Source organism: Candidatus Nitrosocosmicus sp. FF01, assembly GCF_047711275.1.
GTDB lineage: Archaea > Thermoproteota > Nitrososphaeria > Nitrososphaerales > Nitrososphaeraceae > Nitrosocosmicus.
On record NZ_JBLNIG010000002.1, the window covers coordinates 288,358 to 346,028 of the forward strand.

Below are 57,671 nucleotides of genomic sequence, written 5' to 3' on the forward strand. Positions count from 1 at the left end.
TACATTGGCGGAGGTGGTATTAATTTGAGTTGCATTCATAGGTGATGGAGGGGGAGGGGGAGGTGCGGTATTATTGCCTTGGGCCTGTACAGTACTATATTGCCCTATTGAAAATGCGATAGTATAAATTCCCATGAATAAAACCATTGCCAGGGTAAAAGACATTATCTTATTTCTTTGTGATGTAAGATACCATAATCTTGTGTGATTCATGTATAAACTTCTTGGCAAAATAGATTAAATACTACTCAATATATTATGGCAGAATAAAAGATATTCAATGTCTATCTCCTTGTTGAGGAGAATGAAATTCTTTCTCAAAAAGTAAATTCATAGTTGGGCATATGATGTAATCAATCTTGTTCACTTTCGATAATTTCTTCCATAGTCTTTAGAATGTCTAAATGACTTTGTATAATTCAAAGCATTCGGTTCAATCGTTTCTAAAAGATTGGGAAAATAATTATTTAAAATATGAATTGCTAAACCAGTGATGTGTAAATTCTTGATACATATCCTTTTGCGGAATTGGAAAATTTGTGTCCGACACTATTGTAATCAAGTCCTTATTCTTCATTAAAATATTAAATAAATCATGTTCAGTGACAATACCGACAAACTTATTTTCTTCAAGGACAATGATTCTCCTTATCTTTCTTTCATACATCAGTTTCATTGCATCCAAAATGGATGACTTTGATGATAATGTAATTATGGGATGACTCATAAGCTCACTAACAGGCATCTGAAAATTCCCTAACTGTGTTGTACTTAAAATTCTGATTATATCTCTTTCAGTTATCACTCCAACTGGATTATTGCTTTCATAATTATCAACAATGACGACAGACCCTATATTATTATCAAACATAATCTTGGATATTTCGAGGATATTTTGATTTTGTTCCGCAGTTTTGACATTTTTATTTAATATGTCCATAATGCTGATAGATTCTAGACTCATTTGCTTATGATCGCCCTTTGATCTATTTAGATATTAGCATGACTTTATAAAATCCGTAAAACACATCATCTATAGAGATACTGATCTATGCCCCATAGAGCGGTACGATTTTTCTTTAATATTTTGACAAATATAGAGTCTTGCTAATGTATCATGGCTAAATCACCCTACATCTAAAGATGATGAATACACTAGATGGTCAGATGATTTTTTTAGTTAACTATCAGTTATTAGATAAAATATCGTTTGTTTTTATATCCTAATCTAATCTCGTAATAGTTTGAAGATTTATAAATTATTAGGTTTAATTTATCTTGTTAAGAGCTACTACTGCTTCGGATTATCTGATGTTAAAATTTTGATTGTTGAAGAGTTCACCAGATTTCATTTTTATGTTTAAAAACATATTCTATTAACTTTTTTGCAACCTTATCATCGATAGCAACAATATTATCCTTTAGGGATAGTAGACTGTTTGAATTTAACCAGTCTATATCGCTTTTAAAATTATTAAAATCTAATCGGCCATCATTACCATATATTTCGTGATATAGTTCACCTACCGATAATTCGGTCTCATTAATTCTTCTATCTTGATAAGAATATAGTTGAATACAAACTCGCAAAATTTCACTTCTATTTGGTGATGGTTTCTCTTGATTACTATTATTATTCATATTTTTATTTAATGTAGTATTTCTATCCTTTATCTATTGTTGTGATTTTCGTTAATCGGCCAGTTATTGTTTGCATATCGAGTTTTAGTTTAGATCCATAGGAATTCATAAATAAGTATTTGACCCTCTAGGAGCAATATTCAAACATTATGGCTTTATTAGCATATTCACAGTTATGCTAAAGCGATTAAATTTCAATACAAATAATTTCAAATCAAATAGAAACCTAAATATCGTTATTGTAATATTATCGTTATGACTTTAGTGTTTTCCAATATTTTAGTACCTCATGACGGAACCGAGATATCCGATGCGGCGCTTACTAAAGCGTATCAAATTGCCAAAGTATTTGGCTCTAACCTTACACTTTTGTTTGTCATAGAAGATAGGTCTGTTTTACTGGATCAACTGAATCCTTTTGTAAAGGAAGAAACACAAATAGAACGAACAGAAAATCAGATTGTAAATATTTTGAGAAAAGGGGCTGAAGCCATGTTAAAAGATAAGATTGTCAAGGCAAAAATCACAGATATCAAAGTAATTACTGAGGTAGCCGTTGACTCTTCTGTTTCTAGAAGAATTTTAGAGTTCGCCAAAGAGAAAAAGGTGGATATAATCATCATGGGAGCTAGAAAACTTGAAGGCTTTGAAAGACTTAAAGCCCTAGGAAGTGTTGCAAGAAAGGTTTCTGAGAGGGCAAAATGCCCAGTAATGTTGATCCATTAGTAAATAATATCATACAACAGTAATTAGTAATGCTAGCTAAATACATACCATAAAATTTGATCTTCTGTATCAAATACTAGGAAGAGAAATAGTGTTGTAATGTTTTTTGATCAAAATCATATTCTTTTATTTTCTATGAGCCAAGAGATGAAGAAGAGAGTGTTATCATAATAATAATAATATACACAATCATTATATATGATAGAGCGTTATGACGCATTTCAGACAAGTTTACCATGTTCTGATTATTCGATCAGATCCACAAAAAAACTACTCTTAAATATATTTATAATACAATGAGAAACAATATCAGAATACAATTGGCTAATAAACCCATTTTCCTGATAATCGTGTTATTTGCATTATTAAATTCCATGGTCGCTGTCATGCTATTATCCTCCTATTCCGATGGATATAGGAAATATTGTTTATAGTTCAGAGATTCCTCACCAAGATGAAAATATCACAGGTGGAGAACAAGAAAATTCTAATATCTCAGACAATTCTCTTGTAGAAAATGAGTCCTCTAAAGTCAGCAGCAATTCAACATTAATAACGTCAGGCTGTACACCTGGTTATGGATACGACAAAAATAGCCCTAACCCGGTTTGTATACCACTTGATGGAAGCGAAAAACCTGAAGGGCTTGTCACTTGCATGGCTTTAGGCTGTCCTTATAATCCTCCTAACTTAAATGCTGGACCACCTGCAGAAAGTAATAATAATAGTCTAATCAAACAGTAGCATTCAAACTACTATTTACCAATTCCACTTATCTTTCTATTGAATTAATAGAGCCTGTCCAAAGTAAACTCGCGATTTGTCGTATTAACTTCGTTTATTTAAAAAAGTTACAATATATGCACTTTGTATGATATTTCACCCAAATACAAAAGATTTAAAGAATTCTTTTGTATAATGACTGACCCTAAATAACTGATGTGAATGTTATAATGAATTGGACTGAACCTTTTTTGCGTGGAACATAGCGAAAGACTTAATATATAATTATAGTCATAGATAATTCTGTCTAATACTATATCTATTATTAAATAGGAGATCACGATGTTCTATACAAACACATAATTTCACATCTTATTACTAATGTACATACAGTTTACTTTTTTGACTGAAGGTTCTTAAAAGTCAAAATCATTGAATGATCCTTTAGCATCGATTTTTCAGGCTTCATGTTTAAATCAGCAAAAAGCTTTGTTAGTAAAGCGCCCATATATAGAGAACATTTTTGACCTAGATTGTGCTGTATCCTTATCTCGACACTATTTTCAGAATTGATTATCGTGTTTGTAAATTTAGAGGCAGAAAGCCATAGTTTTATTACATCTATGATAGCATCGACATCATTCCTACCATGAATAAATGAAATAGCATCTCTCATACCAGTATAACAAGAGGTTTTGGCAGCTCTGATTATATCTTCATCAGAAACCTGTTCGAAGATACTTCGTACAAAAGGTTTCTGCAAAAAAACAAAGCCTATATCACTTACAAACTGATCCCACGTAACGTATTTTCTTAGGACTTCATTTATTATGCTTGAAACAGTCTTATTTTCTTGATCCGCCTGAGTAGAGATTTTTTTATATGTATCAGATGGAATGCGAATAGCTGTATTAGTTGTACTGGTGCTTTGTATTTTCGGGTTTGTAGTACTTTTTGGCATTACTTTAGTCATAGTACGACGTTATTATTCATTGTTATGCATCTGAATATAAAATGACTAGATGTATATATAGAAAATGGCCGATTCCAAAAGAAAGAATTGAAGCTTTCATTATTACGTCACAGTTTTAAATGAAAACTCATCTTTTATGATTGATTCAGGAACTTTAGAATTTATAGACACCAATTCTGCGGTTATAGTATATTCGGAATCGCCGGAAAGAATTGGGGCTTCTACATGGTATGCTCCAGTACTACTAAAGTCCGGGCCATAGACGAGAGTTTCATTTGCATTGCTTTTTATCAATTCTAAAGGTAGAGATTCACCATTTGTCACAAATGTATCCGAGAATAATGTGGTATTTGCATTTTTTGCAATAGTGATGTTGTAGGCTAATGAAGTAGTTTTATCCAATAGTATCGTTAATGGTTGAAAATCAAACAATGTTCTAAAATCCGTTGTAAGGTTGAGAACTTGGCCTACACCTGAAGACATTTCAAAATAATGACCTCTTTCATATGAATCGGCTACTGACACAATTGCTTGTCTCCATGGATGGATAATGCAGTGATAAATATAATTTCCCGGCTTATCAAATGTATACTGAAAGAATGAATTGGAAGTAGATGATAACACTCCAGAGTTAAAAATAGCACCTGCATCCGAAGCATCAGGTGCACCGCTTGTTACTGTATGAGGCTGACCAAGGTCGTTGTTAAACCAGCCTACCGTTGTACCGATTGGAACATTAATGGCTGGAGGATAATAGTGATATGGACTGTCTCTTTGAGCGGCACCAGGAATTATACTAACTGCATATATAGCAGGGGTATTTTGAAGAGTGGACATACTTCCGATTTGAGCTTCTGATTCAATTACCGTCAGGTTTGTACCCGTACCTATATTCGGTACAGTCAAAGCTAAGAGCACCATAAAGAAAAATAGTCTTCGCGTTGAGAGAATATTTTGAATTAATCGTATTATCTATCAATCCAAGTAGGTAGTATATATTTTTGTTGTTCATCGTATACCATATAACTACATTGTATAACATTGTAACAATAACATGAACCGAAAATCTTGGCGGGGGAGGGAGGGAGGGAGGGACGGAGAACGCCAAATAATATCGACATTTCTTATAATGTTAAAATACCTAGATAGTATAATCTATCTTCAACTTTGAAATAGAATTGGATCTTTGTGTTTCATTACGTAGTCATAATTCTTTGGCTATTTGACCCGGATTAAACGGATTCGATAGAATTTATGAAAGTGAATTTTCATACCTATTTTTATAAATTTAGGCAACCATTTTGTTAAAACTTGTTTGATTATCATCAAAAATAAAAGTGTGCGGTGCTCCTCTCATATCGTCCACCACTTTGTTACCAATCATCTTTCCAACCTTTAAGCCCTCTTCGCAATCCTGCATTAGATGAATCCCACCGCTAAATCTTGATAGATTAGCATCATCTGCGCAGGATTTATAAAACTCTTTTTCTTGAGGAAATATCTCACTTAATATTATCGATGCCGCACCAGAAAACGTAGAATGACCTGAAGTGTATCCGGGAAAGTTTGGTGTTGGAATTTCAGTGACCAGTTCTTGTACAGCTTGAAACGGTCTTTCTGTCCAGTATTTAAATTTGGTATACCATGTGCTTACACCAGCATCATACATACCTATATTTAGATAAGCAAATGCGCGTGCACTTTCTGTAATGTTGAGTCCCTGGGAAGTAATATTAGCACTTAATATGCTATTCCAGATAGCTGGAGGTGGAATGTCTCCCCAAAAATGTATGTCTTGTAACTGTTTTGCCGTTCTATTTTTTGATGCCTCGACTATATCCAGAACTTGTTTTTTGTATTCATCTGATTTGCAGTCAAGTGGTGGTGGAGGTTGAATTTCAGCACCAGAGTTCAGTATGATTGTTTTCCATTGACCTGCCATAGGTTCTAGAGGATCAGTTCCTGTCCATTTGCATTCACCAACAGGTATAGTTCCGTTAAAAATAGAATCAGACTCATCAGTTTCAGCATATGATATAACTTGTTTTCCTACCGATTGTCCAAACTGAAAGGCTTCGGAAGCTTTGATGGTATCGGATAAATTATAATCACTACCTGTATTGTTTTGATTTTGTAGAGTTGGTGTCAAAAAAAAGCTACCGATTCTTTCTTTCATATCTGGATAAAGATATGATAACACTTCGGATGCAGCGCCACCTACAATCTCTCTTTCCTTACCTGTGAAATTCTCTAAATCCACATTTTTTGAAGAAAGCAAAGCATCATAGATCGAGATATGAACCAGGGCATATGCACGTGCCAAAGCAGGAGGAGATAATTTGTGTTCTAAAGAAGCATTGGTGGTAAAGGCATTCCATTTTGAAACAGGATTATTCTGATCTGTAGATGCATAAATAGTGTTAACATCATAGTCAACTGTAAATAAAATAGCAATGATAGACAATAAAGATATTATTACTAGCAGTGGTAAATAGCCATAATAAGAATAACTATGTTTGAAACTATTCATCGGAAAGTGATATTTGTCAAACTGAGTATTAATCTTTTTTGGTTACCATTCTGTAAACCATTTTAGGCAAAAATAGAAATAGTTGAGCTCAATTTTATGATACCTTTTTATAAATTAAATAAATTTCAAACTAAATTGAACTTCGAGGGTGGTACAAATAGCCTTAAACACTCCAGCAGGTTCGGTCTTTGCACAGGCTGACAATAATATTGTTGTTCACATAAGCAGTGGAGATCCTCAGAGTACATATGAAGTACATGTTGCCAACATGGGTTAACACTGGCTAATCACTTTCAAGATGCAGGAAGAAATTTAACTGTATTTCTTGATGTAAATGGTGTTCATCTGGCGGTCAACAGCCCGCCTGCAGGGTTGGAAAATGCATCTGCTTCACTCAATGAATTCATTACAAACGCGGGTTCAGTGATTGTGTGTCCAATGTGTCTAGAGGCTGCAGCCTATGCATCTGAGGATGTCAAAACAGGGGCCGTAGTAGCAAATCCTGAAGAAGGCACAATGTTGCCAGTACTAAATGGAAACGCAATAGTAATAGTAATAGACTATTAGAATCCATTTTATTTTTTATTAAAATAATAAATGTGAGTATGATTTACGCATGATAATGAAAAAGGACATTATAAAAATACAGTCTTTTAGAATAAATTTTGCCAATACCTATTGTTACAGTTTACCGGTGGTACTACTAATATCATGTACGCTATTATTTAGTAATGCTTATGGGTTTATTCTAGCAGGTGCAAATTCAAACCTAATCTTGCAAATTCCAACTTCCTCATCTAACTTTACCAGCGGTCAAATGGTTATGGATCATTCTCAAATGGATCATATGAATATGAATATGAATATGAATATGAATCAAACAGAGATGTTAAAACGTGGAGATATAGCAATGAAATTTAATCAAAGTAAAATTTCTCATCAATTTGTAATTACTCCTAATGGAGGCCAAATCAAAATCTCTGCTTTGGACAACAACGATAATCAAACAGTCTCTCAAATTAAAGACCACATAAGGAATATTCAAAAAGAATTCTCTGAAGGTAATTTCAATAGATCATCATTTATCCATGCTACAACTGTGCCTGGAACAGAGGTTATGACCGATAAAAGGAACTTGATTGATTATAGTATTATTGAAATGAATAATGGGTCCAGTTTAATTTTAGAGTCAAACGATACTGAGGTAATTGATGCAATAAGCCAATTCATGGAGTTTCAAGCAATAGAACATAGAGGCCACTAGTTTACGTGGCAGAAGTCAGGACTAGATAAAATTATTTTATCTAATTAAATATCCGCTCGATCTAGTTATTTTTTTATTAGTTTCGAGTTTATGTGGTGGAGCTTGACAGGTCGACGGTAAAGTATAGAAAAGATAAACCGCAGTAATTTCATATATTTTTGAATCTAATGCTTTTCTTTTGATTATGGATGAAATACAAATTTTTAGGATACTATTTTTAATATTCTATAAAGTTTTTGGTTACTAATATATATTACATAATTTATGGTAAATAATTACATCTAATGACTAGGTTAAAAATGCTTTCCTTGTATATACATGGACATTAAGAACAATACTTAAATCAGGTATGACATGAGATTTTTTCTAGTTTATTACAAAGAACACCATAGCAAAAAAATTATTAGTTAAAGCTTAAGAAACAAATCTTATCTTAAACTCATCGGCAATGTTGTCCTCAATAACATCCGTTCCAATCGAGACCAGTTTTGCGGTCATTGTATATTCGCCATCCTCAAAATTTCCTTCAACATGATAGGCTCCGGTGTTAGGGTCTGACATGTCAGGACCGTAAACATTTGTATTGTTCATGTTACTATTTGAGATGAATTCAACCTGAAGATTGGTTCCGCCTATGACCTGAAAAGTGTCGGTGAATACAGTTTGATTACTAGCGTTATCAGAAAGCTCAATGTTATAGACTAAAGGTGTAGTAGGATCGACTGCAATGTTAATGGGTTGAAAGTCAAACAACGTTCGGTCATATTGAGTCTTGTTTATTGTCCAAGAAGGGCTGTTATTATTATCAGATTCAAGATTTGCACCAGATTTCATTGTAAAGTAATGACCCGTTTCTGAACCATCTCCAACATGCACTATTCCGTACATATATGGATGAAGTGTACAATAGTATGCATAATCTCCCGGATTAGCAAAGGTTGCCTGATAGAATCCTCCATACGGTAGAAATCCCGAATTAAATAATTGTCCAGAGTCTTGTGAGCCAGGCATGCCACTGGTCACAGTATGAACTTGACCCGGGTCATCGTTAAACCATACTATAGTTATACCTGTAGGTATAGATACCAGTGGTGGAACATAGTGAATCGATGCGTTTGTCGATACGGCACCGGCAGGAATATCTATAACATATGTTGGCAATACCTGTTGGGGAGTTGGTATGGGTGCCAATCCTATCTGGGCAAAGGAACTATTCATTGGTAAACTACTAACTGCCAGGGAAGTGATTGTAAACAATAGCAAGCATATGGTAAATTTCTTATAGAATATAGTTTTCGCAAACATTTCTATAAAATATGCTAACACTTTGGATAATTATAAGGATTTTGATTGCATTTAGTAATACTTGGTAATTAGATATCGATGTTTGCAAGATAATGTATATGAATATTCAAATATATGATACTACTACCACTGCCTCTACTAGGGGTCATAAATTAATAACAAGTATATCCAGAAAGTTTTCTAAACTACTACCTAGGTGTAAACATCAAGTCTAAATGATGTAATAAAATTATCATGAAATGAATATTAAGCATATTGAATTGATGGCAATGCCGGAATTTTGGATCGCGTAAAGATCTAATCAACTCAATACCCCAAATACTACAAGAGATGATACTGATGAATTGAAAGTCTACAAGGGTTACATCATCAAGTTCCGCATCATTGTCACAAGACTAGGGTGACTCCTCCGGATATGATCTAATCTATTGAGCAAAAAGTTATGGGAAATCCTTTTGAGAGTTAGATATAATCTAAACTCAACGAGACCTAGTTGATAATCTCCATTCATTTAGGCATGTCTAATTTTTTTCTATTGTATTTATGTAAATCGTAACTTTTTGAGGGCCCTGTTAACTTAAGCGTTTGAATTAGGGTAAATTTGAATTGTCATTGAGCCAAACTACTCACTTTCGACAAGTTTGTTTGGAGTTTATGCACGATTTGAGACATAATGTTCTGATATTATTCATCCTAATCCATATGAAATATTGGAAAACATTTGAAAAATCACGTTAAGTTAACAGGGCCTTTTTGAGTCCAATGAACAGTCTTATATTATTGCATTGATTTCATCAATACGACAAATTCAGGTTATGTGAGAGAATATGTGATCAGAGATGATGTTCATCATGTGGTAACAACTTTTTATATGTGTTACCATTAAAAGGAACTTTAAAGGTGATAATACAGATATAGGAGATTTATGAAAGTGCTAAATCCAGTACCATCATTATCGAAAACCCTATTATAAAACAAAACGCAGAAAGGGTCTTGTTTACCTCTTTTTGCGACTCTGGCATTACTTTTGCTATGACAACAAGTATCATGGCACCTGCAGCGAAACTCAGTGCATAAGGAAGTAGCGGCTGTGCTAAAACAACGAACATTGCTCCAATCACACCTGCCACAGGTTCAACTGTCGACGATAGCTGTCCATACCAAAAGCTCTTAATTTTGGACATTCCATGAGCCCTCAATGGCATAGAAACTGCCAATCCTTCTGGAAAATTTTGAAGGGAAATTCCTATCGTAAGCGATATTGCCGCGGCTAGATCAGCTCCAATGACACCAAGCGATGCTGCACCGAAAGCGACTCCTATGGCCAACCCTTCCGGTATATTATGTATGGTTATGGCCAGCACCAAAACAGTTTTGCTCTCAAAGTCAAAATCTGGTGATCCCACAGAAGTGGAATTTCGGTGTTGATTTTTTTGGTGAAGTTGTCTAATTATAATGTCTGCAATACAGATTACCATAGCACCTAAGATAAATCCAATGGCCACAGGAACCCAATAATAGGGGTCGCCATCAGACTGAAATGATGGAGTAATTGAGGGCAGAAGAAGAGAAAAGAAACTCGCTGCCAACATAATGCCGGCGGCAAATCCCAAAAGTGCATCAAAGAACTTTCTATTAATACTACGAGTAAAAAATACAGCGGAAGCGCCAATGGCAGTAATTGACCATGCAAAAAAAGTTCCTATAATAGTTTGATCCAATGGATTCAATCCGCTAAAGAAAGAAACATCCATGATGGTCTAGTATGAAAATTATATTAAACTTTGATTAAAGTTTTGATGAATAAATCTATTAAAAATAAATCGAAAAACCTTGGTAATCTATGATGCGATCTAATTCTAGTTATCAAATAAGATATTTAGAATTTAAATCCTAAATCGACATTTATTACAATATGAAGATCGAGTATTTTTCGGTATTTGAAGATTACAAAGCTCACCGGTTACTCGAGGAGCTAGACGGCAAACCTAGAATTAGAGACCATGTCTATGGGAGATTGCAATTCAATATTACCAGAGATGAACACGATTACTTGAAGCTACATGGTGTTGGCTTTATGATTTTAGAACCCTAAGAAAGAAAGAAACTCTACAGGTAATTGGATTCATTCAAGGAAAAACACTTGCCCAAAGGATGATGAAATACAAATCAGATATCTTGAACTTTGGTAAGGCCTAATACTAGAAAATCAAAAACCATTAGACTATACCAAATGAAGGATTTTCGCAGTCTTAGTTGAGGAGGTGACAGTAACAGGTTTGTTCCAGGTGATCTTAACTCCTTTAGAATGGATTGTAGTTCCATATAAGCGAATATTTGCTTCTCTTATGACTGTAATTTCAATAGTACTGCTACTACTAGCAGGTACAGTATAACGGATAGGAACTATTTCTTTATAATTCGCTCCATCGCCTATGCGTCGTACGGCAAACGTCGGTAGGATATGACATATTCCCAATTTGTTATCATCAAACAATTCACTTGAATTTTGTTTAGGGTTTTTTATTCGATCTAAATATGAATAATACCCACTAGACCCAAATGAGGTACTGATGATAACCCCATTACCAATAACATAATCAGTAAATGTAGATTTGTTCTTTTTATAAGTATTCTTGTCACTGGAAATAGAAATTGAATATCTAATACAACCAGCAAACAGCCCACGCTCCAAATAAACATCGGTCAATATACTAATTACGGGCAAAGTCCCATATCGTTACATCCAACATTCTTTTTTCAACAACTAGCATAATTACCTTTTGCAATTCTTCTCAAAGCCTTTGGAAGATCTTGCAGATGGATTTCAGCCAATCTGCTCTTACTTCCTAAAATTTCATTATTAGGAACACCGATAAACAGCATCGGAATGGTTAATTTTCTCCCATAGTAAGAAAAAGTTCCATCCCCTCCAATAATTAATGCGATGTCTGGGTCTGACTCCGAAATTTTAAAGTCAAGAGACCGTAATATTTCTTGAATTTTTTCTTTTTGAACTTTCGGTCGAAAGGGATGTACAAAGATCTTAAATTTCAAATGTTTTATACTGCAAGAAGTATTATTTTATACCTTCTACAATAATATCTGATTTTAGGATTCATCGGCTATACTATACTTTAGACTGTTTGATTCTTACATGGTAATCTTGTGTATAGTGAATTTGATTGATTTAACGCTGTAAAGAACTCATCATGTATATATTCTGTCAATTTTTATGATCTTAAGTAGAAAGAGAAAATGAATCATAAATTACAATAAGCATGGAAAAGTAAAAAATGATAAAAGGATAATAGAAGGTATCGGACGTATTGCGAGTCCACCCATAATTCTTACTCTTTTGGTAAATCTCGGAACTTATGATTTAGACAGAAATGTTTTGTTTTGGGTTGGAACGTGTTTGCTTATTTTATACAAAACGAGTCCTGACAGCCCAATTATCAGAACCTGAACAATTTTTGAGATCCAATCTAGTCTTCCAATGTAAAATTCAGTTCCTACTATTGGCACACCTACCGTTCTTGATGCGATATATATGAAGATCAGTACTGCTGAAATAGAAATACAGATAACATAAGGGATTTTTTGACTTGTCCTCACTTTGAGAATCCATATTATTAGACCGATATATATGATACCTGAAATTAGGAATAGCATAATTTCAACTATTTTCTCTGTAGTTTCACTGGTAATACCGAATTCAAGTAATTCCATCCAGTCGGTATATTCTCCGTATGCAACTACAAAATAAAGGATACTAATTAACCCTAATAATCCAAATAAAACAAATATAATTAAATTTGTAACATTCATTGAGCTCACTCATTATTGATATTAATTTACAAAAAATAAAATTATATTAAACTCTTCTTTGCTTCTTCAGCATGAGTTATTGCTGCATTTGTGTCACCATCCTTTAGAGCTTTTAAAGAGGCTTCGATTTGCTTTTCAACACTACTTAGATCAGGCTTGTCTTCTAATGCTAATTCTGCTTGGTAGAATGATTTCTTTGCGCCATCATTATCGCCATTATTAATAGAAGCAATGCCTGAGTCAATCGATTGTATGATGTCATTATTTGAGTCACTTGAAGCTCCCGTTTGATTTGAAGTCTGCGTGGTATTGGAGATGTTGGTTTGTCCAAAGGCAACAACACTACCCGAAATCAATAGTAACGGCAGGATAGCTAGTGAAAACAGATTTATTGTTTTCTTATGTTTTTGAGACATGTATTTCATTGGTAGTCAATATTTATTTCTTGGAATAATAAACTACTTATCATTCCCATAAAATGAGAATAATAGACAAATAATAACAATTTAAGTTTAATAAGTTTAATGCTTGAAACTTTGCCACAATCGAATAATTTTATCTTGCTGAGGTCTATTTTTAATGTTGCAAGTAATTCTGTTATTTTTAAAACTTACTTGAATTTCGTCAATCCAAGAGGTATAAAATGATTCACTAGTTCCGTCAATCTTTCGTACAATCTTTGTTTTTTTTAAAACCTTTGTTTGCTCCAATCTATTGACTTTTCTATACGTTGAAGATATGGGTAGCCCTAAAAGAGATGCTATTTGTTGAATGCTATATTCCTTTCCATCAAGCAATTTCAATATGTTTAGGCTAGTTTCATCAGTGAAAACGGATAAGATGTCTTTCGGAGATGGACTATTCAACTCTTTAACACGGCAATTATTACTAGGTACAAAACCAGATATTTCTACAATTTCTTCAATGAATTCTTTACTTTCTTCATTTATAAAACTCAGAGTATCGCCAATAATGGTGTCTCCGATAGTTATCAGTAAGAAGCCAGCTGCAAGATAAATCATAGGAAAATATTTGCTTCTCTTGTATGCTCGAATTGCAAAATAAACCAGAATAAAACCAAGCACTATGTGTATTATTATGACTAGATCCATTACTTCCAATTCGTACTTGATAGGTGAAAATGGATTATGATTTAAAGGTTTATCAAATTAATAGAGAGGTATGAAAATCGAACTTTTGATTGAGTAAAGCAAGTGATTCGGTTTTGTAATCCTGAAATAAATAGATAGATGGAAATATTTTATGATGAATTGTGGATCAGTACTTGAATTTTTTTTTGTCTATCGGATCCAGATAAATAGTCTAGTTTTCCTGGTCAAATCCGTATTGTAAAATATATGTATACGAATAGTGAGATGAATCGGACATAAGAATCTGAAGGTAGGATAAGGTTAGCAACAAGAAAAAAATATTATATATCCAGAACAGCCAATTCCAGCTCTTCTGGATATAACATCATAGCCTAAATGATGTACTTGACATATCGATTTAATAGTATTAAAATTATGCAGCTTAGTTAATATACGAGTGAAATTGAAGTCGCTTAGTTAAACTCTTAGATTATTAGTACTATAACTTCTATTACTATCATAAATGTCAATAAACTGTGAAAGACCTACCGTATCAGAAAAATACTATATATCCTTATCCATGGTTACTAGATATTGAAAATCATCAAAAAGTTTTATTTATTATGGATTATACTGGCTTTTATGCGGTTCGGATATAGAAAACTTGTCCTTTGTTTATCAATATTTGCGATTGGGATTTTGGTAATGCAACCAACATCGTTATCGTCAATTTATACCGTTTTAGCTCAACAGAATTCGACTAGTGGAAGTAATGAGATTGATTTGCAACCAAACATAAACTCTGAGAGTATTTTTAACACAAAAACAATGACATTGGGAAATAACATAAAAAATCTTGTTATCCTTATTCCAAATGAGGGACACCATAGCGAGGGCGAAGATGATGAAGCCAGATTTTTGGATCAACATTTTGTACCAGAAAATGCTGTAGTTAATACAGGTACAACCGTGCAGTGGTTTAATGGTGATGTAGGTCACGAACGCATCATTGATGTAAAAGATACTAGTGGGAACACTGTATTTAATACTGGAGAAATCGTAGATAGCCAAGCATCCCAGGCATTCACATTCAACAAAACAGGAGTGTATAATTATGAGGCAGAGGGTGATCCAGGTGTAACAATGACAGGTTCTATAACTGTAGATAATATTCAATCACCAGCAACCCTCTCTTCTAGTTCAGGGAGTACAACAACAAATTCAAACTCCAGTAACAATATAGACACTGTTGGTATCTTGATGGTCCCTACACAAGATATTGATGAATATCTTTCCCAGCTTACTAGTGCAGGAATTACTGTGGACAATACTTTTGACTTTAAAGACTTGAGAGGCGGACAAAAGGGAACTGGTGATACACAAACGTTGATTGTGTGGACCACAAGTGGAAAAGATTTAGGCGAATCGCTTTCATCACTAAGTGAACTTTCTGCTGACCTACCCTATAGCTAATTTCAATTTTTATTTTATTAATCAATAATTTCACGATATCATGTCCATAATTTAATGGATGATAGAAACAAAACATAAACAAATTTCGCGGTACCTTTTGATTGTTATTATATATTTTTATATGAGTATAAAGCAGTTTTTTCAATGCAAGCCAATCTAAGACAAATAATTTTGTCATTACTTTTATTCTCAACTATTATGGCAGTAACATCTGTTGCAGCAACTCAGGTTTATGCTCAAAGTATACACTCAGAAGTTGACTCAACACCCATTGCTGCTGTTATAATAATGACTATTGATGACCAAGGTAATCCTGTATTCGATCCTGCTACAACTACGATTAAACAAGGCGAAGAACTGTTGGTTTTGAATAATTTAACAGAAACGCATACATTTACAAATGGAAATGGGACAGGAAGTGAGACTGAAGGTAAAATATTTTCAGTACAGATAGCACCGGGAAGTTTTGCAGAATACTTGGCTACAAATATATCTCCAGGTAACTATTCGTTCTATTCAGAAAATAACCCTAATATGAAGGGTGATTTGGTAATAATGCCATAAATTATTTCACCTTTTTGATTCTCATTAAGAAGCATTAAAGTCGATATTTCTTGAATCATTTTTCGAATTTCTAATTGAAATATTTTTTTATTACCAGATTAATAATGGATTCCGTACTCTATATACTCACAGCATCTGAACCCGTCTACCATACGAAACTTAGTCCCCAAATGCCCAAACTAAATGATAAATTATATGGTAACGATATTGTGATTGATCAAAATTAGTCCCATCAAACGATGGTGTCATATTGATTCTAGTTAATATTTCACATTGAATCATATCAAGGCGTCCAAACTATTGTTGAAAATCTTATAATGCAGACACAGAATAATAAAAACAACATAAATGGATGCAATCCATCAATAGAAATATACCTCCAAGTCCAACTTTTGAGTAAAGTCTGGAATGTGAACTTATGAAACGCCTAATGTGATAATATTCTGGCATTAAGTATTTTTTGATTACTAGGAATTATTGTCTTTTGTTGAATAGATTGCAAAATACTTTTGTAATTGCTCCTTCTTTGAATATCATGTTGTTATCGACAAAAAAAGAAAAAATAGATCATAAAGGTTTTGAACCGTGGAAGGTGTCTGAAACTTTGTTTTCTAGTTATGATAAACCATTTGACAAACTAAAATTTTTTATCAATTATGCTATTTTAGCTCCATCGGGTCACAATACTCAACCATGGGCGTTTAGAATATCAAGGGATAATAACACAATCCATCTCTACGCTGATAGAACAAGGGCGTTGGCAGTTGTAGATCCGGACGATAGGGAATTAACAATTAGTTGTGGATCTGCCTTGTTTAATTTGCAGTTAACAATATCGTACTTTGGTTATAGATTCGAAACATCATTGTTATATCAGGAACAATTACGAGAGAAGGGAGCAGAAGAGAAGAACCATGATGATTTATTGGCTACCGTTAGGGTGATAGACATCAATGAAAAACCCGAGAAAACCAAAGATGAGCAACTAAAGAGATTGTTTAATTCAATTACTATCAGAAGAACAAACAGATTCAGATTTGATGATAATAAGGACGTATCACAAGAGGTTCTCTCTAACCTTCAATCCATCGTTCAAAAATATGAAAGTGTCTGGCTTCATATTGAGAAAAACAGTGAGAAAAAAGAGCAATTTGCTAAACTCGTTACGGAAGGAGATATCATCCAAATGTCAGACAAAAAGCTTAGAAGAGAACTAGCTTCATGGCTCCATGCAAATAGAAGTCATCTTAGGGATGGAATTCCTGGCTATGCGTTTGGATTTGGCGATATCATGTCTTTAGCAGGTCCGTTTGTAATACGAACATTTGATTTTGGTAAAGGACAAGCAGCCAAAGACAAGGAACTTGCTATAGGTTCTCCAGTCCTGTTAGTGATAGGTACAAATTCTGATGACACTCTCTCATGGCTAAATGCAGGCCTAGCATTATCAAACATACTTTTGTATCTTAGGTCAGAAAATATATGGTGTTCTTACCTAAATCAGCCTATTGAAGTTCCAGAACTAAGAGAAAGCCTTGGTAGTTTAATTCCTAGACGCAGTGGCACAAATCCACAATTACTATTACGAATAGGGTATTCCAATAGAGAGGTCCTTCCAACTCCAAGAAGGTCAATTGAACAAGTCTTGATTGGTGAAGAAGAAGAAGAAGAAGAAGAAAGGACAAATACTTGGTAGCTAGTAGAGAAAAGTCGATGTTGACTCGTGAGATTCTACAACAAGAAGAAAGTCTTGTTACTAGCAATAACAATAGCTTCTGTTGCAATTGTTGCATACCTTATTATGATTGGTTTAAGTGAAATGATTTTAAGCCAACAAATAGAAAGACTTTATTCTACATCAAGAAATATTTCAGTCAACACTTTTTCATCTGAACAGATAAAGGATCTTCCAGAGCCAGTTCAGAAGTACTTTACATATTCCTTAGAAGAGGGCCAACACTATGTCAGTTACGTTAAACTAAAACACGCCGGAGAATTTCGTCAGAACGAAAACCAAAAATGGATGCCAATAGAAGGAGAAGAGTACTTTACCACCGAGACGCCGGGATTTATTTGGATTGGAAAAATATCTTTGTTACCTTTATTATGGATTACAGGTATTGACATGTATTCAGAAGGGAAGGGAGTATTTCAAATAAAGCTACTGTCTATCATTACAATAGCAGATACTCCAAAAGGTAAGGAGTTGGATGAGAGTGAACTGATGAGATGGCTTGCAGAAGCACCTTTGTTTCCAACTGCATTATTGCCCAGTAATTTTTTACGATGGGAGCCAGTAGATTCTGATTCTGCAAAGGCCATAATTGATTACGCTGGCACTAGAGCTGAGGTATTATTTCATTTTGACAGAGAAGGTAAAATCGTGCAGATGACTGCTGACAGATATCGTGCAGTTGATAATTCTTTTGTAAAAGAAAAATGGCTCGGTCATTATTCTAGTTATGCCATTGCTGAAAATATGATGATTCCCTGGAACATCGAGGTATCGTGGAATAGTGAAATAGGTAACTTTACCTATGCAAAATTCAATATAAAGGACATTCAATATGACAAACCTGTCAAATATTGACGATATTACAAATGATAATGAGAAAATTGTAGAGCTTTCGCAAGATGTAAAGCTGATTCACACGTGTAACTGATCAAATAATATATTACATCCGACTTTATTTGTCATTAAATCTTGTTTTCTCAACTCATCAGTTACTAACATAATCAATAGTATCATAAAAAATGTAAGAAATGCAAAAGAAAGAAAGAGATGACAGGATCGGAAATATCAGACTTTCAGTATTGTTTTAAATGCTACGTATTATTTATTTATGAGGAACTTTAACGCATCTCCTGCTCTAAGGAAATTTTGTTGATGATTAACATCGATATCTATAAAATAGTTCTATCATTGGTCCAGCATGATCAAATCGCATTAATAACCTGAGATAAGGCTCTCTTCACAAAAAGAAGTAATGTCTTTTGTTATCAGGTATAAAATCTTTCATGGATAATCATTAAACTAGTGAATGAGATATTGAAAGAGATGAAAAGAAATGGATAGAGAGGAAGTAATTAGGTATATAGAATATATTGTAAAGAAAAGAACTGAGGATTTAGAAAAAGAAAAAGATGCAAATCCCGATAATGACTCTCTTTTGTATATGAATAACACCGCCATAAGGAATTATATAGAAGTTTTAAAATATGTAAAGGAAAATTTGAAATGAGTGAGGTTTGCCTGATATCTACTACTACTATTATTGCTGATACTCCAACTGGTACAATACAAAACATCCTTCTAATCCACAAGAAACCACAGAATTATTCTACTAGTAATCCTGAATTAGAAAAATACTAAGGTATCAGACCTGACCTTCTCAAGCTAGAAAAAAATCTGCCACGAATCTTTTAAATATGGTCAAGTATATTGTTACCAATAACAAGATTCTTAAACTAAGATTAACTAAAAAAAATAGAAATTATCTTGCTTACAGATTCTAGGAACGGTCCACCCCGAAGGCGATCTTTACAGTAGAATGATATTCAGTTATTTTTCCAGTATTTGGGTCCACTTTAGCAGTCGTGTCAGTTAATTCGATTCCAGTTATACCGTGAATTGTTTTTGTCGCTTCAGTTAATGCAATCTGAGCAGCGTCCTCCCAACTCTTGTCCGATGAGCCCACTAGTTCTATGACATTTGCTATATTTGTCATACATCAGATGAAAGAATATAGGTTAAATAGATACTCTATCAACATAATTTTTCCATACCTGCATTAACTTTTGTTATTAAAATAGGTTAATATTCTAAAATTGAATAACTGAGATCTAAATCATAGGTTATTATTACATTCTTTGAGAATTCTAGATTTTTAGCAATTTCAAGGGTCAAGGGTTTGTTATCTATTAGGACAAATAATAGTCGATAATGATTTTATTACATTTCATAAGATGCATGTCTTCAGGTTGGCAGAAATCGAATTCCTATAACATGGCGTTTTCTTTTATATTTGAATTTTATTTTAATTCATAAAAGTTCTTTGATCAGATTGCCCCATTTGTTTGTCATCTGCGGTAACGAGTGTGTGAAAGGTTCAACCTCGATAATTTGGTACAATCGTGGAATTTTCTTTATCTATCGAGTTGGAAAGTAATATCAAAATTTTGTCTCTCCAGAACTCCTTGTCTAACACAATAATGGATTTCATGTTAACTAGGCAAATCATTGGGTTTGTACAAAAGTACCAGTAGCATACTTTATTTTGATTATTATTGCTATTCCAAGCATAATATACCCTATGTTATAAAAAATATCTAGATACCAGTTGGTATCGATAATTTTTAAAAGATCATTAAACCCGAACCCAACATCAGCGATGAAAAATAACAGTCCAAAAAAGGCAAAGAAAATCCAAAAATTATATTCTTTTTTTAATGATATTTCTTTTCCCCTAAGAAAATAAGCGATAGATGCTAGTGCAATAAAGGCGTCGAAAACAGGATAGCTAAAAAGGAGTATTAAAGTGCTCGCATCTTTACTTAGTGTATATATTTCAAACACAAATAATCCTAGATATAAGAAATAAACAATAAGAAGTGAAAATGTAATTAAACCACTTATAATTATTCTGAGTTCTATTTTATATGATTTATTTGAAAAGTAGAAAAATAAAACAAAGGAAATGCTTCCTAACATATAAAAGAAATCTGCAAGAGATGGATATGCATCGATCTGCAGAATTCCATCGTAGTATCCATATAGTAATTCTGCGATAAACCAGCAAATTAATGAAGAAAAAAGAAAAAAATTAATTTTGCCAATATTGTGTTTTGAGCTTTGTGACTTTAGCAAATAGATGAAGATTAACATGGTAACTGTAGCGGATGACAAAATAGTTGGAATGTTATAGTGAAGATAAGAAGTGGCAAGAAAAAATAAAAGTGAAATCGATTCTATTAATATGAAAATAGATATCAGATTTCTCATCGTTAATATATAAAAGTTAGAGTGCAGAAACCGTTTTATCATTCCTAATCTATTGCCTTAAAATGATTTATCTGTGTCAATGATGTATGAATATGTTTGCTTATTTTGACAAGGTATATAACAGTTGATCTAATGCTCTTACTCATCTATTAAATGTAAGCTCTACTTTGATCCACAATAGTCTAATCACAACCAATCCCATACTATATAACAAAGTTCCTGAATGAAGAAGCGAATTCAAAGCTTTCCATCCTAACGAATGAAAATCCTAAATTCCCTGCTTTTTTGTGATAAGGCTCCGAATCCCACTGCGGACATTTAGGTCTACTTTCTATCTATCGAAGTCTAAACCCATGATCAGCTGACAATGTAAGCAAATCCCATTCCTCAATCCCATTCCGAGGTTTATAGATAATGTTCCTATCCAAAAAAATTCATATATATTAGCATTTTAAGAGAACTACAAATTATCGTTGATACTCTTATAAATTTGACAAAACCCTAAAAATTTTTGTGCTTAATCTTAGAATATTTTCTGCATGTATCGATATTAAAAATAAAAATTTTGACTCAAAAACGGATTATTTTGAAGATACTTCTCATTTCTTCTTAGAAGTAGCATAATTTGCGTTAGAAGAGAAAAATTTAGAAACTAGATTTAATTATTATTTACCTCGATCGAAGAATCCTGAAAGACTATGGACCATGATGCAATAATTAAGAAAAAGAATGTGAAAAAAATGGATAGTTATTAAAGACATATCGAAAGGGTGTATTATCGTTATTAAATAGTAAGACGAGGGGATAAATGTCTCTTTTAACTTCTAAATCAAAATCAGCTGTAATTATCACATTTTGTTGTGTTTGTTTGTCCTTCCTATGATGAAGTTAGTTGCAAAAAGTGTTTCAGATTCAAGTATCATCATAATGATAAACAATGATGGAATTGCCAAACGCTTAATCATTAAAATTTATAAAAAATAAAGTATATAACCATCGCACAATTTTAAGCTATGAATTGAAAATTTCTTTTGAATAAATTGTGTTGTCAAAACGAAATAGATTTATTCATAAAAGTGATAAAATAGGACACGTTGAATAATTTACATTACTCAGTAGTGTTAATATCATTTTTGTTATTGATGTTTGGTAGTATATCATATTTAGAACCAAATGTAGATAATAAATCCGAGCTTATATCCTCATTTTCTTCATGGCCATATTGGGCAGAGGCACAGGAAGATCCGGATATTTCTAATTTTGATAGCATATTAAACGGCGAGAATTCGATAATACAACAAAATAATTCAAGCATAGTAAAAGCATCTGGTCATTTTGCGAATAACCAAATTCAAGATAACATTGTAACTTGGATTCAAGGGGGTATGTGGAGCCTTGACATTAAAGGTAGTGAAAATAAAACTCATGACTCGTCAAAAAATATGACAGCAGTTTTCAATGCAAACTTTACAATGATAAAGCCAGATGGAAGTCTTAGTCATAATCACCTGATAGATAATTTCAAGTCAGAAAATGTAATCTTTGCTGGTAATGATATTGTAATTACAGGAATTTCAAATATTCATTCAGATAAGGGTATCGAATTTAGCCAAGTGCCAATTACTGTTCATCTAATGGGTAAAAAGGTATTGGGTCTTATGATTGACGTTAATAAAACAAGTGGTCATTTTGCCGGTGCTAACGAAATGTTTGGCACTCTGATTAGCGGATTGGGCCTAGAGAGTGATGAAACAAATGCAGACGAAAACTTTAACGTCAACAATTTAACAAGCAGCGAAATTCCGCTTGATACGAATGTCACTTTGCAAACAGGTTTATCAAACCATACTTTGCATTAGATATCTTGTCTTTTCTTTCTTTCTTAAACAATAAAAGAATATCAAAAATGTGATTAAAACATTATTCAAGATATGTGTATGCCAAACTATCTATATCATTATATCAATTCGATAATAATTTGCTTTCTTTATGAGTTGTGTTTGAGTCAGGACATTTACTAAAGAAAACTTAAATTAAATAGAGAATTCGTATTTACATTGAAACTAATTCAGTCCATTCCTGATACGCCAAATAAGGTCACAGAAGATGAGGTTAATAGATTTCTTCATAGTAAACTTAATTTGCAGTTAGCTACCATTGACTAAGACGGATATCCCAGTATCCAACCACTATGGTTTCTACATGACAAAGAATCGGGCAAAATTTATGTAGCAACTCCTAAGATGACAAGGAAGGCTCGTAATCTATACAAAAATCCCAAGGTCTATTTCTCAATTGATGATGAGACTTTTCCGTATAAGGGAGTAAAAGGAAGAGGGATGGTAAGAATATCTGAAGATATAGATTGGAACATACCTATCGTAGAGAAGTTGGGTATGAAATATTTGGGTACAATAGACAACCCCCTTGCGCAAATAATTATGGACAATACTAGAAAAGGCATACAGATTGTAATTGAAATTACACCAAAGTTTTTCTCTGCATGGGATTTTGGAAAGGCGATGTAGTAAATAGTTCTATAATTCCTTTCGTTTGTAGACCAGAATATCTCCTAAAAACGGTGTATTGGTCTTGCTTGCAGTAAATAGGAAATTGACCTATGATTTATTATCTTATCTATTCTCCCTTAGAATCAAGAAAATTTGAATTTACGTTACAATTTATACCTATATCTCATGTACCTAATTGTAATGTTTTGTAGTACTGAAGTTACAATCACAAACATCGTAAACATCCTATACATAAGTACTATTACCTATACGTAGGCAATGTCTAATATTGTAATAGTTAATCCTGTAGAGTTCCAAGATCCACAAAGCCTATCACATCATCATTCTATTATTTATGACTATGAGAGAGGTGAAAAGATTTGTAAAGAATGTGGTATAGTCACCCAGGATAATCTGTATGATGCAGAATTAGATATCAATTATTACAAATATAAAAGCGATACCAACACTGTACTACCGCACTCCATTATTTTGAATGACAAGGGAATGTCTACATCTATTGCAGATTACGATGCAACCAGTTCAAAAAGATTTTCTAACAGAAAAGAACATAATAAAATTGAATTTCTCAACAAAATTGTAAGTTGTTCAAATAAGAAGAGAAATCTAAAGATAGTTATTGATTTACTCAACAGAATCAAGGACAAGTTGTCATTGACTTCTGTGTGTATTGAAGATGCACTTTTGTATTACAAGAAGGCGCTTGAAAAGGGCCTAATAAAGGGGAGGTCTATCAGAGAAGTAATAGTTGCATGTGTTTATATAGTATGCAAAAATTTCAGCATTCCAAGAACCCTAGCAGAAATTTCGCAAATAGTAGAAGCAGATGAGACATTTGCTGCCAGATGTTATAGGCTACTTATGAGAGAGTTAAAAATTGGCCATGTACAGTTCAAACCTACTATATTCATTAGAAAGATTGCAGATGAAGCCGATATCAATGAAAGAGCTATAAGAGAATCCATTGATATGCTTTTGGCTATACAAAATGAAAATGCATTCACAGGTAAGAATACACTTTCCGTTGCTGCAGCTATACTATATCTCACGTGTAAAAAAAATGGACAAAAGATATCTCAAGCCAGAATTGCTTCAGCAGCAAATATTAATATAATGACTTTACGAAAGAGGCTATCAGAGGTTAGGACCGTTATTATGAACACGCCTTTCTTAAACTAGATAAATCGCTATAGTAGTAAAGTGGTGAAAACTAACAGTCTATGAATGTCTACATTGTTAACTATATAGACAAAATAAAGGTTGGTTAAAAACTATCAGGCATATACTTTGATAGTCATTTGGACACCATATTAAAATCAACTTTGAAGCGCCAAATTCCTTTTCTTATTGGAGGCACTATAACAGGTATCATAATGGCGTATTATTATGGTTTTTTGTTTACCATGGTGGTAAATAGCATAATTTGGTTTGTCATCTCGATGGTTGTTAACAAGTATTATTGGCATTATACTGGCTTTAGAGATGAAATGTTTCTTTTCAGAAAATATGTGCTTGATAGAAACAAAATCAGAACCAAGTAATACATGTATCTGGGTGTATCAAAACCGGTATAAAGTTAGAAGATTATCCAATGATAATATTCTATTAAAGAAGAATAGGATTATCTCTCATCGAGATATTTAACCTATTTTATACATGCTTTAAGGTGCCAAGTAAAAAAGAAAATATCGAAAACCTGCAAAAGAAACTAGGTGAAGTTCTAGGCTTAGAACGTGCAGCTCAAAAAGCAGTTGATGAGTTAATAGCAATGAAATTATTAAAATCTGATTCTAAAAATGAAGCCAAGGAAATACAAGATGAAGCTAGTACTCATGAAGAGAAAATTCAAGAGGTTGTGAACGCATTTTCTGAAGATAAGAATATCAAGCTAGATACTGCTAAGGTGGAAGAATCAGCAAAGGAAACAGAGGAAAAAGCTAACAAGATTATGAAAACGTATCTTGGTGAAAACCCTGACGCATCAGAAGCACTAGAGTTTCTCTGTTTAGCCGAAGGAGGCGAAGTGTCTCATTACGAAGTGCTGCAGGCTATCTGTGAGAACTTTGATAACAAGAAGGCCCTAACAACAGTAAAATCTATCCTAAAAGAAGAACAAAAGCATCTTACTCAATGTATTGAGATGGCAAAATCAGTGGTTTCATCATAGAATAAAATAGAGGATAAGTGCAATCATGAAATTTCTATCAACCGTATGTTATCATAACACACTATAGAATTTTATCTCTTTCTTTCTATCTTGCAATCAAGGAATCAGAATTTTTACCATTACATATATTCTATACATCATAAATGAAATATACAGTTTGTTCACAAAATTCATGAATTAGAAATATGGTGCAGAAAGGTAGCAACATAATAGTAGTCTTGTTCTCTTCTTATGAAATGATTCCAATAATATTTTATATCATCCGATGAAATTGCTAGACGATTCCTTAATTGTAGATCTGTATATTTCCAAGGTCACTAATTCTTTGCTTTCCAAATCCCCTTGTATGTTGCTAAGTGAGTCTAAAAGTGACTCGAATGGATGAAACCGTCTTTCTGTTAGCATATCTTGATAGAGTGTAGATCTTTTTGTCGATGTTAAGTCTAACAACATATACAAATTTAGGTTATCGAAGAGGTTATCAAATACCTTCTTTTCATTCGAATTTCTTAATTCCTTTTCAACTTCCGATATAACAAGGCTTTCTATTTCAATTATTTTTCCCTTCGATTGACCGGAATGCATATGCACTATGATACCAACTGGATTGATTTAACCTTTACGCATATATACGCAGCGTATAGTTTAAAATGGAAATTACTCTTTATTGTGTCCATTTGGTAATTTCATAACATACAAAAACAAGATAGAGTCTGTTAAATGTCAGAATTAGGCTTATCTAGCGTAGTTTAAAGCCAGCATTTCCTCCTGGATTCATTCAGTAATCCCATCAGCGTCAAGGAATATTTAAAGTTCATCGAGTTTGGTTTAAAGTAATTAATTTTTGTGTATTTATGATAATTTAAGATATATTCTATTTATCAACAATGTCTAAACAGTATTGTGACAAATTCTTTATCTATCTACATATTCATCTATTGCCTTTTGTGTTAAAAAAACAGAATCCACATCCTCGGGGTCAACAAAGATGAAACCATTTTTAAGTAGGTTATCTCGAACGTGATGTCTTATCTCTGTGTTTGTCTCATATTTGTTGTTACTTCCGCCTTGTTTAGTACAAGCATCGTTATACACATCAATAAATCTTAATGGTACATTAATTTCACTGCCTGTTCTTTCAACCAAGACTTTGATAAATGTATGAGCTAGACGATTTATGTCGTCTGAAGTATATTGTGGCTTCATCGCATATACTAATGTAGATATTTCCTTATAAAATGCTAAAGTAGAATCTCAGTCTATCTTATTGTAGTTAGTATGCATTATTGTCATTTAGTTTGGTCTTTCATCTATATAATAGACCATCGGAGAACATTATGCATACTAAGAGTTGTATGGACTAGTAATTTGGGAAGAAATAAGTCATCAAAAACCATAGTTGAAAACTAACTAACTTGAGATGTAATAACAAAAGCTCCCCTCTGCAAAGGAAAATAAAAAAACTTAATCAGAAATAATTTAGAAAATCAATATAATGATGCTAATGCAATGTCATTACGAGGAATTTTTGGCAACAGAACATACAACTTGGTTTAAAAGAAGAACTATCAACAAACTATTAGTTTGATTTACTTTGATATCTTAAATAATAACAAAAACAAATTTGAATACAATCCAAATATTAATTTTATGTTACCATTTTTCATCTAATTAAAATCAAAAATTGTAAATACTTCTTTTGTGTATTATTATGACAGGTGATGATGTGCAATGGATAAATCCAACACACAAAGTCATGTGTAAACCATTCTTTTAGAGACATGTTTCGTAGGACCTTACTGCAGGACTCACTGTATCTCCACAGGGATTCTATTGAGAGCAAGAAGGTCATTTAATTGTCATGGCTACGCAACCAACACATCAATATGACTTTCTTGTATCTCGCCCCTGAATTCATTATCAGGGGTAGTAAGAGTCTGCAATAGTTGATTTTTATGGACAGAATCGGTAAATAGCAGATTGAATTGATGCAGTGAGTTGTTACTCTTGATTGATTAATATCTTTTTATTGTTTTTTCACGGTATTTTTTGCGCATTCCCCAACCTCGAAAAGATCTTGTCCTTAGTTTATAACTACAACATGGACAATATGGATTCTCGTCCCATTTTATGAATATTTCACAAACACTGCATCTTTTTTGTCCTTGAGCATATCTGGAAGAAACGGCCGGATTCTTTTTTGCTTTGAATCTTTCACATATCCCATTGCAACTCATTATAACATAATCACCAAATTACGTTTGCCAGAAAACTAACTTTTACCCTTTCAGTCGACCAATAGTAGTAGATAATAACCCTCTCAAAGGATAATAAAAAAAGTCTCGAAATAAATTCTCTGTATCCACAAGATTTCTGAATTTGCGAAACTTTACATCTTTCCAAGCCTCTATTTATCATAATAACTCGTGCTTTGCTTTGGGGAAACAAAACAAGGAAAAAAATGGTATCCTGATGAGTGATCACGTTTATACCACGGTGTGATGAATTTTTGTATGAGCTACTTTCATTTTACTGAAGTAGGGAAGTAATATATTGATTGATATGAAGGTCGCAATTGAACCGATTGCGGTAATTGTGAAAGCAAGCATAAGATCTGAGACAGATATGTTATACAATTCTGGAACACCATTTCCAAATGCTCCAGCAGCTGTAGCAGTCTCAACTTTTGTCTTGGCTACATTTAGTGATTCAGCAAATGGATCTGTTAACTGTACTGGTTGTTGTTGCAGTTGCTGTTGCCCTTCTTCAAGTATTTGTGCATATGCAATAGAGTTTCCGCTCACCAGAGATAATAAGGCCATTATACCTGGTAACAATAGTTTTTTTCTTATTGAGAGGCCTCGCATCTTTCTTTGTTTTGATCTAATTGGCCTAATGATGATTTTTGTTACAAATTCTCTTGTATCCATAACTTGATCACCGAGTAAATATCTTCAAATTCTGTAATTTATTTTTTTCTTTGTTTTATATTTAACCGTTTATCCAAAAAAAATATATAATGTAATAGGTTTAACATTGTGTAAGGTGATTTGAATGTTTGAAGATTGGGATATAATTCCAAGAAGAAATACATTCAGAAATTTTTTTGGAGATTTGGAAAAAGAGTTTTCACAGGCAGAAGAGATGATGAATAGGGTCTTTAATACTGCGAGGGGTATAAGTCCATTGACTGCAGATGGATTCAGGCAGGCGTCTACATTCCCATATTACTACGGGTACCAGATAACAGTAGGTCCAGATGGAAAACCTCATGTAAGAGAATTTGGAAATGTTAAACCCGGTGCAAGGGGACTTGTAGAACAGTCGGGTGTTAGAGAACCATTAGTAGATTCAGTGATTGATGAAAAGAATAGTACAATAACTATTACAGCAGAAATGCCTGGGCTTTCTAAGGAAAACATCAAAGTAAATTCATCAGACAATGTCATAATAGTGCATGGTGAAAGGGGCGACAAAAAATATCATACCGAAATCCCCTTAGATGTAGAAATAGAAGATAATTCCACCAAGGCTAGCTATTCCAATGGCATACTGGAGTTGAAGTTCAAATTAAAGGCACCTCTTAAACCCAAAGGAAAGGAGATTAAAATAGAGTAGGGTAAAGAAAAAAATCTCTATTCCATTTTTTTGATAATTATGGTAGATTAGGAGTGTGATGATATTCGATGAATGATTTTGGCAATAACAGTAATAGTAACGAAACAACAAGATCGTTAAAAATTGCTGAAACCGATTCAAAATTTGTAGGAAAGGGAATGGCCCTTTTGGATCCCAAAGTAATGGAAGAGATGAATCTAACTCCGGGAGATGTCATTGAAATTACAAGCAAAAGAAATAAGAGCACTTTTGTCTTGCTCTGGTCCAGTTCACCTGTTGACTATGGTAAGGGACTAATAAGGATAGATGGGTATACGCGAAATAACCTTAGTGAAGGAATAGATGATCGCGTAACCATAAAGAGGACTACCGATATAAGAAAAGCAGAACAGATAATACTTTCTCCTACTGAAGAACTAAACATTATAGATTTAGAAGAGCATCTTCCAGAATTATTGGATGGTAGGGTGGTAACAAGAGGTGATATAATTCCGTTAAACATAGTGGGGAGAAAGATTGGATTTGTAGTTAATAGTATTAGTCCTGTTAATAAAGTGACTATCATAGACTCGCATTTAACTGAGTTTATTATCAGTTCCATTCCAAAAGGAACAAGCAAAGGAGTAATGCCACGCATAACATATGAAGATATTGGAGGCTTGAAAAACGAAGTACAGAAAGTTCGAGAAATGATAGAACTTCCTCTTAGACATCCTGAAATATTTGAAAGAATAGGCATAGAAGCGCCAAAAGGTGTACTTTTGTACGGACCTCCGGGAACGGGTAAAACATTACTAGCAAAAGCAGTGGCCAATGAGACAAATGCCAACTTTTATTCTATCGGAGGTCCAGAAATTATGAGCAAATTTTATGGAGAGTCTGAAGAAAAATTAAGAGAGGTCTTTAAGCAGGCAGAGGAGAATTCTCCATCCATTATATTTATTGACGAAATAGACTCCATAGCACCCAAGCGAGAAGAGGTTTCTGGGGACGTAGAAAAAAGAATCGTGTCTCAATTATTAACCCTTATGGACGGCTTAATGGCACGAGGTAGGGTGGTCGTAATAGGCGCTACAAATAGGCCGAATGCTATTGACCAAGCACTCAGAAGACCCGGAAGATTCGATAGAGAAATTGAAATAGGAATACCAGATAAAGACGGAAGACTAGATATATTGCAAATTCATACTCGTGGAATGCCATTAACAGATAATATCAATTTGGAACAATTCGCCAAAATAACTCATGGATTCGTTGGAACTGATCTAGAATCTCTTTCGAAAGAGGCAGCAATGAGGTCACTCCGAAGAGAATTACCGAAGATCAATATGGAACAATCTAAGATACCATTAGAAGTTCTTAACAAAATAAAAATAACTGATAAGGATTTTGAAGATGCATTAAAGGATATACAACCCTCTGCATTGCGAGAAATACAAATTCAAAAGCCCAATGTCTCTTGGGAAGATATTGGCGGTTTAAGAGAAGTCAAAGAAGAGTTATCTCAAGTGGTAGAATGGCCCCTCAAGTATCCTGAATTGTTTACAGAAGGAGATGTAAAGCCACCCAAAGGTCTGCTGTTATTCGGTCCACCGGGTACTGGCAAGACGCTGATAGCAAAGGCTGTTGCTACTACGTCAGAATCAAACTTTATCAATATAAAAGGTCCTGAATTGTTATCCAAATGGGTTGGAGAATCTGAAAAAGGCGTAAGAGAAGTATTTAGAAAAGCAAGACAGGCAGCTCCCTGTGTTGTTTTCTTTGACGAAATCGATTCGATAGCTCCTAGAAGAAGTACAGGACCCGGAACAGATTCTCATGTAACAGAAAGAATGGTGTCGCAATTGCTCACAGAAATAGACGGTCTTGAAGACCTAAAAGGTGTTACTATTATAGGCGCAACAAATAGACCAGATATTATAGATGAAGCTCTATTACGTCCAGGAAGGTTTGATAGAATTATTGAAGTTCCTCTGCCAGATAAAGATGCAAGGCGACAAATACTGCTTATACATACAAAGCGAAAGCCGCTTGATTCATCATGTGATTTTAACAAATTAGTGGAGTTAACAGACGGATATACGGGCGCTGATATCGAAGCAGTAGTCAATGCAGCCGCCATGGCCTCAATAAAAGATTACGTATATTCGCTAAAAAAATCAGTTAGCACTATTACAACAAAGTCGAAAGTTAACCAAAATGGCGACAACAAAGCATCGTTATCATCATCGTTATCATCATCGTCATCATTGTTAGACAATACAGCAAAATCTATTGGATTAAGAATAAGTATGACACATTTCGAAGAAGCGCTCAAAAAGATAAAGAAAAGAGAGACTCATCTATCCTCATTAAGTAAATAGTGTCGTCAATTCGCATCATCTTTTATTTGCCCCTCTCTTGATCTATTTTTGTGCTCTTTTAGAGCCATTAGTTTTTGACTGTTGTTACTAGATTCATCATTTTTGTCTTTCTTTATTAAGTTCCTTATTGTTCCCAAATATCATCGTGTATGGATCTTTTATAAAATCAATAACATAAAGTAAATTATTTGCGCCTTGTAGGGTGGAGCGATTTGAGAGGCTACTTAAGTGCAAGCGTACTATTTGAAACCTATGTCCCATCATCTGTTACCAAAATTTCTGTATCATTGGTCATATTCTGATAATTTAATACACTATTTGATAAAAGAATGAACGATGACCTAATGTAAATGATATCCTATAGATGTTAGCGTAGAATGCCAATTGTTTTACTTACTGAAACTCTATTACATCAAATAAAATATATCTATCCTAAGGTTTATCAAGTGATTCATAATGCAAGTGTCAAAGTCGATACAATTCAAGGTGTAAATTAATTTGATACACTATTGCTACTGCTATTTGTAACAAAATGATAAACTAGAGGAACAAGGAGATCTGTTTTATCATTATCAATAGTTGTAACTTCTACATCTATGTCATATTCACCCACTTGGGAAAATAATGGTCCGCTAATAACTATATTGCCTGCTGGATCAGGAACAATAGCGTTGGTCAGTACATCAAACGTCCCACCAACGGTTAAGTGAGATGAATTGCTGTTGCGTACCAATATTGACAGGTCACCTACATGTGAATGAAAGAATTCAGACAACATTAATTGATCACCACTTGAAATTGTTATTCTATAAGTAACATGTTGGATTATTTGTCCTGTTTTCTCATCCATCAAGTGCATTGCTATCTGAGCATCTTCGTCTGCAATTATCTTTTTTGGTTCGATAACGAGATCCATAGAAATGCTTCGATCTCCTAATGTCGCCATTGGAGGTGGTGCACCATGATGTTGAGCAAATAATGATTGAGGGTCGGAAACTATTGTCGCCAAGACAAGGAGCATGACCAAGCTCGCAAGAATACTTCTTTTTGGTGAATTAGAATTACACAAACCGAAATTTGGGTGTAGGGGTATTTCTTTAAATACAGTTCTATCCTTTTGATACATCGTCTAAATAATCTCCAATAAAATTCTGATTCTTAGTCTCGATATACACCGTCAATTTACGACTATTTTAGATATCATCCATGGGTGTAATGTACAAAAGTATTCGAATTCTCCCTTCTGGTCGAAGGTGTGTTTAAATGTACTTCCGTCTCCCATCATGATTCCAGAATCGAACACTCCTGAATGACCAGTGCCTGGACTACCAGACGTTACTGTATGGGGCATATTAGTATCATTATTAACCCAAGTTATCTCTGTACCTACTTTAACTTCTGCATTATGAGGATCATAAAACAACTTGCTATCTGGACTTGAAGAGCCTGAAACTATCGTTATTTGATTAGAATTGGAGTTTGCGCCGCTGGATTCTGTAACGTTAGTTGCTAAAGTTTTATCTAGAGTTAGTGAGAGGTTTTCACCTTGTCTTTGTATTTCTTCTGTTTCACCTATTTCTTTCATTATCTTTTTTTCTTCTCTGTCTAGTCCTCTATTTTCAGTCTGATTGACTACTATAGGATTTTGCAGTTTTTTTTGCAGTTCATATTGCCAATCAAACATTGATACGCTTTTGGTTAATAGTTCTGAGGAATTATTAGGTGATTGTTGTTGTTGTTGGAGGTTTGAATTTGTAGTCGTGACATTCGTATCAATACCTACTATTGAATTTGTTGCTCCTTCTGATAACTCGTCTTGACCTATTACTTTTATCTGTCCCATATTACCCTTTTCTTCTTGAATTCCATGGGCATGGAATAAGTAGGTACCTGGATACTTCCACTTGGCTTCAATTATTGATGCATCGCCTGGTGCTACCGAAATGGTCTGTGAGTGAATAGGAAAGTTATCCCACAAGCCCGATGGGTAAGTTAAAAATGTAGTACTATGAAGGTGGAAAGATGCAGGTATAGTGGTACCCAAATTTATCAAATAAATACGCATTAGATCTTGATGATTAATTTCAAGTGGATTATGCATATATTGATCAGCATACCCATTTATCATGTAATAGTCGGCCTCAAGTCCCATCTGATTTTTAAGACTATACTCACCCATCACCATTACAAACTCTTTTGCAGGAGCAATTTCCTTAGCTAGAGGATCAACTATCAAGGCTCCATACATACCCATTCTAATATGTAGAGAAGTTGGGGGAGCGTGGCAGTGATACATCAATGCGCCTGCGGGTTCGCCTGTTATATTATATAGGTATGTCTGACCCGGCATTACCTGTGGGACAACCCCGTCATTTACATCATCGTGATTACCATGAAAATGGATTGTATGCGGAATAGGCGATTTGTTTATGTACTTTATAGTTACATTCTCACCTTCTGCTAATCTTATAGTTGGTCCAGGCACTGTTCCGTTGAAAGTCCAAGCCTTTACTTTTTTTCCTGGGGCTATATCAAGTTCTACATCTTCTGTAACTAGCGTTATGAGTCTAGTAGAATTATTATCATCTTTGGTTGCCATTTGATTACTACTTCTTGTCGCACTACTATTATCGTTAGATGAAGTTGTAGTAGAATTTTCATTTACGACTCCAATTTGCCTTAATTCTTGTGCTAAAACAATGGTCGGCTCTAAACTATTATGATTAACAGATAGAGTAAATATAATGACAAAAGCGCACATTGAGAAAATCATAATTGGTAAAGGCGCAACAAGTTCTTTTAGTTTTAATTTTATACCAAGATCGATATTGTCGCCATATTGAATACCCTGGTCTGAATCACTATATTGTGATAGTCTGGACTTTGAGGGATTAGTTCTTAATAATTTGGCCACGTTATTCCGATTCAATATCTTTACTGCTTACTACTGTAATATAACAATTTTGTCTGATAGCGTATTACACTGTATAACATAAAAATATATATCAAGTAAAGTATTGCATTATATGTGATTGTACAACATTCCCAAAAATTAAGATTCCTCGATTATATTAGTACAAGTAAAAAACAAATTAAGAAATTGTACGAAAGACAATCAACAATACTACTATCCGTAAATTTTATCTCACTTGAGCAGGGTTTCCATGAATAATATTTGTGTCGTTTTCACTTGCGAACTCCTATTTCTACATCATCTGGTCATATTGATTATTAAATCGTAACAAAAATGAATACCATACTAGTTACAGGTGCAACTGGAAATGTAGGAGAACATCTTGTAAAGATTCTATCTTTATATGATAAGGAATTCTATATATCTCTTAGATCGATCGATAGTGGTTGGTCTGATCCTCTAGTGAGTCAAAACATTGAGACTTTCAGAAATCAAGGTTTAATTAATTTTATTGACATGGATTACAACAATCTAGAATCCATCAGTCACCATAAACTGGAAGGCATCGAAAAAATCTTTTTGCTAACGCCTTATATTAATATCTTAGACGTAACTAAGAAAATTGTTACAGAAGCGCAAAAAACAAAGTCTGTAAAACACATTGTTAAATTATCCGATATGGGTACTAATTTGAACCCTCCTACGTATGAAGGGATGCGGCATAGACAATCTGAAAAGATAATTGAAGAATCGGGTTTTTACTATACCTTTTTGAGACCTAACTACTATATGCAGAACTTTCTAAAGGTGTCCTATACACCTTCGATAAAAGGAAGGACCTTTTATCTCCCTTTGCAAAATGCGAGAGCTAGTTTTGTAGATATTAGAGATGTGGCGGAGGTTGCAGCTATAATCCTTCACGAAAAGTCCACTAAACACTACAATATGGTTTATGAAATAACAGGTAGACAACGGCTTAATTGTAATGATGTAGCTGACATTCTAGAAACAGTATTAGGCGAACCTATCAACTATGTTTCTATAACAGAGCAGAAAGCAAAGGCAGAACTTCAAAATTGTGGACTCCAATCAGAATCGATTGATTATATACTTAGTTTCTATAGAACTATACGAGAGGGACGTATGAGGCGAATCTCAAAAACAGTCGAAACAATTTTAGGACGAGAGCCGATACTATTTGATGCTTTCGCGCGAGATTATGCAAAGCTGTTCCAAATTAAAGCGAACTTAAATAAATATATTCACGAATGAATCAAAACCATTTTTATTACAGAAGTATCGAAAGAAATATCTATTCAGAAATAACAGGTTGTCTATTTTGTCATAATTTGGTTGGTTTAAAAGTGATAGATAAGGTAGAACGGTACAGTTGATAACAATGCATAATAACGTTAGGCACTGTAGATCAATTACTGAATGTCAAAAAATCCGACTACCAATACCGCAATACGCATACCAACTGAAATCTACGAGAAAATCGAATTTCAAGCATCTACTGAAGATAAAACAGTATCAGCAATAATAAACAACATACTTAGAAAATATGTATCATGGGATCAATTTGTAAGTGACGTAGGATTTGTTTTTTTGCAAAAACCGTTTGTACGCAATATATTTGAACATGTTTCAGATGACGACATGGTAAAAGCAGCAAAGACTTCATGTTATACAGGGATGAGAGATGCGATTTCTTTTATTCACGGAAAAAATAATGTAGAAAGTATCGTAGATGTATTAAAATTATGGTTTTCCGCATCCAATTTTAATAATAAAGTTATTCAAGCCGATGGAAAAATAGAGTTTAGAATCCAACATAATCTAGGTCGAAAAGGTTCATTATATATAGGAACACTAATAAGTTCTCTTTTTACCGATTTAAACGTCAAGTCAAAAGAGTCCTTACTAAAAGAGCATTCTCTGGTTATTGTATTTAGTTCTACATCAAAAAAATAATTCAAATATACTGATGATGGTTTAGTTCATTTTAATTACGCTTTTGATATGAGACAGACAGTGTCCAGATCAAGGGTGTTTGCTTCGAAAATGATGACCATGTAACAAAACATTCCTATCTTGTCCCCAGGATACTATCAATACGGTAATTCTCTCCTTCTCTTATTAATTGATAAAGGTATTGTAAACCAAAAGTGTGAAAGTTCATCTTTCAATTTATCTTCAGGAATTGGAAGGTGACTTCCTATTGTAGTAGAAAGCAATTCCTTGTTGTTTACCAACGACCTGAAAATATCTTTGTCTGTGACAATGCCAACCAATTTTTCTTTTTCCAGAATTATTATTCTTCTTATTTTCTTTTCGTACATTAATCTTATTGCATCATACACACTTGCGTTGGAAGACAGTGTAACCAATGGATGGCTCATATGTTCTCTAATCGGAACTAATAGTTGATGTGGCTGTATCATTCCAATTGTTCTGACTATATCTCTTTCAGTAATGATTCCGATTGGTTTTCGGGTGTCTAAATCATCTACTATAACCACTGACCCAATATCGTTATTGGACATTATTTTGATATACTAATTATATTTAAATCCTGTTCAACAACTATAATATTTTTATTCATTATAGTTGATATTCCAATGGAATCAAGACTCATAATTCTGATATGACGTGATTATGTAAAATAGTTTTTCCTAATAATGATTTGGCTTCTCCTAAGAAATTAGACGAATCTGCCTTTAAAAGTAAAGTAAGTTTTTTGAGACAATTATTATCACTTCCAGTAAGAATACTAGTAAGATATTATTATATGATAGTACATTGATAGGAGAATTCGGATTTCTAAAATTTTGATATCAATACTCACTATAAATGTTCACAAATAAGGATTAATTATATCTGAATTGCTTTTTACACAGTGCAACACATCAATAAAATCGCTCAAGCGATCACAATTAGAACGGGATTTGGAGCAATTTATTAATGCTTTAGCTTTACAAAATGCATCTGCATTCTGCAGTGCTAATGAATTATCATAAAAAAGTATAAGCAAAAGTAACGCTATTTCTTCTCAATATAAAATGAAAAAACCTAGTAAAATAAACAATTGGAAAACGACCATCGGAATGTTTTGCATCACGGCAGTCTTGATAGTGACCATAATATCAGCATATAGTTCCATCCTTACTGAAGCAATCAACCAAGCACAAGCACAGACCCTAAATGTAACTGAACAAAAAACATATGTAACTGACATTAATGTCCATTTCAAGACTGCATGTGTATCTGTCATAGTATTTACTTATTGTTGGTAATGTAGAAAACAAGTGTTTCGAGTCAATTGAATGGAATTGAATAATTTATTAGATAGATAAATATGATATACCCGATATTTAAAAACGAAATAAGGACATGTTTACCAATCGTGTTTGCTTGCTCCTTTTCTCTAGCAGGGTTTGTCGTTCCTTTAACAAATAGTATGCCTCCGGCTGGTGAGATGTATATATAAATGGTATTGGCCTAGTTGATAAAATCTCTATTATTAATCATTATGATTTTACATCAAAATAGTTTAAGGCTTTGCCTCAAATACCAAATTAAATGGAGTTTGGGTAGCCCGATGGAATTTTGAAAACCCTGCGGATTTTATTATGTCTGAGATTCTCTGTTCTCCTGCTTGTGCACCCAAGGCAGGTCCATTTTCACTTAAGGATGCAGGAACGCACACAATGGAGGATACTGAGTAAAATACCCTTCCAAGTGGATTTAGATTATCCTCGAGTTTATCATTTGCGAAAGGTTCTACTAGCATCCAGGTACCATTTTTTTTCCTTAATGTCTCCAGAACATGTCTAGCTGCTCCGCTTGGATCACCCATGTCGTGAAAGCAATCGAAGAAGGTAACTAGATCATAATCGTCCCCAGGATAATCAGTAGACTTTGCCACATCAAATGTTATATTTTGAAGATTTTCTTTTTTGGCCAATTCTCTGGCTCTTTCTATCGAGGGTTTGTGAGAGTCAAATCCTATGAAGCTTGAATTTGGATATTCTTTTGCCATCAATATTGTCGATGCACCGTGGCCACATCCAACATCTGCTACTTTGGCCCCTCCTTTTTTGAGCTTTTCTTCGACCGAATCGAGAGCGGGAATCCAGCTACTCGTTAGGTTTGCCACATAATTAGGTTTGAAGAATCGTTCGGTGCCTTCATACAAATAGTGATGATGATCTCCCCACCCTAATCCTTTTCCAGTTTTAAATGCCTCAATAATTTTTTCTTCATCTTTAAAAAGGCTAACTAATGATTGGTAAAAACCTGCCACATATACCGGACTATTCTCGTCGGTAAGGGCCATGGCTTGTTCCGCAGGAAGGGTATAGGTATCACTAGCACTATCATAGGTAACATAACCACCTGCTGCTTGAGCAGCCAACCATTCTTTAATTATTCGTGGATGCGTATCTGTTTTTTTCGCTAATTCATCTGATGTTAATCCGCCTGATTCTGCCATAGCTTTGAATAACCCCAGTCTGTCACCAATAAAGGTTATTAATGCACCTTCGGCTGCACCCCATTCATTGACTACCTTTCCAATGAATTCATGCATCTTTGTGTCATCAATTACCATTTGTATTTAAGCCTCCTATAGAATTTGTAACAGTCATTAGTTTTTCATTTATTTTCATTTGTAATCCATGTTTTGTGCCGTCAATGGTTTTTGATAATGATATTTCCTCAATCATGAAATAAGTATAATAATCGTACAATAAATTAATAATGGTATAATAAATTGGATTTTCAGAGCTTAATCCATACAATTGTCAAGAATTCTATATAATACTATAATATGTAAAACGACACAGTAAACAGCTTCAAAAAGATTGACGAATTTATCCAGATAGTTATAAAATAACCGTCCTATTGCAAAAGCAGAGAGATATGTGGATAAAATATTTCTTATAATATATACACGTTCTTGAGAACTTGAATCAAAATCCATACTGACCTGCTTGTAAAACAATTCAGTATTATCTCCTGACTCCGAATTATTTTTTCATGTTTTAGATTTTTGGTAAAAATTCTTTATGCCATTTTTTATGAATGAATGTATTAATCAGACTATGTTTATAACAAGCCTAAAGAAGGCTGCAAAGTTGATTCTAATGTCTACTAGTGTATCAATTCACCTACAAAGAAAATTTAATTAATATCTTCTAATTAGAGAGGACAATGAAAGAAATCCTTTCTGTTTTGCTCTCGACTCTTGTCTTTGTGGTAGCAATACCTTTTGCTTATGGACAACCGCTTGATTCTGTGTCGACAAATGTTGTAAATCAAGACGTAAATACTAGTACTCCTGAACCTGAAGCTACAATAGGCAAGAGTGAAAATCTTACCATAACCGATCTTAGATATCGTGGAGAATCAAACCAAATAACAGGAACAGTTATAAATAATTCTACTAACGAGCAATCTTCTATATCGATATATGCGGTACTTTTTGACAAAGATGATTCTTTTCTAGGAATAGCTCAGGGAAGACCTTTGGTTGAATCACTACCGCCAGCTGACAATTCACCCTTCTCAATAGATTTGTTCTCAGGATTTGGACTCTTTGCAATACCTGAGGAAGTAAATGGTATTGACCATTATACTATCTATGTAAGAGGGTACGAACCGCTTTTCTAATGTAGCATAATTCTACAAGTAAGAAAATATTTAATAAATCCTAGCTCTTTTTTTAATTATCTTGTAAGTATCATCAAATTTCTTGTTTCATAATATTATAATAATGTAAACAAAATTGAAGATCTACAACATTTTATATGGCCTTTGATCTTTCTAGTTATCTTCATCATTATACTCTATTATGGCTGAATAGTTTATTCCTCCCAGATTGTCACCTGCAGAGGCAGTAGAGTAGTGGATTTTATATCCAGTGCCAAATTTAAACCTGTAATCTCTTAAGAAGATTTCAATTTGGTTTTGTAGATAATAAACATCCTCATTCGGTTCGATTACTTTTATCCTTACAGTCATAACAATAGGATATGTAAAGAATTTAATATGATTTTTCGATGGGCAAAATTTGGTCAATAATTGAATTTTCATGAACTCTTCGACCCGAAAGGATAATAATCCGGTAGTAAAATTATCAAAAGATTGGCAAGTGTATTTCATTTACACAATAGTAAATAGGATTTGAGAGCAAATAATAATCGGAGCATCGCAATTAGATTTAGTCATCGGAAACATATACTTGTGACGTAAATATTTCATTACAATCGTAACATTTGATATCATAGTAAGGCTCCTTTTCAAAGTTACTTTGTGTGAAAACATACATTCGTAATATCTCTAAATTATCATTGTTATTATTGTAGCATTTCGGACATGCAATTTCAGATAAATCGGTTTCAATATACATATACGAGCTTTTTCAGGAAATCATAGATATAGGATACGAATATCAATTCTAGAACTTAGTTAGCCTTAAATTTGTTGATAGATTGTTATATGCTACATTTGGATCGACATCCAGTTTTGAAGAGAAGGGCATTCTTTTTGGGAATTACAATGTATAAACAGAGTTGCTTCACAGGGTCATAGTACTGAGTTATCATCTCTATTGTCATTGGATTCTAATTTAATAAATAGTATTAAATTCTTGATGGATATAAGCCATAGTATGCTATACAAAATATAGATGGCTAAAACGGGTGATTTTTATAGATGGATATATGGTAGAATATTTAAAAAACCATCCAATTTTTCATGGATTATTAATAAGAAACTTGCAGGTTCTGGTCTTGTAAAAACACACAAGGAATTTGAATGGGTAGTAAAGCAAGGAATCAGAAGCATAATCACCATCAGAGAAAAACCTTTGCCTCAAAAATATTTTGAAACTTCAAAAACAGAGAAGAATCGAGATAAAAATATAGTAATAGATTATCTACACATTAAGGTTGATGATCATGATGCTCCTGACCTTGATGTCTTGATTAATACAATTGATTATATGGATCAACATATTAAACAGGATAAGCCGGTTTTAATTCATTGCAATGCTGGCCATGGACGGACTGGAACCTTAGTCACGGCATATTTAATGAAAAAAGAAAAGATGAGCTTGGAAATTGCTTTGGAAAAAGTCAAATTATTACGCAAAATAATTCCTCATAAGGATAGGCAACAAGAAATATTAAGAGAATATGAAAAATATTTGAATCAACAGAATAATCTTTCCGAATAGTATTTACAGGCTGAAATGTAAATAATCTATCGCCTTTACTTGTTTTAGGAATTTATTATTATATTATTAACCTTTTTTTTGTGGCAGAGCGAGCTTTGTCTAAATCTTGGTCCACATTCAAATCACAGTCAACAGACTATGAAAATATTTCACTTGCGATTATTTTACTCTAGAACAATCCATAATTTACCGGAATGAAGCAAAAATTATGGACAAAGAAGATGAGAACTATAAATTCGACAATTCTTAAACTATTAGAATCTCATAATCAGTTAGATATGCCCAAGTATTTTTGAGAGACAGTATCTATATGAACAAATCAAAAATTATTGATGAAATTAGCCAATACATAATGATTGTAACAAAGCTGGAATTAGGCTATGGAATTGGCAGAACACTTCAATTAAAGCTAAATTAGTTGTCAAAGGGGTGAACAATAATCAATCCATAGATACACATTTGATAAACCAAAGATATTCTACTACTACTCTTACTACTGCAGTATTCATCCTTATATGAGAGGAGTAGTTAGTGCATCATCTGCCACCTCTACCATTTAAAGTGAGCATGAGTCGACATAAAAGATCAATTCCTTTTTTCTTTGAAATAAGTCAGAACATATGCTAAGCCACCACAAATAACACCTATACTTAATATTCCTATTGAAAGGGCTATGGGAGTAGTTAGTGCGTTCAATACATCAATATTCTGAGGACCTATTTTTCCTTCAGTAAATACAGATAACACACCTGAGCCCGATAATCCCGCAAATATCATGAGCAAAGTTGTCAAGGGACCTCCAATGTTCATACCAATAAGATGTATCCAGGCCAATACATTTAACAAGCCAGAAATCTGTCGTCTAAGATTAATCTCCAAGTGTATGTAAAAAATGGCAGTAACTGCTATGGCAACTATAAAAATAAGATAAAACACTATCCCAAGGAAAAACCATTTAGCAGGACCTTCAAAAGATAAAGATAGAAACTGTATCATGTCAAAGTTAATTGCAAAAACAAATTGAGACGCCACCATTGTTAATGCTAGCGACGTCATAATGCCTCCTTGAATTATAGCAGTAATGATAAATCGATTGCCCCATTTTGTCTTGTGTACATCATCTGTCATATGATATTGTTACCTCGTAATGTTATTATATTTTAGTTTCTTGAATAGACCCATACGTATTGCAACGACGATAGTAAACGATTTGTTTGGGGACAATTCTTTATTAGTTCCCGGATGCTATTTTCCATTACTTGAAGGTTCTTGGTAACATATTCATCCTGACGAAGATGATCGGTCCATATATCAGCTATTCTGATTTCGATATAGTGACTCGTATCTGTAGGATCTTATATAATTCTCAGTATGCCATTCCTTCACTTTTAAGAAACCGTCCTAATACATATATAGCATGCTCAAATTCGTTAGATAATTTAGGATCGACGGCAAATAACAATATAGTAAAATATATTTGTAAATAGTCAACATGTTAGTAAATCATGAGTGAAGTAAACAGGATATCCGCTGTGACCTTAATAATCAAAAATATGGAACGCTCATGCAGTTTTTACTCCCAAATACCTGGTTTCAAGCTTACATACGGTGGTACTTCGAATGATTCTTTTACCACATATCAGATTGGTAGATACAATAACATTTCATTTTTGAATTTAGAACTAAAGAAATTATTATCTCGTGATGATGATTTAGATCATGATAACAATAGCAATAATTTTGGTAGAATTATTTTTTATACCGATGATGTTGATAGACTCTATACTTATTTTAAGACCAACAAAACAATTTTCAATTTAATTCAACTTGAAAATGAACCTGTGGATGCACCATGGAATGAACGATACTTTCATATGCGCGAACCTGACGGATTTCAACTTTCTTTTGCTCAACCTATCTAAGATTTAGGTAAAATCGAAAATTGTATAAAAAAACTTAAGTATAAGCAATGCTCAATCTAATTTCCTCGTATTCAAAAATCGCAGGATAAATGTGGTTAAAATTTGGACATCTTATCTCCCTTTATCCTGTTTTTAGCAAACAACACACTGTAGCACTATAATAAAATTCATATTTTTCACACCTATCCTACCATAATTAAAATAAAGATGTACAAAAATTTGCTTAGTCTTGGTATCATCGTTGAATCATAAAATAAAGTAATTTTTGCATCAAAGAATTTGAGGTCGCAAACTATAGTAAAACTTCTTTAGAATTTGAAACTTCACCTATGATAATAAAAAATATGTATTACTAATTTAATACCTAATAAAGGATCTTATAGGGTATATAAATAATATTAACTAATTATGGTTAATGACAGATAACTTTGTTGATGATGCTGCAAAGAAAATGAAAAATGCAGCTCAGGATGCTGAAGCCGAGGCACAAACAGCCAAGGATCACGCAGAAGGAAAGCCCAGTTCTGAAACATTGAATAAGGCCAAAGTAAAGATAAGAGACGCCCTAGATTAAGAAGATATTATTCACCAAATCCTATTTTTTTTAGCAGACTTGCAGAATCGAGATACGCAAGTATGATTTGTATTCTTTTAATTTGGTAGAATAATAATTAGATTGCCACCCAGCAGCAGGTTTGCATTGCATTCGAAATAGGCAATGATAAAAGAATTGATTTACAATTACTTTTCCTATCATTGTGGGATGTAATTTACAATGGTAATCCAGGCTACCAGATTTATCGAACATATATTCAAAAGTTTCATCTGGTCTGAGATCTTGGGAACTAAATATATTGTTATTTTCTGTTACTGTGTGTATATACCAAAGTCATTATTTACCCATACTACAATATCTCCTTGACTTATTGTTATAGGGCTTGGATCATATACTTTATAGGGCTTGGACCATATGCTTTATCTCCCAGCTTAGAAGCATCTGAAACAATGGACACTATGTTATCTGATTGAGCATATGCCAATGGAACTAAAGAGAAGATGACCATGGTAAATTCAGTGAATATTACTAGCGACATGGGCAAAATTAATGAATGATGCTATTATTTAGAAGTTCTGTCTGCAACATGTTCAGCCATTACTAAATTGAAATTAGAAACTATATGTAGCCGAATTAAAATAACTAATTGGATAATCTATGGGCTCTAATCAAATAGTGCGAACTTTTATTTTTGATCTCGAAAAATCTCTTCTAATTTCGATATCTTATAGCCGCATTTACCACAAGTGATCGACCAATTACCCATTCCAAGCTCTTCTATGGTTTCTACTGCAGTAGATTGATCAATAATCCTATTTGCTACTGTAGCCTGAAAATTTTCTTTTTGATCACATTTTGGACAGCCCACAATCATCACGTGGCTAACCAAATCACCTATCTTTCCGTTATACGTCATACATTTCATTCACAAAGACAAAGGATTTATGTTTTGATTTTAGTTTGGGTTTTTGACTAAAAAGAATTGAAGATTCGCTACTGCTACTGCTTCTTCTGCTACTGCGGCCACTCGTATTTCATCCAGTTGATTAGAACTTTCACAAATAGCATTTTAGAATTTCCTATCATAACCTCTTAACAGCAAAAAAAATTAACTATTTCATTCACGATGTATTGAAATTCAATTTTGATCCAGTAATAATATTCAGATGAGTATCACAAATTTACGGTATATTTTTTTGTTGCCTTTACAATCTAAAAAAAGAAATACAAGTTAATAAGTAGTAGTTCATGTTATGTATTTTTTGAGATAATTGTCAAGAATGTATTTAGATAGTTAAAATAAGTATGTAATTTTATTTATTTTTCATGCAGTCGACACAGATCCATACATTGTCAATGTATTTACCTTCTTTAATCTGACCTTCTTTTTTTACTTCTGGCTCCACAAGATCAGTAACAGAAATACCACATATGTCACATACCGGTAATATATTTTTCACCATAAAAAATATGAGACTACATAGTTTTTAACATTGATACCTTGTGCAAACCAAGAATACAGTTTTTATAAAAATTATTCAACGCTGTTTATAGGGATCATAACACGAAGGCTAAAAACTGTTTAGCCATACAAAGTTTTCGATTAGAAAATTAGCTCATCGCTTATCAAGTGAGTAAGATTTAGGATGGTAATAGAATCAAAAATAATTATGAACTAACAAGTGAGCATCATTGTTGAAACCTTTCATGGGCTTAAAGAATAAGGAGAGGGAGAGGGAAAGAGGGAGAGGAAGGACGAATCTTGCCCCTATCTCTAAGGGGTATGAAAGTATTACCCATACATTTTTGCAATAATTAATGTAGAGGTCATAGAATTCTACAGGAATGTTTTCGGCGCTATCATAGAACGTCATACAAACCCTAGAAAAGAAGGTAAAGAAAAAAATAGTTCACGTGGTAATATCCATAAGAAAATTCAAACTTATGCTAGCCGTCAAATTCACTGAAATGTGTAGTAAGTATGTATCTATAGGCTAAAAAATCGGCTCCGCAAGTCAGTTGTAAGCAATCGGGGGCTCTGTTCAGTTAACAGGTTTTAATTCCTTATTATGATAGTCGACAAACAGGTTCAACCAGTTTTTTACATGTTTTAGGTTGCAGTTCTTTATTCTGCAGGGAAAGTAATCATCAAAATTCTCTGTCCTATCCTTTATGTATTGTATTGTTCTTTCAATCAAACTTTTTTCATAGGAGGAATGGAGATGGTGTTCTAATTTAAGGAATTGACAAGCCATGGGGTACCAAGTACCACCACCGTCTGTTGAAACTGGATGCTTTCCATAGTCTCTGATTATGTTTAACAGAAACCGTTCGGCAACAAACATGTTTCTCTCTTTAGAGATAGATAGTGCGAGAATTTCCTTACTTTTTGCATCTATTGCAACCCATAACCATGTGTATTCTGAACCTACCTTAAGCAATGTTTCATCTACAATGAATTCACATATTCGTCTTTGTTTTGTCTTGATAATCTTAGGTTGGTACTTTTGAATCCAGTTCCAGATAGTGACATGATTTCGTTTGATACAGTATGATAATCTTTCAGATGTTCTCCTAAGAGATAGCCCTGAAAAATACAAATACAAGCCCCGATAGACGTATTCCGGAGGCGTTTTATTTCTGGTAAACACATATGAAATAAGACGTCTTCAAGCTATAGGTTTTTCTTAACTGAACAGAGCCCAATCGGGTGTTTCTTAACATGTACTTTGAGAATGGGGGTGAGATCTTTGATCGAGCATATAAAGCCGGCACCAGAGTGATAATGCCCTTAGCAGATCCTTTCGTATAAGACAGGTATGGTCAACTTAAGGATAGTTTTGGGCATATTTGGGAAGTTGCAACCCATAAGAAAAACATGTCAAAGGAGAAATTAACAAGGGCTGCAAAAGAGGCTTTTGAATAAGTGGAAGAAAAAAATAAAAGCCATCCTCTCAATCTGGTAGTTAATTGACCATAAAATTTTTATTAAACAAAATACCATAAATGAGTTTACCCTGACATGCTATGATTGCAACAACTACAGCAGAATCTAGCAAAGATATAGTTAAATTCGAAAAGATAAGAGAAAATTTTGAATGGTTTTATGAAAACTATGAAGACTTGAAGCAAAATTTTAGCAATCGGTATGTTGCAATCAAAGATAGAAGGCAGATCGATAGCGATAAAAAACTCGAAGTCTTGCTAAAAAGACTAAATTTATCAAATTACGATGATGCAATTGCTATCGAATATGTAAATATTTGACTTTGACTTTACAAATTAACGAAAAAGAACCGATGGTTAAAATTAAGGCAAACCATTAGTAACCCTCACCACATATCTTGTTGACGCAAATAGTAACATAAGGTTTTTTACAAAATAGATACTAACCACTGTTTGTTTAATCCACTGCATATTCTAATTCTTAGATACTTTGTTATGGAACACGAGACACAGAACAAAGGCTACTGGAAAAGGAAATTGAAAAATCGGTAAGGCTTTCTTGTCTTCAGTACGTTATTAGTAGTACACTATATGTACATGTGTTACACTGTGTAATATTTATAAACATGTTTTAACATATACTTGTATGATTAAATCTAAAAAATTAAAAATAGAATTACCTGTCACAAACATAACGAGAAAAACAATAAAACCAATAAAAAGACAAAATTATTGCCAACAGAATATAAATAGATTGACTTGATCGCCACAAAAGGAGCATGGAATACTTTGCAAGTAGTTGATAGATCATACGATCAGAAGCAACATCTGGCAGGTAATGCTTTTATTAATGCATTTGATGAATTCAACGATATAAACAGGAAATTGTTTGAAATTCCTGAAATTGACAAATTACTATCTTTTTCAAATAAGAAGAATATCTGTATTCAAAACCAAATCCATGGCAATAACAATTTTTTGCATCACATTATAGCTAAATTTTGTATTAGTTATCATCTGGTATTTGATTCAAGATCTGGTAGTAATAAATCCAAAGAGAAAAGGACTATATTAATAGATGCGGGAAATGGCAATAATTTAGGATCAATTTATCTTAATTTAACTAAACTCGCAATAGAGAAAGAGATAGATATTAACATTCTATTAGACAGTATCACAATAGCAAGAGCCTTTACATTTTATCAGCTGGCCAATATAATAGTCAATGAACTACCAAAGTTCATTAGTCAGCTGGGTAACAAAATACAGATTATTTTACTGGATTTGTTTGATACACTTGTTTCTTCTTCATATTCTATAAAAAAAGCAAAAGATAATAGCAACTCCAGATCAAGTAACGGGATAGAAGATAATATTGGTATATTGAACGAATTAATAGATATATTGATTAGCCTTTCAGAAAAATATTTTGTAATTCTAACTTGCAATGAAGTTGAAAATATGACAAGTAGCAGTAGTTGTTGTTGTTCTCTAGTATCCAAGTTTGATAATGCTATCAAGATAAAACAAGTTTATGAGAAAAAAGAGAAAACAGTTAAAATAGAATTGTTAACGCGTTCACACTCTATAAACCAAGTGACATGTACAGTTAATTGAAAAGAATTGCATTCTCTTAACATAATTACAGACTCGATATCGGCGGCGGCGGCAAAAAAATAATGGTAAATCAAGTGTAATCTAATGGGTCGCTCTATTCCCTCATTTAGAATGTTAATAGATATTGAAAGGTTGGAGTGGACAAATTTTAAGAAAGAACTAAATAAAAAAGATAAACAAATTTTCAACAAGTTGTTTTTGATTCCCAAATTATACTGCCATGCCTTATCAAGCCTATCTAACCCAATTACAATTGAATCCATAATTCTTAGCATTATTTTTAATAATTTCAAATCAATAAATCAAATACGTAAAGATTTGTTGCATAGATGCACAAAGTTTGAATCGGATGTATTTGAAGAAAAAATATTGCAAGACCCTACGATAATAACAATACAATCTGAAATCATGTCTAATGTACAATACAATAAGATGATTCATGACCTGAAAAGATTCAGTGAATCCTTAAGCGCAGATGATGAAATTGTTTTTTTGAATATGATAAGTGACTGTTATCGAAATTATAGAAATTCAATTCATTATTCCAACATTAATAAGAAATCACAATCCAGTTATTTCAAAAACATATCTTTGTTTATGATGATTATTTTCTACCAACAAAAGCAAATAGATTTAATCAATAATTTCTTGACTAAAAAAGTAACAAGTCAGGAGAAATAGTCAGTATTTAAAGTTGGTATGTTATAACATAATATGATATAACAACATAGTAGGTCTACCACATCGCAGAGACGCACATTGTTGTGTAAGAAGAAATAATGATGTTCTGATCTGATCTGATCTGTTACTCAATGTTTTATTTGTGAATTGATTTGATTTTATTACGTAATAGTCATTATTATATTTGACATAATATTCCATTATTTTAGGATGTAATTCACAAACGTAATTACAAGTTCATGATCTATTTCACATTACTAACATAAATTCTGAATCCAGAATAAGAATTTGATATTTCGTGTCAAAATTTACTCCAATTATAAGCTTAAGTGTCATGATCTTCTTAATATCTATACATTGTGATAAAAATAGAATCTTTTGATAACTTAAACGTTATATTCAGAAGGAAAATATGATCCTAAACATTCAACAAGAAAGAATGCCCATAGAAATCTGCCTAATAGAGGCTTCAAAATAGTAAAAGACAATACCACTACTCCAGCGATAGATATTGGTAACGACAATAGCATTAGTGATTATCAATCTAATTCTCGCCTTCCCACCTTCATAATGGCAGACAAGTTCGACATATTTATTATTAAAGAGCTTTTAAAAGACCCCTCTATTACTACCCTAGAAATCTCATTAAAATCTCAAATCCCATTTTCTATCACCCATAAAAAAAGAAGACTCATAGAGTCAAAGGTGTGCAAAAAAATACATTCTTGACTTTAGGATATTGGGATTAAACTTTAGGTTTGCAGATGTATTTGCAAATATTCAAGAAGACAAAGTAAATTATCTTGTAAGTCAGCTCTGTACAAAATCTTATTTTACCAAAAATATGATCAAAGTTATGAGAGTCAAAGGTGAGGCAAATGAGATTTGTATAAAGACTATATCAAAATTCAGAAGAATTGTTCTTTTTTATGAATAAATTAATGTCGTATTCCTTTGTTTCCAATGTACACTTTTCAAAAATGATAGAGGTATTGGGAGACAATACTGTAAATATCATTATGAACCTATTCAGCAAAGACTCAATATTTTAGGCATATTATTCATTAATATTAATATTAATAGTAATAGTAAAACCCTGACGACTATTACTACTCCATTAAATCAAAATAATCTATCCTTATCAAATGAGAGCATCATGTACCTGGTTAAATAATATAAATACTAATGGGGTAACGAGGCGTAAAATCATGCTTAAAAACAAACTAGGTAAAAGACTTGATCAAACTGATATTGAAATTATGGATTTAATGATATTAGGCAAAAATAACAAAGAGATTTCACTGACACTCAAAATACCTCTTTCTACAGCACAGAGAAGGGTTAGAAATCTAATATCTACAGGCTATATAACATCCGATATTCAAATAAACTATCAAAAGTTTGGTTTCAAAACAGGTTTGCTTTATGTATATTTAAGAAACGGAAATATCGAAGAAACAGCAAAAAAAATACACAACTTGGATCAAATAATATCGGTGGAAATTCATATAGGCAATTCCGATATTCTTGGCAATGTAATTTACAAAGAAGGTAAGCAGTTATTGAATTTAATTTCGGCCATAAGAAAAATGGAAGGTGTGGAGAGAATAGTGTGGTCTGAAAGAATCTATCAGAGTCCATTAAAAAGAAATAAGAACATAATTAACGTTTTAAACGTACAAGGACTAGCGTAGCAGCAGGATTCTGGACATACATACATATATCAATTATGATTCAGTGATTCGACTTTGAATTTTAGATATTTTTATTTTCTAAGAGAAAAGAAAAGTATTAATTCAATATAATTTTCTCAACAAACCTCAGTTATTTGAATTTAATATGTTCAATCAACATAAGTAACCAAGAATTCTCGCTTTATAAAGACGGTAATTTTACATTATGGACCAGACCAGCCGCAATAGTAACATCAGAAATATTATTATATGATCTTTCTTCCAAATCGTGTAATGCTTTTGCTTTTATGACGTTTTCTTTATTTTCAAAGTCTTCACTGAGTCTTACCTGTTGCAAAACCTTACTTTTTGGAGCTGGAAACCTTACATTCTTTAATAGTTGTGTTAATCGTAATACATGAGAATAACCTTGTACGTTAACTTCCTTCTTCTTCCGACCTTCTATAGCATCCTGTTGACTAATTACTTCATTTATTTGGATTTCTGTCCCACCAAATTGTGAAATTTGCTCGCTTTTTTCCTGGTCCATAATATGTATGTTCATAGAATTATATAACCCCCACATATCCCTTATACAGTATTTTGTCGATAAACAAATTGGCAGTTAATTAACTAGATGACAATGCTACTAATCTGGTCTTATGAAACAATATTGTGTTTTGTTTAATTTGTGAGCAAAGTTATAAAGCCCTTTTGTTTGAATCTGTTTGGCTGGCTGAGATTATAACATCAAATTTAAAGAGAATAAAACATTGTAAAATGATTGATTCTATGATTATTTTATTATCCTTTAAGGATAGATGAATATCGTTTATTAACTATAGTTACGAAGTTTTAAGGTATCCTAGAGAAATAGTATTAAAGGCTACATTCGTGTGATAAGTATCTATAGAAAAAAACAATAGAATCGCAACTACTTGTTCTGTTGACTGTAGGCACAAAAGCATGAGACTTGAAAACCACATATCTAAAGCTGGCGACGCCTCAAAGATATTGATGCCTTTAATACTTCTAAACTAGGATTTTGTTATTAAACCTGTTGATGGATATTTATTGACATATAGAAAGCAAGGTCAAGGTCAAGTGGGATGATGATCTGGAATAATTATCATAGCAGTTTATTGCTTTTCTAAAAAACAGAGACTTTTTATGAAATTGGACTAAGTGCCGGAGCAAAAAATAGGTCGGGGTATTCCTATCTTCCAAATAGTCTGTCACATGCATCTTTTCCTGCTATTTCAACACATTGGTTGTAGATATCGTTACTAAAATCTTTAAATGGATTGAAGGGTTGTTGGAATGGAGAGTCGTCTCTTGGGATATTTGGAGAAGGCGAAGGTGAAAATGGAGAAGACGGTGGTAGAAGACTTTCTACCTGATCCGACTCAGAACCTTCCTTTAATGTAACAGGAATCTCAACTGTGCGATTATCTCTATATACTGTAAGCTGAACAGTGTCCCCTACTTGTTTTGTAGAAAGTGCTTTTCTAATATCCTCTACCGACCCTATGGTAACATTCTCGATTCCAATTATGATATCTCCTCCGAGTTCTATTTGATTTCCATTAATGTTGGAGCTGATATATCCGCCTCTAATTCCTGCATCCTCAGCTGAACTATTTCTAAGGACATCAATAACTAAGAATCCTTTTTCTCCTCCATCAACGATGTTAGATGGTACATTTATTTGTAAGGCTATTTCAGGTGTAACATTAATACCCGTTATTCCAAGAGATGGACTATTGTTTTGTATTTCTTGCATAGTTTCATCGTCTGAAATTGTAGAATCTGGTCTTGCTGCCAAAGTCAAACCTATTTCTTGCACTTGTCCGTTTCTTATAATGGTAAGAGTAACATTTTCTCCAACTTTCTTTTCTCTATCCAGATAAGAAAGTAAATCATCTATTTTTCTAATAGATTTATCATCAATTCCTACGATTACATCTCCTCCGAGTTCTACCTCTCTTCCTTCTATTTCTGTCAATATTGCACCACCACGTATTCCAGCTTTCTCTGCAGGACTTCCAGAGGTAACCTGTATTACTAAGAATCCTGTAGTATTCTTAAGATTCATCATTTCTGCAATATCTGAATCTATATCCGTTCCAGATACTCCCAAGTAAGGATGCTGGTATTCACCCGTAGTAATGATAGAAGGAACCACTTTTTGGATCAAATACGAGGGAATTGCAAAACCTACTCCAGAATACACACCCGTAGCGGAGAAAATAGCAGTATTGATTCCTATAACTTCGCCCCTCATATTTAGTAATGGTCCACCGGAATTTCCCGGGTTTATTGCCGCGTCAGTTTGTATTATATCTGGAATTGAAAAAGCCGGGGTATCTTCAACAAGTGGTATCGGACTATTCTCAGAAGGCAATGCTGGAAGTACTCTTCCTAGGCCACTTATTATTCCCTCAGTTATCGATGCAGACAACCCAAAAGGATTACCAATAGCAGCAACCCTTTGTCCGACATTCACTTTAGAAAAGTCGCCTATCTGTAATGGGATTAGTTTTTTCATGACTTCCGTATTATTCTCCAGAGGAATCTTTAAAACAGCTATTTCGGCGAAGGGGTCTACACCCACTACAGTAGCTTTATATCCAGTTCCATCAGTGAAGGTTACATCAAATTCTTTATTGACAGAATCTCCAGCCACTACATGGTAATTAGTAACTACATATCCCTCTTTATCATATACAAAACCTGAACCTAAGCGAGATGCACCAGGTACGTTTGAATCTTGTGTAACTTGCACTACAGACTGATCCACTTTATCATAAAGTTTAATTAAATCTTCCTCTGGCGAATTATCCGAACTATTACCTGATGATAACGTATTGTTATTTGCTATCATAAAACTGTTATCACTATTAGTTATATTTGATAATGCTTGTTGTTGCGCAAAAGCATTATCAAAGAGATAGGTTTCGGTATTAATTATAGTCGACACTAAGTAGAAGCCTAAATATAGTATCACTACAGTGACTACAACAAAAGACATCCAAAATTTCCGCCCATCGTTTGGCTTTGTATTAAATGGCATGAATGAGTTTAATAGTAAAGTATCGTATTTAAAATGTACTTATCTAATATGTGACTCTCTCCATACACTGAAATTCAATTCCACAAGTAATGTAGATTTTTTAAACAATACGGATATGTTGTATGCGATTCATAAAATGCAAACTCACTACATAGATATATTTTGTTTATTTCCCTTAAAAATGCACGAAAATATCGAAGATAAAAAGAAAATACAAATACAGGTACAATCCTAAATGACGATCTAAAACTTTAGTGTGAGAATTTTACACTTGTAAAGCCTCATAGTTAAATATATTATTGCTTATTGTACCACATGGCAAAAGATCCAGTTTGTAATATGAATGTAGACGAAAAAACTGCAAAACATGTATCAGAAGTTGACGGTAATAAAATATATTTGTGTTCTGCAGCGTGTAAACAGCAGTTTGAACAAAATCCGTCAAAATATGGGTATTGAAGCAACAAACTAATTATCCTACCCTATCCTATCCATCAATTTCAGGTTTGCCCTCATATTTTCTTTTTATTGACTCTATTCTACCACGGTATTTCTGACTATAACCTGATTTGCATGAATTACAACAAAAGAATCTTTCAATATTTGCAAATTTCAGAATTTTAGGTTTATCATGGACTGGTCCCTCACAAAAATCACAAACAATATTTATCGCTAAACCATCTGAAATTTTTTTCTTAATTGTCCGTATTTCTTCTTTTAAGTTACTATTCTGATAGTTATTGAGAATATTTCTTCTCCTCTTTACATTTTCCTTGAGGTTCTCTAAATGGATGAAATGCTTTTCTTTCCCCTCCCCTGATTCTATTTTCTCAAAATCAAAAATTGGTAAAACACCCTTGATAAATCCAATATTTACGAGTCTATCGTATCTGGCTTTAACTGTTGGGGTAGTTATTCCTGTATCTCTCGAAATCTGCCTGAATGATTTTCTACCGTCTTCTAGAATTGAATTGATAATTGATACATCAATTTCGTCAAGTTCAAGTGGCATGAAACTATCAATCCTATAAATCGATAACGGTATATATATCCTTTACATTTGTAAAGATCTTGTAGAAATTACTGATAATATCTATATATGAGGAAATGGATTATAAGTTTTGATTCATGTAAATACTAATATGTGGTATCATCATAATCGACCTATATGAATAATTATAACACCATATTGATTGATTTGCCCATGGTCAAAAATTGGGGATCCTAATGAATGTGTAACCTGACTTTTCTAAACCTGCTTTTATTTCCTTAATGTTTGTCACAACGGGATCAAACTCAACAACTACACTGTCTTTCACATAATTTATATCAATTTTCTTGATACCTTTATTATTTCTTAGTTGCTTTTCTACAATGGGTTACAGGTTGTACAATACATCCCAACAACTTTGAGATGAGCCTTTTCGTATAATGGCAACAACCATTAACTCATGCTTACTTATATAATACTTTGATTACAAAAGGTATGAAAAGGCACCTTAAGGTTGTAAAATCTGTAATTGTGCCCAATACATTCTTTAGGCATATCATATCCTAATATTTTACATTTGTAAAGCCCAGTTGTTAAATATGTTCTCTTGCTATTTATGACATGGCAAAAGACCCTATTTGCGGTATGTTTGTAGAAGAAGAGGAAAGCTCGATTCATCATGAAAAGGACGGAATTACTTATTATTTTTGCTCATCTCAATGTCTAAATGAATTTCTTGAGCCTGAGAAGGCTTTAAAAAAATTAAAGATTCATGTTGTTATAAGCATAGCCTTAACCATACCCATAGTTTTACTCAGTCTACCCCATATGATTCCACAAGTGGGTCATCTTTTACCCATGAACATGATGGGGTATACTAATTTCATACTCTTGGTTTTAGCAACTCCTATTCAATTTTGGATAGGCTTGCGATTCTATAGAGGATTTTGGGATGGCGTCAAGGCTAAAGCTTCGAACATGGATACTTTAATCGCAATAGGCACGTCTGCTGCTTATATTTACAGTACTATAGTTACCATATTTCCAGGATACTTTCCTTTTACTGCTGTATATTTTGAAACGGCTGCAATAATAATTACTCTGATTCTGATAGGAAGACTGCTAGAAACAAAGACAAAAGAAAAAGCTTCCAATGCAGTAAGAAAGCTGCTGGACTTAAAACCACGAACCGCTCGAGTACTAAGAACTGTAACAAGTGAAAAAAATGACCCTGGTGAAAGTACTAATTCTTTGGATAGCCCTAATACGAAACTAGTCTCCAATGAAGTTAGGGAGATAGAAATTCCTGTCGAAGAGATCATAGAAGGAGATTTAATGGTCATACGACCAGGTGAAAGAGTTCCTACGGATGGAACAATAATTGATGGCTCTTCTTCCATAGATGAATCTGCAATAACAGGTGAAAGCATACCTGTAGACAAAGTTAAGGGAGATGAGGTAATAGGAGCTACCATCAACAAAAACGGTTTACTAAAAGTAAGAGCTACCAAAATTGGCCAGGATACAGTCTTGTCCCAAATAATCACTTTAGTGGAGGAGGCTAAAACAGGGAAAGCAAAGCTAGAAAAAATGGTTGACCAAGTTGCCAAGTATTTTGTTCCTGCAATCATAATAATAGCAATTGGGGTTTTTCTTGGATGGTATTTTATCGGAAATGCGGGACTGACTTACTCTATACTAGCCTTTGTGTCCGTAATGATAATTGCATGCCCCTGCGCGTTGGGATTAGCGACTCCTGCAGCTTTAATGATGGGTGCTGGAAAAGGTGCTGAAAATGGGATTTTGTTTAAAAGCGGTGAACATATTGAGATAGCAAGTAAAGTTGATACAATAGTATTTGATAAAACTGGAACTTTAACAGAGGGAAAACCGTCTGTTACCGATATCATAGCACTTGATCAGACAAATAATCTTGAATTGTTAAGATTAGCGTCTATAGCAGAATCTGGGTCTGAACACCCATTAGCTAAGGCCGTCATAGCTAAAGCAAAAAAAGAAGGATTTAAAGCAATAGTCTCTCCTGATTCATTTGAAGCAGTAGCAGGACATGGTCTTCAAGCTACATACTCAAACCAAGAGATAATGATAGGAAATAGAAAAATGATGTATGACTATAATATAGCGATGAATGATGCTGTAGAAACAAGGCTTTCGCAGCTGGAACAAGAAGGTAAAACAACCGTGTTAGTTTCGATAAATAAACGCTTGTCTGGAATAATTGCTATCGCTGATATC

At 33.4% G+C, this 57,671-nt stretch carries 64 protein-coding genes and 1 pseudogene (2 of these 65 only partly in view); 31 read left to right on the forward strand and 34 right to left on the reverse strand.

Annotated features, from left to right (window positions below; translation table 11 throughout):
- The 3 genes from ACMT7R_RS06955 to ACMT7R_RS06965 all read right to left on the reverse strand — a co-directional run.
- Window positions 1-213, reverse strand: the start of a protein-coding gene (locus ACMT7R_RS06955) for a DUF1264 domain-containing protein (protein WP_415310895.1). 492 nt of this gene lie to the left of the window's left edge; 213 of the gene's 705 nt are visible here — the first part of the coding sequence; it begins with the start codon at window positions 211-213; the stop codon falls past the left edge of the window.
- Between the two features lie 250 nt (window positions 214-463).
- A complete protein-coding gene (locus tag ACMT7R_RS06960; RefSeq protein WP_415310896.1) occupies window positions 464-964 on the reverse strand; it encodes a cyclic nucleotide-binding/CBS domain-containing protein in 501 nt (166 codons plus the stop codon).
- Between the two features lie 374 nt (window positions 965-1,338).
- On the reverse strand, window positions 1,339-1,641 hold the full coding sequence (locus ACMT7R_RS06965) for a hypothetical protein (RefSeq protein ID WP_415310897.1): 303 nt from the start codon (window positions 1,639-1,641) through the stop codon (window positions 1,339-1,341).
- Between the two features lie 255 nt (window positions 1,642-1,896).
- Here ACMT7R_RS06965 and ACMT7R_RS06970 point away from each other — a divergent pair, with 255 nt between their 5' ends.
- Both ACMT7R_RS06970 and ACMT7R_RS06975 read left to right on the forward strand, forming a co-directional pair.
- Window positions 1,897-2,367 (forward strand): universal stress protein, encoded by a 471-nt coding sequence (locus ACMT7R_RS06970; protein ID WP_415310898.1) that lies wholly within the window; start codon window positions 1,897-1,899, stop codon window positions 2,365-2,367.
- Window positions 2,368-2,775: 408 nt separating this feature from the next.
- Entirely contained in the window at window positions 2,776-3,111 is a 336-nt protein-coding gene (locus ACMT7R_RS06975; RefSeq protein ID WP_415310899.1) for a hypothetical protein, read from the forward strand.
- A gap of 373 nt (window positions 3,112-3,484) precedes the next feature.
- Here ACMT7R_RS06975 and ACMT7R_RS06980 read toward each other — a convergent pair whose 3' ends face one another.
- The 3 genes from ACMT7R_RS06980 to ACMT7R_RS06990 all read right to left on the reverse strand — a co-directional run bounded on the left by ACMT7R_RS06980 (window position 3,485) and on the right by ACMT7R_RS06990 (window position 6,593).
- A complete protein-coding gene (locus ACMT7R_RS06980) occupies window positions 3,485-4,051 on the reverse strand; it encodes a hypothetical protein (RefSeq protein ID WP_415310900.1) in 567 nt (188 codons plus the stop codon).
- 114 nt (window positions 4,052-4,165) lie between these two features.
- A complete protein-coding gene (locus tag ACMT7R_RS06985; RefSeq protein WP_415310901.1) occupies window positions 4,166-4,969 on the reverse strand; it encodes a hypothetical protein in 804 nt (267 codons plus the stop codon).
- Between the two features lie 382 nt (window positions 4,970-5,351).
- The gene (locus tag ACMT7R_RS06990) at window positions 5,352-6,593 is read right to left on the reverse strand and encodes a vanadium-dependent haloperoxidase (RefSeq protein ID WP_415310902.1); all 1,242 of its coding nucleotides are present in this window, start codon (window positions 6,591-6,593) and stop codon (window positions 5,352-5,354) included.
- A 148-nt stretch (window positions 6,594-6,741) separates the two neighbouring features.
- On the opposite strand from ACMT7R_RS06990, the gene ACMT7R_RS06995 reads away from it, so the two are divergent.
- From ACMT7R_RS06995 to ACMT7R_RS07005, 3 genes are all read left to right on the forward strand, one after another.
- Window positions 6,742-6,870 carry a hypothetical protein gene (locus ACMT7R_RS06995; RefSeq protein ID WP_415310903.1) on the forward strand — a complete coding sequence of 43 codons (129 nt, stop codon included), beginning with the start codon at window positions 6,742-6,744 and terminating at the stop codon, window positions 6,868-6,870.
- A gap of 95 nt (window positions 6,871-6,965) precedes the next feature.
- Complete coding sequence (locus tag ACMT7R_RS07000; RefSeq protein WP_415310904.1) at window positions 6,966-7,160, forward strand: hypothetical protein; 195 nt, start codon at window positions 6,966-6,968, stop codon at window positions 7,158-7,160.
- Window positions 7,161-7,215: 55 nt separating this feature from the next.
- Window positions 7,216-7,857, forward strand: coding sequence for a hypothetical protein (locus ACMT7R_RS07005; protein WP_415310905.1), 642 nt, complete (start codon window positions 7,216-7,218; stop codon window positions 7,855-7,857).
- Window positions 7,858-8,271: 414 nt separating this feature from the next.
- On the opposite strand, the gene ACMT7R_RS07010 is transcribed toward ACMT7R_RS07005, so the two are convergent.
- Entirely contained in the window at window positions 8,272-9,075 is an 804-nt protein-coding gene (locus ACMT7R_RS07010) for a plastocyanin/azurin family copper-binding protein (RefSeq protein WP_415310906.1), read from the reverse strand.
- Window positions 9,076-10,085: 1,010 nt separating this feature from the next.
- Entirely contained in the window at window positions 10,086-10,916 is an 831-nt protein-coding gene (locus ACMT7R_RS07015; RefSeq protein WP_415310907.1) for a ZIP family metal transporter, read from the reverse strand.
- 161 nt (window positions 10,917-11,077) lie between these two features.
- Here ACMT7R_RS07015 and ACMT7R_RS07020 point away from each other — a divergent pair, with 161 nt between their 5' ends.
- On the forward strand, window positions 11,078-11,257 hold the full coding sequence (locus ACMT7R_RS07020; protein ID WP_415310908.1) for a hypothetical protein: 180 nt from the start codon (window positions 11,078-11,080) through the stop codon (window positions 11,255-11,257).
- 129 nt (window positions 11,258-11,386) lie between these two features.
- Here the strand turns inward: ACMT7R_RS07020 and ACMT7R_RS07025 are convergent, their stop codons facing one another.
- The 5 genes from ACMT7R_RS07025 to ACMT7R_RS07045 form a co-directional block, all read right to left on the reverse strand.
- Window positions 11,387-11,890, reverse strand: a complete 504-nt coding sequence (locus tag ACMT7R_RS07025) for a hypothetical protein (protein WP_415310909.1) — start codon at window positions 11,888-11,890, stop codon at window positions 11,387-11,389.
- Between the two features lie 32 nt (window positions 11,891-11,922).
- Entirely contained in the window at window positions 11,923-12,219 is a 297-nt protein-coding gene (locus ACMT7R_RS07030) for a hypothetical protein (RefSeq protein WP_415310910.1), read from the reverse strand.
- A gap of 318 nt (window positions 12,220-12,537) precedes the next feature.
- Entirely contained in the window at window positions 12,538-12,993 is a 456-nt protein-coding gene (locus ACMT7R_RS07035; protein WP_415310911.1) for a hypothetical protein, read from the reverse strand.
- Window positions 12,994-13,034: 41 nt separating this feature from the next.
- Complete coding sequence (locus tag ACMT7R_RS07040) at window positions 13,035-13,409, reverse strand: hypothetical protein (protein WP_415310912.1); 375 nt, start codon at window positions 13,407-13,409, stop codon at window positions 13,035-13,037.
- A gap of 105 nt (window positions 13,410-13,514) precedes the next feature.
- Entirely contained in the window at window positions 13,515-14,105 is a 591-nt protein-coding gene (locus ACMT7R_RS07045) for a hypothetical protein (RefSeq protein WP_415310913.1), read from the reverse strand.
- A gap of 621 nt (window positions 14,106-14,726) precedes the next feature.
- On the opposite strand from ACMT7R_RS07045, the gene ACMT7R_RS07050 reads away from it, so the two are divergent.
- The 6 genes from ACMT7R_RS07050 to ACMT7R_RS07075 all read left to right on the forward strand — a co-directional run bounded on the left by ACMT7R_RS07050 (window position 14,727) and on the right by ACMT7R_RS07075 (window position 19,494).
- On the forward strand, window positions 14,727-15,557 hold the full coding sequence (locus ACMT7R_RS07050) for a hypothetical protein (RefSeq protein WP_415310914.1): 831 nt from the start codon (window positions 14,727-14,729) through the stop codon (window positions 15,555-15,557).
- Between the two features lie 144 nt (window positions 15,558-15,701).
- Window positions 15,702-16,121: a hypothetical protein gene (locus ACMT7R_RS07055; protein ID WP_415310915.1), complete on the forward strand. Its 420-nt coding sequence runs from the start codon at window positions 15,702-15,704 to the stop codon at window positions 16,119-16,121.
- Between the two features lie 484 nt (window positions 16,122-16,605).
- Window positions 16,606-17,817 (forward strand): Acg family FMN-binding oxidoreductase, encoded by a 1,212-nt coding sequence (locus tag ACMT7R_RS07060; protein ID WP_415310916.1) that lies wholly within the window; start codon window positions 16,606-16,608, stop codon window positions 17,815-17,817.
- A gap of 27 nt (window positions 17,818-17,844) precedes the next feature.
- Window positions 17,845-18,711, forward strand: a complete 867-nt coding sequence (locus ACMT7R_RS07065; protein WP_415310917.1) for a DUF6920 family protein — start codon at window positions 17,845-17,847, stop codon at window positions 18,709-18,711.
- A 478-nt stretch (window positions 18,712-19,189) separates the two neighbouring features.
- Window positions 19,190-19,363 (forward strand): hypothetical protein, encoded by a 174-nt coding sequence (locus ACMT7R_RS07070; RefSeq protein ID WP_415310918.1) that lies wholly within the window; start codon window positions 19,190-19,192, stop codon window positions 19,361-19,363.
- On the forward strand, window positions 19,360-19,494 hold the full coding sequence (locus ACMT7R_RS07075) for a hypothetical protein (RefSeq protein WP_415310919.1): 135 nt from the start codon (window positions 19,360-19,362) through the stop codon (window positions 19,492-19,494). Before ACMT7R_RS07070 ends, ACMT7R_RS07075 begins: the two co-directional genes overlap by 4 nt.
- 139 nt (window positions 19,495-19,633) lie before the next feature.
- Here the strand turns inward: ACMT7R_RS07075 and ACMT7R_RS07080 are convergent, their stop codons facing one another.
- The gene (locus tag ACMT7R_RS07080; protein ID WP_415310920.1) at window positions 19,634-19,849 is read right to left on the reverse strand and encodes a dodecin family protein; all 216 of its coding nucleotides are present in this window, start codon (window positions 19,847-19,849) and stop codon (window positions 19,634-19,636) included.
- Window positions 19,850-20,358: 509 nt separating this feature from the next.
- Complete coding sequence (locus tag ACMT7R_RS07085; protein ID WP_415310921.1) at window positions 20,359-21,123, reverse strand: hypothetical protein; 765 nt, start codon at window positions 21,121-21,123, stop codon at window positions 20,359-20,361.
- A gap of 1,094 nt (window positions 21,124-22,217) precedes the next feature.
- Between ACMT7R_RS07085 and ACMT7R_RS07090 the strand changes: the two genes are divergently transcribed.
- From ACMT7R_RS07090 to ACMT7R_RS07105, 4 genes and pseudogenes are all read left to right on the forward strand, one after another.
- On the forward strand, window positions 22,218-22,982 hold the full coding sequence (locus ACMT7R_RS07090) for a hypothetical protein (protein WP_415310922.1): 765 nt from the start codon (window positions 22,218-22,220) through the stop codon (window positions 22,980-22,982).
- Between the two features lie 318 nt (window positions 22,983-23,300).
- A pseudogene (locus tag ACMT7R_RS07095) lies at window positions 23,301-23,651 on the forward strand (pyridoxamine 5'-phosphate oxidase family protein); the annotation flags it as partial.
- A gap of 261 nt (window positions 23,652-23,912) precedes the next feature.
- On the forward strand, window positions 23,913-24,833 hold the full coding sequence (locus ACMT7R_RS07100; protein ID WP_415310923.1) for a transcription initiation factor IIB: 921 nt from the start codon (window positions 23,913-23,915) through the stop codon (window positions 24,831-24,833).
- A gap of 487 nt (window positions 24,834-25,320) precedes the next feature.
- Window positions 25,321-25,821, forward strand: coding sequence for a hypothetical protein (locus ACMT7R_RS07105; RefSeq protein WP_415310924.1), 501 nt, complete (start codon window positions 25,321-25,323; stop codon window positions 25,819-25,821).
- Between the two features lie 258 nt (window positions 25,822-26,079).
- Here ACMT7R_RS07105 and ACMT7R_RS07110 read toward each other — a convergent pair whose 3' ends face one another.
- The 3 genes from ACMT7R_RS07110 to ACMT7R_RS07120 form a co-directional block, all read right to left on the reverse strand.
- Window positions 26,080-26,406 (reverse strand): hypothetical protein, encoded by a 327-nt coding sequence (locus ACMT7R_RS07110; protein ID WP_415310925.1) that lies wholly within the window; start codon window positions 26,404-26,406, stop codon window positions 26,080-26,082.
- 330 nt (window positions 26,407-26,736) lie between these two features.
- Window positions 26,737-27,027 (reverse strand): hypothetical protein, encoded by a 291-nt coding sequence (locus tag ACMT7R_RS07115; protein ID WP_415310926.1) that lies wholly within the window; start codon window positions 27,025-27,027, stop codon window positions 26,737-26,739.
- 1,280 nt (window positions 27,028-28,307) lie between these two features.
- On the reverse strand, window positions 28,308-28,751 hold the full coding sequence (locus tag ACMT7R_RS07120) for a hypothetical protein (protein ID WP_415310927.1): 444 nt from the start codon (window positions 28,749-28,751) through the stop codon (window positions 28,308-28,310).
- Between the two features lie 124 nt (window positions 28,752-28,875).
- Here ACMT7R_RS07120 and hsp20 point away from each other — a divergent pair, with 124 nt between their 5' ends.
- Window positions 28,876-29,439: an archaeal heat shock protein Hsp20 gene (hsp20, locus tag ACMT7R_RS07125; RefSeq protein ID WP_415310928.1), complete on the forward strand. Its 564-nt coding sequence runs from the start codon at window positions 28,876-28,878 to the stop codon at window positions 29,437-29,439.
- 68 nt (window positions 29,440-29,507) lie between these two features.
- Window positions 29,508-31,802, forward strand: coding sequence for a CDC48 family AAA ATPase (locus tag ACMT7R_RS07130; RefSeq protein WP_415310929.1), 2,295 nt, complete (start codon window positions 29,508-29,510; stop codon window positions 31,800-31,802).
- A gap of 5 nt (window positions 31,803-31,807) precedes the next feature.
- On the opposite strand, the gene ACMT7R_RS07135 is transcribed toward ACMT7R_RS07130, so the two are convergent.
- The 3 genes from ACMT7R_RS07135 to ACMT7R_RS07145 form a co-directional block, all read right to left on the reverse strand.
- A complete protein-coding gene (locus ACMT7R_RS07135; protein WP_415310930.1) occupies window positions 31,808-31,939 on the reverse strand; it encodes a hypothetical protein in 132 nt (43 codons plus the stop codon).
- Window positions 31,940-32,295: 356 nt separating this feature from the next.
- Window positions 32,296-32,928, reverse strand: coding sequence for a hypothetical protein (locus tag ACMT7R_RS07140; RefSeq protein ID WP_415310931.1), 633 nt, complete (start codon window positions 32,926-32,928; stop codon window positions 32,296-32,298).
- Window positions 32,929-32,979: 51 nt separating this feature from the next.
- The gene (locus ACMT7R_RS07145) at window positions 32,980-34,731 is read right to left on the reverse strand and encodes a multicopper oxidase domain-containing protein (protein ID WP_415310932.1); all 1,752 of its coding nucleotides are present in this window, start codon (window positions 34,729-34,731) and stop codon (window positions 32,980-32,982) included.
- 318 nt (window positions 34,732-35,049) lie between these two features.
- Here ACMT7R_RS07145 and ACMT7R_RS07150 point away from each other — a divergent pair, with 318 nt between their 5' ends.
- Both ACMT7R_RS07150 and ACMT7R_RS07155 read left to right on the forward strand, forming a co-directional pair.
- Entirely contained in the window at window positions 35,050-35,988 is a 939-nt protein-coding gene (locus ACMT7R_RS07150; RefSeq protein ID WP_415310933.1) for an NmrA family NAD(P)-binding protein, read from the forward strand.
- Window positions 35,989-36,153: 165 nt separating this feature from the next.
- Complete coding sequence (locus ACMT7R_RS07155) at window positions 36,154-36,690, forward strand: hypothetical protein (RefSeq protein ID WP_415310934.1); 537 nt, start codon at window positions 36,154-36,156, stop codon at window positions 36,688-36,690.
- Window positions 36,691-36,827: 137 nt separating this feature from the next.
- On the opposite strand, the gene ACMT7R_RS07160 is transcribed toward ACMT7R_RS07155, so the two are convergent.
- Window positions 36,828-37,262, reverse strand: a complete 435-nt coding sequence (locus ACMT7R_RS07160; protein WP_415310935.1) for a cyclic nucleotide-binding/CBS domain-containing protein — start codon at window positions 37,260-37,262, stop codon at window positions 36,828-36,830.
- A 588-nt stretch (window positions 37,263-37,850) separates the two neighbouring features.
- Between ACMT7R_RS07160 and ACMT7R_RS07165 the strand changes: the two genes are divergently transcribed.
- On the forward strand, window positions 37,851-38,012 hold the full coding sequence (locus ACMT7R_RS07165) for a hypothetical protein (protein ID WP_415310936.1): 162 nt from the start codon (window positions 37,851-37,853) through the stop codon (window positions 38,010-38,012).
- A gap of 257 nt (window positions 38,013-38,269) precedes the next feature.
- Here the strand turns inward: ACMT7R_RS07165 and ACMT7R_RS07170 are convergent, their stop codons facing one another.
- Both ACMT7R_RS07170 and ACMT7R_RS07175 read right to left on the reverse strand, forming a co-directional pair.
- A complete protein-coding gene (locus tag ACMT7R_RS07170) occupies window positions 38,270-39,328 on the reverse strand; it encodes a class I SAM-dependent methyltransferase (RefSeq protein WP_415310937.1) in 1,059 nt (352 codons plus the stop codon).
- Window positions 39,318-39,443, reverse strand: a complete 126-nt coding sequence (locus ACMT7R_RS07175) for a hypothetical protein (RefSeq protein ID WP_415310938.1) — start codon at window positions 39,441-39,443, stop codon at window positions 39,318-39,320. Before ACMT7R_RS07175 ends, ACMT7R_RS07170 begins: the two co-directional genes overlap by 11 nt.
- A 487-nt stretch (window positions 39,444-39,930) precedes the next feature.
- On the opposite strand from ACMT7R_RS07175, the gene ACMT7R_RS07180 reads away from it, so the two are divergent.
- Entirely contained in the window at window positions 39,931-40,389 is a 459-nt protein-coding gene (locus ACMT7R_RS07180; protein WP_415310939.1) for an FxLYD domain-containing protein, read from the forward strand.
- Window positions 40,390-40,542: 153 nt separating this feature from the next.
- On the opposite strand, the gene ACMT7R_RS07185 is transcribed toward ACMT7R_RS07180, so the two are convergent.
- A complete protein-coding gene (locus ACMT7R_RS07185; protein WP_415310940.1) occupies window positions 40,543-40,740 on the reverse strand; it encodes a hypothetical protein in 198 nt (65 codons plus the stop codon).
- Between the two features lie 667 nt (window positions 40,741-41,407).
- Between ACMT7R_RS07185 and ACMT7R_RS07190 the strand changes: the two genes are divergently transcribed.
- Window positions 41,408-41,956 (forward strand): dual specificity protein phosphatase family protein, encoded by a 549-nt coding sequence (locus ACMT7R_RS07190; protein WP_415310941.1) that lies wholly within the window; start codon window positions 41,408-41,410, stop codon window positions 41,954-41,956.
- Window positions 41,957-42,541: 585 nt separating this feature from the next.
- On the opposite strand, the gene ACMT7R_RS07195 is transcribed toward ACMT7R_RS07190, so the two are convergent.
- A complete protein-coding gene (locus tag ACMT7R_RS07195) occupies window positions 42,542-43,084 on the reverse strand; it encodes a hypothetical protein (protein ID WP_415310942.1) in 543 nt (180 codons plus the stop codon).
- 377 nt (window positions 43,085-43,461) lie between these two features.
- On the opposite strand from ACMT7R_RS07195, the gene ACMT7R_RS07200 reads away from it, so the two are divergent.
- Entirely contained in the window at window positions 43,462-43,878 is a 417-nt protein-coding gene (locus ACMT7R_RS07200; RefSeq protein ID WP_415310943.1) for a VOC family protein, read from the forward strand.
- 415 nt (window positions 43,879-44,293) lie between these two features.
- Window positions 44,294-44,452, forward strand: a complete 159-nt coding sequence (locus ACMT7R_RS07205) for a hypothetical protein (protein ID WP_415310944.1) — start codon at window positions 44,294-44,296, stop codon at window positions 44,450-44,452.
- Between the two features lie 355 nt (window positions 44,453-44,807).
- On the opposite strand, the gene ACMT7R_RS07210 is transcribed toward ACMT7R_RS07205, so the two are convergent.
- The 4 genes from ACMT7R_RS07210 to ACMT7R_RS07225 all read right to left on the reverse strand — a co-directional run bounded on the left by ACMT7R_RS07210 (window position 44,808) and on the right by ACMT7R_RS07225 (window position 47,085).
- Complete coding sequence (locus ACMT7R_RS07210) at window positions 44,808-44,972, reverse strand: hypothetical protein (RefSeq protein WP_415310945.1); 165 nt, start codon at window positions 44,970-44,972, stop codon at window positions 44,808-44,810.
- Between the two features lie 147 nt (window positions 44,973-45,119).
- Window positions 45,120-45,350 carry a hypothetical protein gene (locus ACMT7R_RS07215; RefSeq protein ID WP_415310946.1) on the reverse strand — a complete coding sequence of 77 codons (231 nt, stop codon included), beginning with the start codon at window positions 45,348-45,350 and terminating at the stop codon, window positions 45,120-45,122.
- 397 nt (window positions 45,351-45,747) lie between these two features.
- The gene (locus ACMT7R_RS07220) at window positions 45,748-45,897 is read right to left on the reverse strand and encodes a hypothetical protein (protein WP_415310947.1); all 150 of its coding nucleotides are present in this window, start codon (window positions 45,895-45,897) and stop codon (window positions 45,748-45,750) included.
- Window positions 45,898-46,476: 579 nt separating this feature from the next.
- The gene (locus ACMT7R_RS07225) at window positions 46,477-47,085 is read right to left on the reverse strand and encodes a DDE-type integrase/transposase/recombinase (protein ID WP_415310948.1); all 609 of its coding nucleotides are present in this window, start codon (window positions 47,083-47,085) and stop codon (window positions 46,477-46,479) included.
- Between the two features lie 376 nt (window positions 47,086-47,461).
- On the opposite strand from ACMT7R_RS07225, the gene ACMT7R_RS07230 reads away from it, so the two are divergent.
- From ACMT7R_RS07230 to ACMT7R_RS07245, 4 genes are all read left to right on the forward strand, one after another.
- Window positions 47,462-47,701, forward strand: a complete 240-nt coding sequence (locus ACMT7R_RS07230; RefSeq protein WP_415310949.1) for a hypothetical protein — start codon at window positions 47,462-47,464, stop codon at window positions 47,699-47,701.
- 438 nt (window positions 47,702-48,139) lie between these two features.
- Entirely contained in the window at window positions 48,140-48,997 is an 858-nt protein-coding gene (locus tag ACMT7R_RS07235; protein ID WP_415310950.1) for a hypothetical protein, read from the forward strand.
- An 84-nt stretch (window positions 48,998-49,081) separates the two neighbouring features.
- Window positions 49,082-49,678 carry a hypothetical protein gene (locus ACMT7R_RS07240; protein ID WP_415310951.1) on the forward strand — a complete coding sequence of 199 codons (597 nt, stop codon included), beginning with the start codon at window positions 49,082-49,084 and terminating at the stop codon, window positions 49,676-49,678.
- Window positions 49,679-50,886: 1,208 nt separating this feature from the next.
- On the forward strand, window positions 50,887-51,372 hold the full coding sequence (locus tag ACMT7R_RS07245) for an Lrp/AsnC family transcriptional regulator (RefSeq protein ID WP_415310952.1): 486 nt from the start codon (window positions 50,887-50,889) through the stop codon (window positions 51,370-51,372).
- A gap of 181 nt (window positions 51,373-51,553) precedes the next feature.
- Here ACMT7R_RS07245 and ACMT7R_RS07250 read toward each other — a convergent pair whose 3' ends face one another.
- Window positions 51,554-51,916 (reverse strand): hypothetical protein, encoded by a 363-nt coding sequence (locus ACMT7R_RS07250; protein WP_415310953.1) that lies wholly within the window; start codon window positions 51,914-51,916, stop codon window positions 51,554-51,556.
- Window positions 51,917-52,567: 651 nt separating this feature from the next.
- Complete coding sequence (locus tag ACMT7R_RS07255) at window positions 52,568-54,331, reverse strand: trypsin-like peptidase domain-containing protein (protein WP_415310954.1); 1,764 nt, start codon at window positions 54,329-54,331, stop codon at window positions 52,568-52,570.
- Between the two features lie 408 nt (window positions 54,332-54,739).
- Here ACMT7R_RS07255 and ACMT7R_RS07260 point away from each other — a divergent pair, with 408 nt between their 5' ends.
- Entirely contained in the window at window positions 54,740-54,883 is a 144-nt protein-coding gene (locus ACMT7R_RS07260; RefSeq protein ID WP_415310955.1) for a YHS domain-containing protein, read from the forward strand.
- A 28-nt stretch (window positions 54,884-54,911) separates the two neighbouring features.
- Here ACMT7R_RS07260 and ACMT7R_RS07265 read toward each other — a convergent pair whose 3' ends face one another.
- The gene (locus ACMT7R_RS07265; protein WP_415310956.1) at window positions 54,912-55,436 is read right to left on the reverse strand and encodes a winged helix-turn-helix transcriptional regulator; all 525 of its coding nucleotides are present in this window, start codon (window positions 55,434-55,436) and stop codon (window positions 54,912-54,914) included.
- Window positions 55,437-55,632: 196 nt separating this feature from the next.
- The gene (locus tag ACMT7R_RS07270) at window positions 55,633-55,800 is read right to left on the reverse strand and encodes a heavy-metal-associated domain-containing protein (protein WP_415311655.1); all 168 of its coding nucleotides are present in this window, start codon (window positions 55,798-55,800) and stop codon (window positions 55,633-55,635) included.
- A 236-nt stretch (window positions 55,801-56,036) separates the two neighbouring features.
- On the opposite strand from ACMT7R_RS07270, the gene ACMT7R_RS07275 reads away from it, so the two are divergent.
- Window positions 56,037-57,671 carry the 5' portion of a heavy metal translocating P-type ATPase gene (locus ACMT7R_RS07275; protein WP_415310957.1) on the forward strand. It continues 567 nt past the right edge of the window, so 1,635 of the gene's 2,202 nt are visible here — the first part of the coding sequence; its start codon is at window positions 56,037-56,039; its stop codon lies beyond the right edge, outside the window.

What these genes read in the sequence shown, in the direction of transcription:
- ACMT7R_RS06960 (WP_415310896.1), bottom strand. Translation starts at nt 964, where the DNA reads ATGAGTCTAGAATCTATCAGCATTATGGACATATTAAATAAAAATGTC.
- ACMT7R_RS06965 (WP_415310897.1), bottom strand. Translation starts at nt 1,641, where the DNA reads ATGAATAATAATAGTAATCAAGAGAAACCATCACCAAATAGAAGTGAA.
- ACMT7R_RS06970 (WP_415310898.1), top strand. Translation starts at nt 1,897, where the DNA reads ATGACTTTAGTGTTTTCCAATATTTTAGTACCTCATGACGGAACCGAG.
- ACMT7R_RS06975 (WP_415310899.1), top strand. Translation starts at nt 2,776, where the DNA reads ATGGATATAGGAAATATTGTTTATAGTTCAGAGATTCCTCACCAAGAT.
- ACMT7R_RS06980 (WP_415310900.1), bottom strand. Translation starts at nt 4,051, where the DNA reads ATGCCAAAAAGTACTACAAACCCGAAAATACAAAGCACCAGTACAACT.
- ACMT7R_RS06990 (WP_415310902.1), bottom strand. Translation starts at nt 6,593, where the DNA reads ATGAATAGTTTCAAACATAGTTATTCTTATTATGGCTATTTACCACTG.
- ACMT7R_RS07005 (WP_415310905.1), top strand. Translation starts at nt 7,216, where the DNA reads ATGAAAAAGGACATTATAAAAATACAGTCTTTTAGAATAAATTTTGCC.
- ACMT7R_RS07010 (WP_415310906.1), bottom strand. Translation starts at nt 9,075, where the DNA reads ATGAATAGTTCCTTTGCCCAGATAGGATTGGCACCCATACCAACTCCC.
- ACMT7R_RS07015 (WP_415310907.1), bottom strand. Translation starts at nt 10,916, where the DNA reads ATGGATGTTTCTTTCTTTAGCGGATTGAATCCATTGGATCAAACTATT.
- ACMT7R_RS07020 (WP_415310908.1), top strand. Translation starts at nt 11,078, where the DNA reads ATGAAGATCGAGTATTTTTCGGTATTTGAAGATTACAAAGCTCACCGG.
- ACMT7R_RS07035 (WP_415310911.1), bottom strand. Translation starts at nt 12,993, where the DNA reads ATGAATGTTACAAATTTAATTATATTTGTTTTATTTGGATTATTAGGG.
- ACMT7R_RS07040 (WP_415310912.1), bottom strand. Translation starts at nt 13,409, where the DNA reads ATGTCTCAAAAACATAAGAAAACAATAAATCTGTTTTCACTAGCTATC.
- ACMT7R_RS07045 (WP_415310913.1), bottom strand. Translation starts at nt 14,105, where the DNA reads ATGGATCTAGTCATAATAATACACATAGTGCTTGGTTTTATTCTGGTT.
- ACMT7R_RS07050 (WP_415310914.1), top strand. Translation starts at nt 14,727, where the DNA reads ATGCGGTTCGGATATAGAAAACTTGTCCTTTGTTTATCAATATTTGCG.
- ACMT7R_RS07055 (WP_415310915.1), top strand. Translation starts at nt 15,702, where the DNA reads ATGCAAGCCAATCTAAGACAAATAATTTTGTCATTACTTTTATTCTCA.
- ACMT7R_RS07070 (WP_415310918.1), top strand. Translation starts at nt 19,190, where the DNA reads ATGGATAGAGAGGAAGTAATTAGGTATATAGAATATATTGTAAAGAAA.
- ACMT7R_RS07075 (WP_415310919.1), top strand. Translation starts at nt 19,360, where the DNA reads ATGAGTGAGGTTTGCCTGATATCTACTACTACTATTATTGCTGATACT.
- ACMT7R_RS07080 (WP_415310920.1), bottom strand. Translation starts at nt 19,849, where the DNA reads ATGACAAATATAGCAAATGTCATAGAACTAGTGGGCTCATCGGACAAG.
- ACMT7R_RS07085 (WP_415310921.1), bottom strand. Translation starts at nt 21,123, where the DNA reads ATGAGAAATCTGATATCTATTTTCATATTAATAGAATCGATTTCACTT.
- ACMT7R_RS07100 (WP_415310923.1), top strand. Translation starts at nt 23,913, where the DNA reads ATGTCTAATATTGTAATAGTTAATCCTGTAGAGTTCCAAGATCCACAA.
- ACMT7R_RS07110 (WP_415310925.1), bottom strand. Translation starts at nt 26,406, where the DNA reads ATGCATTCCGGTCAATCGAAGGGAAAAATAATTGAAATAGAAAGCCTT.
- ACMT7R_RS07115 (WP_415310926.1), bottom strand. Translation starts at nt 27,027, where the DNA reads ATGAAGCCACAATATACTTCAGACGACATAAATCGTCTAGCTCATACA.
- ACMT7R_RS07120 (WP_415310927.1), bottom strand. Translation starts at nt 28,751, where the DNA reads ATGGATACAAGAGAATTTGTAACAAAAATCATCATTAGGCCAATTAGA.
- hsp20 (WP_415310928.1), top strand. Translation starts at nt 28,876, where the DNA reads ATGTTTGAAGATTGGGATATAATTCCAAGAAGAAATACATTCAGAAAT.
- ACMT7R_RS07130 (WP_415310929.1), top strand. Translation starts at nt 29,508, where the DNA reads ATGAATGATTTTGGCAATAACAGTAATAGTAACGAAACAACAAGATCG.
- ACMT7R_RS07140 (WP_415310931.1), bottom strand. Translation starts at nt 32,928, where the DNA reads ATGTATCAAAAGGATAGAACTGTATTTAAAGAAATACCCCTACACCCA.
- ACMT7R_RS07150 (WP_415310933.1), top strand. Translation starts at nt 35,050, where the DNA reads ATGAATACCATACTAGTTACAGGTGCAACTGGAAATGTAGGAGAACAT.
- ACMT7R_RS07155 (WP_415310934.1), top strand. Translation starts at nt 36,154, where the DNA reads ATGTCAAAAAATCCGACTACCAATACCGCAATACGCATACCAACTGAA.
- ACMT7R_RS07160 (WP_415310935.1), bottom strand. Translation starts at nt 37,262, where the DNA reads ATGTCCAATAACGATATTGGGTCAGTGGTTATAGTAGATGATTTAGAC.
- ACMT7R_RS07170 (WP_415310937.1), bottom strand. Translation starts at nt 39,328, where the DNA reads ATGGTAATTGATGACACAAAGATGCATGAATTCATTGGAAAGGTAGTC.
- ACMT7R_RS07175 (WP_415310938.1), bottom strand. Translation starts at nt 39,443, where the DNA reads ATGATTGAGGAAATATCATTATCAAAAACCATTGACGGCACAAAACAT.
- ACMT7R_RS07180 (WP_415310939.1), top strand. Translation starts at nt 39,931, where the DNA reads ATGAAAGAAATCCTTTCTGTTTTGCTCTCGACTCTTGTCTTTGTGGTA.
- ACMT7R_RS07185 (WP_415310940.1), bottom strand. Translation starts at nt 40,740, where the DNA reads ATGACTGTAAGGATAAAAGTAATCGAACCGAATGAGGATGTTTATTAT.
- ACMT7R_RS07190 (WP_415310941.1), top strand. Translation starts at nt 41,408, where the DNA reads ATGGCTAAAACGGGTGATTTTTATAGATGGATATATGGTAGAATATTT.
- ACMT7R_RS07195 (WP_415310942.1), bottom strand. Translation starts at nt 43,084, where the DNA reads ATGACAGATGATGTACACAAGACAAAATGGGGCAATCGATTTATCATT.
- ACMT7R_RS07200 (WP_415310943.1), top strand. Translation starts at nt 43,462, where the DNA reads ATGAGTGAAGTAAACAGGATATCCGCTGTGACCTTAATAATCAAAAAT.
- ACMT7R_RS07205 (WP_415310944.1), top strand. Translation starts at nt 44,294, where the DNA reads ATGACAGATAACTTTGTTGATGATGCTGCAAAGAAAATGAAAAATGCA.
- ACMT7R_RS07210 (WP_415310945.1), bottom strand. Translation starts at nt 44,972, where the DNA reads ATGTCGCTAGTAATATTCACTGAATTTACCATGGTCATCTTCTCTTTA.
- ACMT7R_RS07215 (WP_415310946.1), bottom strand. Translation starts at nt 45,350, where the DNA reads ATGACGTATAACGGAAAGATAGGTGATTTGGTTAGCCACGTGATGATT.
- ACMT7R_RS07220 (WP_415310947.1), bottom strand. Translation starts at nt 45,897, where the DNA reads ATGGTGAAAAATATATTACCGGTATGTGACATATGTGGTATTTCTGTT.
- ACMT7R_RS07230 (WP_415310949.1), top strand. Translation starts at nt 47,462, where the DNA reads ATGATTGCAACAACTACAGCAGAATCTAGCAAAGATATAGTTAAATTC.
- ACMT7R_RS07240 (WP_415310951.1), top strand. Translation starts at nt 49,082, where the DNA reads ATGGGTCGCTCTATTCCCTCATTTAGAATGTTAATAGATATTGAAAGG.
- ACMT7R_RS07245 (WP_415310952.1), top strand. Translation starts at nt 50,887, where the DNA reads ATGCTTAAAAACAAACTAGGTAAAAGACTTGATCAAACTGATATTGAA.
- ACMT7R_RS07250 (WP_415310953.1), bottom strand. Translation starts at nt 51,916, where the DNA reads ATGAACATACATATTATGGACCAGGAAAAAAGCGAGCAAATTTCACAA.
- ACMT7R_RS07260 (WP_415310955.1), top strand. Translation starts at nt 54,740, where the DNA reads ATGGCAAAAGATCCAGTTTGTAATATGAATGTAGACGAAAAAACTGCA.
- ACMT7R_RS07265 (WP_415310956.1), bottom strand. Translation starts at nt 55,436, where the DNA reads ATGCCACTTGAACTTGACGAAATTGATGTATCAATTATCAATTCAATT.